The 53,488-nt window shown below is 65.2% G+C and carries 61 protein-coding genes and 1 other RNA gene (2 of these 62 running past the window's edge); 24 read left to right on the top strand and 38 right to left on the bottom strand.

Translation table 11 applies throughout. The annotated features are described in order from the left end of the window. Together rnpB and Q4S45_RS01595 are read right to left on the bottom strand one after the other, a co-directional pair. Window positions 1–60: RNase P RNA component class A (gene rnpB, locus Q4S45_RS01600), an RNA gene on the bottom strand; it reaches 268 nt to the left of the window's first position. A gap of 125 nt (window positions 61–185) precedes the next feature. Beyond that, window positions 186–662: a hypothetical protein gene (locus Q4S45_RS01595; RefSeq protein ID WP_305508519.1), complete on the bottom strand. Its 477-nt coding sequence runs from the start codon at window positions 660–662 to the stop codon at window positions 186–188. A 214-nt stretch (window positions 663–876) separates the two neighbouring features. Between Q4S45_RS01595 and Q4S45_RS01590 the strand changes: the two genes are divergently transcribed. Next, window positions 877–2,574: a thiamine pyrophosphate-binding protein gene (locus tag Q4S45_RS01590; protein ID WP_305508517.1), complete on the top strand. Its 1,698-nt coding sequence runs from the start codon at window positions 877–879 to the stop codon at window positions 2,572–2,574. 100 nt (window positions 2,575–2,674) lie between these two features. Here Q4S45_RS01590 and Q4S45_RS01585 read toward each other — a convergent pair whose 3' ends face one another. The 8 genes from Q4S45_RS01585 to Q4S45_RS01550 are packed head-to-tail and all read right to left on the bottom strand — an operon-like array spanning window position 2,675 to window position 9,453. Then, window positions 2,675–3,106, bottom strand: coding sequence for a nuclear transport factor 2 family protein (locus Q4S45_RS01585; RefSeq protein ID WP_305508515.1), 432 nt, complete (start codon window positions 3,104–3,106; stop codon window positions 2,675–2,677). Next, window positions 3,103–3,870, bottom strand: coding sequence for an SDR family NAD(P)-dependent oxidoreductase (locus Q4S45_RS01580; protein ID WP_305508513.1), 768 nt, complete (start codon window positions 3,868–3,870; stop codon window positions 3,103–3,105). Before Q4S45_RS01580 ends, Q4S45_RS01585 begins: the two co-directional genes overlap by 4 nt. After that, window positions 3,867–4,388 (bottom strand): DUF3833 domain-containing protein, encoded by a 522-nt coding sequence (locus tag Q4S45_RS01575; RefSeq protein ID WP_305508511.1) that lies wholly within the window; start codon window positions 4,386–4,388, stop codon window positions 3,867–3,869. The genes Q4S45_RS01580 and Q4S45_RS01575 overlap by 4 nt, the downstream gene beginning before the upstream one ends. A gap of 12 nt (window positions 4,389–4,400) precedes the next feature. After that, on the bottom strand, window positions 4,401–5,633 hold the full coding sequence (locus Q4S45_RS01570; RefSeq protein WP_305508509.1) for an MFS transporter: 1,233 nt from the start codon (window positions 5,631–5,633) through the stop codon (window positions 4,401–4,403). Then, window positions 5,630–6,157: a chalcone isomerase family protein gene (locus tag Q4S45_RS01565; RefSeq protein ID WP_305508507.1), complete on the bottom strand. Its 528-nt coding sequence runs from the start codon at window positions 6,155–6,157 to the stop codon at window positions 5,630–5,632. Before Q4S45_RS01565 ends, Q4S45_RS01570 begins: the two co-directional genes overlap by 4 nt. Beyond that, window positions 6,154–7,368 (bottom strand): cyclopropane-fatty-acyl-phospholipid synthase family protein, encoded by a 1,215-nt coding sequence (locus tag Q4S45_RS01560; protein WP_305508506.1) that lies wholly within the window; start codon window positions 7,366–7,368, stop codon window positions 6,154–6,156. Before Q4S45_RS01560 ends, Q4S45_RS01565 begins: the two co-directional genes overlap by 4 nt. Before the next feature lie 5 nt (window positions 7,369–7,373). Further along, window positions 7,374–8,180 carry a DUF1365 domain-containing protein gene (locus tag Q4S45_RS01555; protein ID WP_305508504.1) on the bottom strand — a complete coding sequence of 269 codons (807 nt, stop codon included), beginning with the start codon at window positions 8,178–8,180 and terminating at the stop codon, window positions 7,374–7,376. Further along, on the bottom strand, window positions 8,167–9,453 hold the full coding sequence (locus Q4S45_RS01550) for an NAD(P)/FAD-dependent oxidoreductase (protein ID WP_305508502.1): 1,287 nt from the start codon (window positions 9,451–9,453) through the stop codon (window positions 8,167–8,169). Before Q4S45_RS01550 ends, Q4S45_RS01555 begins: the two co-directional genes overlap by 14 nt. Window positions 9,454–9,766: 313 nt before the next feature. On the opposite strand from Q4S45_RS01550, the gene Q4S45_RS01545 reads away from it, so the two are divergent. The 6 genes from Q4S45_RS01545 to Q4S45_RS01520 all read left to right on the top strand — a co-directional run bounded on the left by Q4S45_RS01545 (window position 9,767) and on the right by Q4S45_RS01520 (window position 15,227). Next, the gene (locus tag Q4S45_RS01545; RefSeq protein WP_305508500.1) at window positions 9,767–10,708 is read left to right on the top strand and encodes a MerR family transcriptional regulator; all 942 of its coding nucleotides are present in this window, start codon (window positions 9,767–9,769) and stop codon (window positions 10,706–10,708) included. 109 nt (window positions 10,709–10,817) lie between these two features. Then, window positions 10,818–11,939 (top strand): signal recognition particle-docking protein FtsY, encoded by a 1,122-nt coding sequence (gene ftsY, locus Q4S45_RS01540; RefSeq protein ID WP_305508498.1) that lies wholly within the window; start codon window positions 10,818–10,820, stop codon window positions 11,937–11,939. Window positions 11,940–11,948: 9 nt separating this feature from the next. Beyond that, on the top strand, window positions 11,949–12,611 hold the full coding sequence (locus tag Q4S45_RS01535; protein WP_305508496.1) for a cell division ATP-binding protein FtsE: 663 nt from the start codon (window positions 11,949–11,951) through the stop codon (window positions 12,609–12,611). After that, window positions 12,608–13,528, top strand: coding sequence for a permease-like cell division protein FtsX (gene ftsX, locus Q4S45_RS01530; RefSeq protein WP_305508490.1), 921 nt, complete (start codon window positions 12,608–12,610; stop codon window positions 13,526–13,528). Before Q4S45_RS01535 ends, ftsX begins: the two co-directional genes overlap by 4 nt. Window positions 13,529–13,837: 309 nt before the next feature. Further along, window positions 13,838–14,737 carry an RNA polymerase sigma factor RpoH gene (gene rpoH, locus Q4S45_RS01525; RefSeq protein ID WP_305508489.1) on the top strand — a complete coding sequence of 300 codons (900 nt, stop codon included), beginning with the start codon at window positions 13,838–13,840 and terminating at the stop codon, window positions 14,735–14,737. An 88-nt stretch (window positions 14,738–14,825) separates the two neighbouring features. After that, window positions 14,826–15,227, top strand: a complete 402-nt coding sequence (locus Q4S45_RS01520; protein ID WP_305508487.1) for a hypothetical protein — start codon at window positions 14,826–14,828, stop codon at window positions 15,225–15,227. A 7-nt stretch (window positions 15,228–15,234) separates the two neighbouring features. Here the strand turns inward: Q4S45_RS01520 and Q4S45_RS01515 are convergent, their stop codons facing one another. The 7 genes from Q4S45_RS01515 to Q4S45_RS01485 form a co-directional block, all read right to left on the bottom strand. Next, window positions 15,235–16,611 carry a hypothetical protein gene (locus Q4S45_RS01515; protein ID WP_305508485.1) on the bottom strand — a complete coding sequence of 459 codons (1,377 nt, stop codon included), beginning with the start codon at window positions 16,609–16,611 and terminating at the stop codon, window positions 15,235–15,237. After that, window positions 16,608–17,330 (bottom strand): ABC transporter ATP-binding protein, encoded by a 723-nt coding sequence (locus Q4S45_RS01510; protein ID WP_305508484.1) that lies wholly within the window; start codon window positions 17,328–17,330, stop codon window positions 16,608–16,610. The genes Q4S45_RS01515 and Q4S45_RS01510 overlap by 4 nt, the downstream gene beginning before the upstream one ends. Beyond that, complete coding sequence (locus Q4S45_RS01505; protein ID WP_305508483.1) at window positions 17,327–17,725, bottom strand: GntR family transcriptional regulator; 399 nt, start codon at window positions 17,723–17,725, stop codon at window positions 17,327–17,329. Before Q4S45_RS01505 ends, Q4S45_RS01510 begins: the two co-directional genes overlap by 4 nt. A 136-nt stretch (window positions 17,726–17,861) precedes the next feature. Then, window positions 17,862–18,443 (bottom strand): TerD family protein, encoded by a 582-nt coding sequence (locus Q4S45_RS01500; RefSeq protein ID WP_305508481.1) that lies wholly within the window; start codon window positions 18,441–18,443, stop codon window positions 17,862–17,864. 15 nt (window positions 18,444–18,458) lie between these two features. Next, the gene (locus Q4S45_RS01495; protein ID WP_305508479.1) at window positions 18,459–19,157 is read right to left on the bottom strand and encodes a TIGR00266 family protein; all 699 of its coding nucleotides are present in this window, start codon (window positions 19,155–19,157) and stop codon (window positions 18,459–18,461) included. A 102-nt stretch (window positions 19,158–19,259) separates the two neighbouring features. Then, window positions 19,260–19,835 carry a TerD family protein gene (locus Q4S45_RS01490; protein ID WP_305508477.1) on the bottom strand — a complete coding sequence of 192 codons (576 nt, stop codon included), beginning with the start codon at window positions 19,833–19,835 and terminating at the stop codon, window positions 19,260–19,262. A 91-nt stretch (window positions 19,836–19,926) separates the two neighbouring features. After that, entirely contained in the window at window positions 19,927–20,973 is a 1,047-nt protein-coding gene (locus Q4S45_RS01485; protein ID WP_305508475.1) for a DUF475 domain-containing protein, read from the bottom strand. A gap of 103 nt (window positions 20,974–21,076) precedes the next feature. Between Q4S45_RS01485 and Q4S45_RS01480 the strand changes: the two genes are divergently transcribed. Both Q4S45_RS01480 and Q4S45_RS01475 read left to right on the top strand, forming a co-directional pair. Beyond that, entirely contained in the window at window positions 21,077–21,985 is a 909-nt protein-coding gene (locus Q4S45_RS01480; RefSeq protein ID WP_305508473.1) for a LysR family transcriptional regulator, read from the top strand. A 72-nt stretch (window positions 21,986–22,057) separates the two neighbouring features. Then, on the top strand, window positions 22,058–23,398 hold the full coding sequence (locus tag Q4S45_RS01475) for a hemolysin family protein (RefSeq protein WP_305508471.1): 1,341 nt from the start codon (window positions 22,058–22,060) through the stop codon (window positions 23,396–23,398). 35 nt (window positions 23,399–23,433) lie between these two features. Here the strand turns inward: Q4S45_RS01475 and Q4S45_RS01470 are convergent, their stop codons facing one another. The 8 genes from Q4S45_RS01470 to Q4S45_RS01435 all read right to left on the bottom strand — a co-directional run bounded on the left by Q4S45_RS01470 (window position 23,434) and on the right by Q4S45_RS01435 (window position 29,416). Next, entirely contained in the window at window positions 23,434–23,673 is a 240-nt protein-coding gene (locus Q4S45_RS01470) for a hypothetical protein (protein ID WP_305508469.1), read from the bottom strand. Between the two features lie 79 nt (window positions 23,674–23,752). Beyond that, on the bottom strand, window positions 23,753–24,427 hold the full coding sequence (locus Q4S45_RS01465) for a hypothetical protein (protein ID WP_305508467.1): 675 nt from the start codon (window positions 24,425–24,427) through the stop codon (window positions 23,753–23,755). Beyond that, window positions 24,424–25,485, bottom strand: a complete 1,062-nt coding sequence (locus Q4S45_RS01460; protein WP_305508465.1) for an AI-2E family transporter — start codon at window positions 25,483–25,485, stop codon at window positions 24,424–24,426. The genes Q4S45_RS01465 and Q4S45_RS01460 overlap by 4 nt, the downstream gene beginning before the upstream one ends. Window positions 25,486–25,490: 5 nt before the next feature. Beyond that, the gene (locus Q4S45_RS01455; protein ID WP_305508463.1) at window positions 25,491–26,075 is read right to left on the bottom strand and encodes an SCO family protein; all 585 of its coding nucleotides are present in this window, start codon (window positions 26,073–26,075) and stop codon (window positions 25,491–25,493) included. Window positions 26,076–26,077: 2 nt separating this feature from the next. Then, window positions 26,078–26,980, bottom strand: a complete 903-nt coding sequence (gene cyoE, locus Q4S45_RS01450) for a heme o synthase (protein WP_305508461.1) — start codon at window positions 26,978–26,980, stop codon at window positions 26,078–26,080. Next, on the bottom strand, window positions 26,977–28,086 hold the full coding sequence (locus Q4S45_RS01445; protein ID WP_305508460.1) for a heme A synthase: 1,110 nt from the start codon (window positions 28,084–28,086) through the stop codon (window positions 26,977–26,979). Before Q4S45_RS01445 ends, cyoE begins: the two co-directional genes overlap by 4 nt. A gap of 3 nt (window positions 28,087–28,089) precedes the next feature. Next, window positions 28,090–28,722 carry a cytochrome C oxidase subunit I gene (locus Q4S45_RS01440; RefSeq protein WP_305508458.1) on the bottom strand — a complete coding sequence of 211 codons (633 nt, stop codon included), beginning with the start codon at window positions 28,720–28,722 and terminating at the stop codon, window positions 28,090–28,092. Then, entirely contained in the window at window positions 28,700–29,416 is a 717-nt protein-coding gene (locus Q4S45_RS01435; protein WP_305508456.1) for an SURF1 family protein, read from the bottom strand. The genes Q4S45_RS01440 and Q4S45_RS01435 overlap by 23 nt, the downstream gene beginning before the upstream one ends. A 33-nt stretch (window positions 29,417–29,449) precedes the next feature. Here Q4S45_RS01435 and Q4S45_RS01430 point away from each other — a divergent pair, with 33 nt between their 5' ends. Next, complete coding sequence (locus Q4S45_RS01430) at window positions 29,450–29,653, top strand: twin transmembrane helix small protein (RefSeq protein ID WP_305508455.1); 204 nt, start codon at window positions 29,450–29,452, stop codon at window positions 29,651–29,653. Window positions 29,654–29,829: 176 nt separating this feature from the next. On the opposite strand, the gene Q4S45_RS01425 is transcribed toward Q4S45_RS01430, so the two are convergent. The 7 genes from Q4S45_RS01425 to Q4S45_RS01395 form a co-directional block, all read right to left on the bottom strand. Then, complete coding sequence (locus Q4S45_RS01425) at window positions 29,830–30,687, bottom strand: cytochrome c oxidase subunit 3 (protein ID WP_305508453.1); 858 nt, start codon at window positions 30,685–30,687, stop codon at window positions 29,830–29,832. 90 nt (window positions 30,688–30,777) lie between these two features. Then, window positions 30,778–30,993, bottom strand: a complete 216-nt coding sequence (locus Q4S45_RS01420; protein ID WP_305508452.1) for a DUF2970 domain-containing protein — start codon at window positions 30,991–30,993, stop codon at window positions 30,778–30,780. An 8-nt stretch (window positions 30,994–31,001) separates the two neighbouring features. After that, window positions 31,002–31,556, bottom strand: a complete 555-nt coding sequence (locus Q4S45_RS01415; protein WP_305508451.1) for a cytochrome c oxidase assembly protein — start codon at window positions 31,554–31,556, stop codon at window positions 31,002–31,004. Between the two features lies 1 nt (window position 31,557). After that, complete coding sequence (locus tag Q4S45_RS01410; RefSeq protein WP_305508449.1) at window positions 31,558–31,665, bottom strand: cytochrome oxidase small assembly protein; 108 nt, start codon at window positions 31,663–31,665, stop codon at window positions 31,558–31,560. A gap of 26 nt (window positions 31,666–31,691) precedes the next feature. Continuing rightward, window positions 31,692–33,293 carry a cytochrome c oxidase subunit I gene (gene ctaD, locus Q4S45_RS01405; protein ID WP_305508447.1) on the bottom strand — a complete coding sequence of 534 codons (1,602 nt, stop codon included), beginning with the start codon at window positions 33,291–33,293 and terminating at the stop codon, window positions 31,692–31,694. A gap of 13 nt (window positions 33,294–33,306) precedes the next feature. Further along, a complete protein-coding gene (gene coxB, locus Q4S45_RS01400; protein ID WP_305508446.1) occupies window positions 33,307–34,491 on the bottom strand; it encodes a cytochrome c oxidase subunit II in 1,185 nt (394 codons plus the stop codon). A 307-nt stretch (window positions 34,492–34,798) separates the two neighbouring features. Then, complete coding sequence (locus Q4S45_RS01395) at window positions 34,799–35,671, bottom strand: methyltransferase domain-containing protein (RefSeq protein WP_305508444.1); 873 nt, start codon at window positions 35,669–35,671, stop codon at window positions 34,799–34,801. Window positions 35,672–35,770: 99 nt separating this feature from the next. On the opposite strand from Q4S45_RS01395, the gene Q4S45_RS01390 reads away from it, so the two are divergent. From Q4S45_RS01390 to Q4S45_RS01380, 3 genes are all read left to right on the top strand, one after another. Next, the gene (locus tag Q4S45_RS01390; protein ID WP_305508443.1) at window positions 35,771–36,499 is read left to right on the top strand and encodes a ComF family protein; all 729 of its coding nucleotides are present in this window, start codon (window positions 35,771–35,773) and stop codon (window positions 36,497–36,499) included. Between the two features lie 138 nt (window positions 36,500–36,637). Beyond that, window positions 36,638–37,108 (top strand): tRNA (uridine(34)/cytosine(34)/5-carboxymethylaminomethyluridine(34)-2'-O)-methyltransferase TrmL, encoded by a 471-nt coding sequence (trmL, locus tag Q4S45_RS01385; protein ID WP_305508441.1) that lies wholly within the window; start codon window positions 36,638–36,640, stop codon window positions 37,106–37,108. A gap of 155 nt (window positions 37,109–37,263) precedes the next feature. Further along, complete coding sequence (locus Q4S45_RS01380) at window positions 37,264–40,617, top strand: patatin-like phospholipase family protein (RefSeq protein WP_305508439.1); 3,354 nt, start codon at window positions 37,264–37,266, stop codon at window positions 40,615–40,617. Window positions 40,618–40,678: 61 nt separating this feature from the next. Here the strand turns inward: Q4S45_RS01380 and Q4S45_RS01375 are convergent, their stop codons facing one another. Genes Q4S45_RS01375 through Q4S45_RS01365 form a run of 3 tightly spaced genes read right to left on the bottom strand, consistent with a single transcriptional unit; the run spans window position 40,679 to window position 42,624 of the window. Further along, complete coding sequence (locus Q4S45_RS01375) at window positions 40,679–41,158, bottom strand: adenylyltransferase/cytidyltransferase family protein (protein WP_305508437.1); 480 nt, start codon at window positions 41,156–41,158, stop codon at window positions 40,679–40,681. Window positions 41,159–41,208: 50 nt separating this feature from the next. Next, window positions 41,209–41,451, bottom strand: coding sequence for a DUF3717 domain-containing protein (locus Q4S45_RS01370; protein WP_305508435.1), 243 nt, complete (start codon window positions 41,449–41,451; stop codon window positions 41,209–41,211). Next, on the bottom strand, window positions 41,452–42,624 hold the full coding sequence (locus Q4S45_RS01365) for a PilT/PilU family type 4a pilus ATPase (protein WP_305508433.1): 1,173 nt from the start codon (window positions 42,622–42,624) through the stop codon (window positions 41,452–41,454). Window positions 42,625–42,782: 158 nt separating this feature from the next. On the opposite strand from Q4S45_RS01365, the gene Q4S45_RS01360 reads away from it, so the two are divergent. The 7 genes from Q4S45_RS01360 (at window position 42,783) to Q4S45_RS01330 (ending at window position 46,431) form a co-directional block, all read left to right on the top strand. Beyond that, entirely contained in the window at window positions 42,783–43,727 is a 945-nt protein-coding gene (locus Q4S45_RS01360) for a hydrogen peroxide-inducible genes activator (protein ID WP_305508431.1), read from the top strand. Window positions 43,728–43,743: 16 nt separating this feature from the next. Next, the gene (locus tag Q4S45_RS01355) at window positions 43,744–44,166 is read left to right on the top strand and encodes a nucleotidyltransferase substrate binding protein (RefSeq protein WP_305508429.1); all 423 of its coding nucleotides are present in this window, start codon (window positions 43,744–43,746) and stop codon (window positions 44,164–44,166) included. Continuing rightward, a complete protein-coding gene (locus Q4S45_RS01350; RefSeq protein ID WP_305508427.1) occupies window positions 44,166–44,498 on the top strand; it encodes a nucleotidyltransferase family protein in 333 nt (110 codons plus the stop codon). The genes Q4S45_RS01355 and Q4S45_RS01350 overlap by 1 nt, the downstream gene beginning before the upstream one ends. A gap of 73 nt (window positions 44,499–44,571) precedes the next feature. After that, on the top strand, window positions 44,572–45,426 hold the full coding sequence (gene ubiA / locus Q4S45_RS01345; protein ID WP_305508425.1) for a 4-hydroxybenzoate octaprenyltransferase: 855 nt from the start codon (window positions 44,572–44,574) through the stop codon (window positions 45,424–45,426). A gap of 59 nt (window positions 45,427–45,485) precedes the next feature. Next, window positions 45,486–45,809: a YqjD family protein gene (locus tag Q4S45_RS01340; RefSeq protein WP_305508423.1), complete on the top strand. Its 324-nt coding sequence runs from the start codon at window positions 45,486–45,488 to the stop codon at window positions 45,807–45,809. 3 nt (window positions 45,810–45,812) lie between these two features. Continuing rightward, window positions 45,813–46,196, top strand: a complete 384-nt coding sequence (locus tag Q4S45_RS01335) for a phage holin family protein (protein WP_305508421.1) — start codon at window positions 45,813–45,815, stop codon at window positions 46,194–46,196. Further along, window positions 46,183–46,431 carry a hypothetical protein gene (locus Q4S45_RS01330; RefSeq protein WP_305508419.1) on the top strand — a complete coding sequence of 83 codons (249 nt, stop codon included), beginning with the start codon at window positions 46,183–46,185 and terminating at the stop codon, window positions 46,429–46,431. The genes Q4S45_RS01335 and Q4S45_RS01330 overlap by 14 nt, the downstream gene beginning before the upstream one ends. An 83-nt stretch (window positions 46,432–46,514) precedes the next feature. Here Q4S45_RS01330 and proC read toward each other — a convergent pair whose 3' ends face one another. Together proC and Q4S45_RS01320 are read right to left on the bottom strand one after the other, a co-directional pair. After that, window positions 46,515–47,333, bottom strand: a complete 819-nt coding sequence (proC, locus tag Q4S45_RS01325) for a pyrroline-5-carboxylate reductase (RefSeq protein WP_305508417.1) — start codon at window positions 47,331–47,333, stop codon at window positions 46,515–46,517. Beyond that, window positions 47,330–48,046, bottom strand: a complete 717-nt coding sequence (locus tag Q4S45_RS01320) for a YggS family pyridoxal phosphate-dependent enzyme (protein WP_305508415.1) — start codon at window positions 48,044–48,046, stop codon at window positions 47,330–47,332. The genes proC and Q4S45_RS01320 overlap by 4 nt, the downstream gene beginning before the upstream one ends. A gap of 91 nt (window positions 48,047–48,137) precedes the next feature. Here Q4S45_RS01320 and Q4S45_RS01315 point away from each other — a divergent pair, with 91 nt between their 5' ends. The 4 genes from Q4S45_RS01315 to Q4S45_RS01300 all read left to right on the top strand — a co-directional run bounded on the left by Q4S45_RS01315 (window position 48,138) and on the right by Q4S45_RS01300 (window position 52,960). Beyond that, window positions 48,138–49,181, top strand: coding sequence for a type IV pilus twitching motility protein PilT (locus Q4S45_RS01315; protein WP_305508413.1), 1,044 nt, complete (start codon window positions 48,138–48,140; stop codon window positions 49,179–49,181). Window positions 49,182–49,196: 15 nt separating this feature from the next. Continuing rightward, window positions 49,197–50,333 (top strand): PilT/PilU family type 4a pilus ATPase, encoded by a 1,137-nt coding sequence (locus tag Q4S45_RS01310; protein WP_305508411.1) that lies wholly within the window; start codon window positions 49,197–49,199, stop codon window positions 50,331–50,333. A 147-nt stretch (window positions 50,334–50,480) separates the two neighbouring features. Beyond that, a complete protein-coding gene (locus Q4S45_RS01305; RefSeq protein ID WP_305508409.1) occupies window positions 50,481–50,963 on the top strand; it encodes a glutathione peroxidase in 483 nt (160 codons plus the stop codon). A gap of 137 nt (window positions 50,964–51,100) precedes the next feature. Next, window positions 51,101–52,960, top strand: a complete 1,860-nt coding sequence (locus Q4S45_RS01300) for an ATP-binding protein (protein ID WP_305508407.1) — start codon at window positions 51,101–51,103, stop codon at window positions 52,958–52,960. Window positions 52,961–53,000: 40 nt separating this feature from the next. Here the strand turns inward: Q4S45_RS01300 and glcF are convergent, their stop codons facing one another. Continuing rightward, window positions 53,001–53,488, bottom strand: partial view of a glycolate oxidase subunit GlcF gene (glcF, locus tag Q4S45_RS01295; RefSeq protein ID WP_305508405.1) — the end only. The gene runs 733 nt beyond the window's last position; 488 of the gene's 1,221 nt are visible here — the last part of the coding sequence; its start codon lies off the right edge, out of view; its stop codon occupies window positions 53,001–53,003.

Here is a 53,488-nt window from a genome sequence, read left to right as displayed (position 1 = left end):
TCCGGACCTTCCTCCCGCCGGCGCATTACGCGCCAGCCAGCGGCTGTCCTGGCCTGCATCACGGCGCCATTGTACCCGCTGCGCGGGGTTTAAAGGTAAAACCGGACCGGACGATTACTAAGGCGCGCCGCCGAAACAAAAACGCCAACCGGCGCGGGTTGGCGTGGGACCGAACATGCAGCCTGTCAGTTCATGCCGCCGCTGACGGCCGGGGCGCCCGCAACTGGCGCCGGCAGCAATGGATTCCCGACGCTCTCACCCATCATGATCTGAAGCAGGACGGGATAGTCGTAGGCGGCGCCGGAAGCGGCATCGACGCCCGCGCCAATGAACCCGCCGAACAAGATATTGCCAGCCATCATGCCTTTGGTCGTCGACTTAATGACTGCCAAACCAGCGGGCATGCCGGCTTTCTCGCACGTGACGCTCAGGTCGCCGTAAGCGCGATGAACATTGACCGTGCCCGGCGTGGTGACGTAGTAGACGCCCTTGTCGTTCTGAAGTTTGCAAGTGGCGCCGTCCACCTTGCCGGTTTTCGACAGCGTTTCTACAGACATCACTTGATTTGTCCCGCTGACAATGGATGCGCAACCGGTCAGGGTCGTGGTGGCGGTGGCGGCAGCGATGATGCAGGCGGCCCGAAAAATGGAATGGATTTGCATGTTGTCTCTCTCAAGGTGATCCGGAGTTCCCCGGCAGTTATTGTTGTATTACGGAATCATTATAAATACTGTAATTGATTTCTGGTAAATATTTACAGTTCGTGTTGTCAGGGAGGGGCAGTCGATTTTGATAATTGGTGTCGCCATTTCAAAAGCCCCGCTGGAACGCCTCGCTTAGAATGGCCGGACGTGATTTTTCGAGCGAGGCACCCACATGACCCACCCTTCCCGCACCGGCGGCCAGATCCTGGTCGACGCACTCAAGATCCACGGCGTCGACACCGCCTTCGGTGTGCCGGGCGAGAGCTACCTCGACGTGCTCGACGCGCTGCACGATTCGAGCATCCGCTTCATCATCAACCGCCAGGAAGGCGGCGCCGCGTTCATGGCCGAGGCCTACGGCAAAATGACCGGCCGCCCGGGCATCTGCTTCGTCACCCGCGGGCCGGGCGCCACCAACGCGTCGATCGGCGTGCATACCGCCTACCAGGACTCGACGCCGATGATCCTGTTCATCGGCCAGGTCGGCCTCGACTTCATGGACCGCGAGGCGTTCCAGGAAATCGACTACCGCCGCATGTTCGGCCAGATGGCCAAGTGGGTCGCGCAGATCGACCGCGCCGACCGCATCCCGGAATACATCGCGCGCGCCTTCCAGGTCGCCACCAGCGGCCGGCCCGGCCCGGTGGTGCTGGCGCTTCCCGAGGACATGCTGGTGTCGATGGCCGAAACGGCCGACGCGCGCCGCTACCAGCCGGTGCAGGCGTCGCCGTCCGCCGCGCAGATCGGCACCCTGCGCGAGATGCTGGCCGCGGCGAAGAATCCCCTGCTGCTGCTTGGCGGCGGCACCTGGAACGCCCAGGCCTGCGCCGACGTGCAGCGCTTCGCCGAAGCGAACGCGCTGCCGGTCGCGTGCGCATTCCGCTTCCAGGACCTGCTCGACAACGAGCATCCGAATTACGTGGGCGACGTCGGCATCGGCATCAACCCCAAGCTGGCGGCGCGCGTGAAGAACGCCGACCTGCTGATCGCCTTCGGTCCGCGCCTGGGCGAGATGACCACGAGCGGCTATTCGCTGATCGCTTCGCCGGTGCCGCAACAGAAGCTGGTGCACATCCACGCGGACGCCGAGGAGCTGGGCAGCGTGTACCAGGCCGACCTGATGATCAACAGCGGCGCCGCGCAGGCGGCGGCGATGCTGGCGGCAATGGCGCCGGTGAACGCCGATGCATGGCGCGGCACCGTGGCCGAGGCGAAGGCGGACTACGCGGCGTGGCAGCAGCAGCCGCCGATCTTCAAGGACGGCAGCGCTCCCCTCGACCTGTGGCAGCTGGTGCAGCAGCTGCAGGCCGCCGCGCCGAAGGACACCATCATCACCAACGGCGCCGGCAACTACGCGACCTGGGCGCACCGCTTCTTCCGCTACGGCGGCATGCGCACGCAGCTGGCGCCGACCAGCGGAGCGATGGGTTACGGCGTGCCGGCCGGCGTCGCCGCCAAGATCATCGACCCGCAGCGCACCGTCGTCACCTTCGCCGGCGACGGCGAGTACATGATGAACGGGCAGGAGCTGGCGACGGCGGTGCAGTACAAGGCCGGCGTGATCGTCATCATCTTCAACAACAGCATGTTCGGCACGATCCGCATGCACCAGGAGCGCGATTACCCGGGCCGCGTGTCGGGCACGACGCTGCACAATCCCGATTTCGCCGCGCTGGCGAAGGCGTATGGCGCGCACGGCGAAGTGGTCGCGACGACCGAAGAATTCGCCCCCGCGTTCGCGCGCGCGCTGGAGCACACGCGCACGCAGTCGCTGCCGGCGGTGATCGAGCTGCGCTACGACGGCAACCTGATCACGCCGGGCGCGACGCTGGAGACGATCAAGGCGAATGCGCTGAAGGCCAAGGGCTGACCGGATTCAGCATGGGTTCCAGCCTTCGCTGGAACGACAGCCTCGAGACCGTCGTTCCAGCGAAGGCTGGAACCCATACTGAGCTATCTGGCCACTGTCGTCAGCGATTGGCCGCGCTTTTCAGCCAGCGCATCAGCCCTCCCAGCACGGGCAGCTTCTCGTACAGCTCCTCGGCCGCATCCCAATAATCACGGTGCAGCGCCACCAGGCCGTCCGCATCGAAGCGGATATGCGTGGCGCCGCGGATGCACTGGCGCGCACGCGAAAACCGCTTCATCCGGAAAGTGAAATCCCAAACCAGGAAGGCATCGGCGCCCTGCAGCACGCGGGTGTTGACGATGAAGCGCGGCTCATCGACCTGCTGATACATGTGGCGGAAAATCGCCGCGATCGGCTCGATGCCGCGCACTTCGTTGAAGGGATCCTTGAACCGGGCATCGCCCGCGTAGATCTCCGGAAGGTGCGCCAGCGACGCTTCGCTCAGGTTCTCGTAAAACTGCACCAATCGTTCGAGTTCGGTCTCGTAATTCATAGGCCAGTCACTTTGTGGATTAGCCAGAAATACAAGCGGTATGGCAGCAGCCGCGCCAGCCGCATGCTGTTAGTGAAGCGTTTGGGGAAGTGAATCTGAAACTGCCCGCGCTCGATCCCGGCGATCATCTCGGCGGCGGCGTCCTCGGCGCTCATCAGCGCCGGCATGCGGAAATCGTTATTGGCCGTCAGCGGCGTATCGACGAATCCGGGATTGATCTGGTACACGGCAATGCCGCGCGCGCGCAGGTCGAGGAACAGCGACTCGGTCAGGTTGATCAGCGCCGCCTTGGTGGGTCCGTACACCAGCGCCTTCGGCAGGCCGCCGTAGCCGGCAACGGAGGCCACGATGCCCACTCCGCCGGCGCCCTGCCCGAGCAACACCGGCAACGCCGCGTCGAGGCAGTTGAATACGCCGCGCAGGTTCAGGTCGATCAGGCGGTTGGCGGCGGCGAGGTCGAAGCTGTCGGCGCGCATCTCGTTATAGCCGCCGGCGACCACCAGCACCAGGTCGATGCCGCCCCATGCCGCAACGATGGCGTCGCGCGCGCGCAGCACGCTGGCGTGGTCCGTCACGTCCAGCGGCGCTGCGAGCGCGTGCGTCGACGCCGACGCTTCGCGTTCCAGCGCCGCGGCGTCGCGCGCCGACAGCGCAACCCGGGCGCCCAGCCGCAGCAGCTGCCGGGCGCAGGCCGCGCCGATGCCGCTCGAGGCGCCGATCACCCATACGCGCCTGCCGCTCCAGTCGTGAATGCGCGGGTTCATCGCTTCGAGAACGACAACGTCACGCTGCCCAGGCTCACGCCGAACTTGCTCATTGCGGTGCGGTTCAGCATGACCTTGTCGTCGATCAGGAACATCCAGTCCTCCATGTCGACGTTGTACACCTTGTCGCCGACAGGCTGCGCCAGCACGTACTTCCAGCGCAGCGCGTTTCCGGCGGCGACGCCGTGCGCGGTTCCCACCACGTCGGGCGCGGTCGCGGTGAAGCTGCCATCCCCGGCCTTGTGCAGCGTCCAGACGCGCTTCTGCCGGGTGCCGTCCGAGTACGTGAAGTCCTCGTCCAGCGTGCCGGTGTCGCCCTGCCACTGGCAGTGCATGACCACGACGAAGCGCTTGACGACAGCGCCGGAGCGGTCCTGGAACATGCCGTGGGCGTCGAGCGTGCCGTTGAAATAGCGCTGGACGTCGAGCCGCGGCTGCTGGCTCGCATATTGATCCGGCGCCGGCGCGCTGCATCCCGCGCACAGCGCCGCCATACCAAGCAAGGCGAAGATTTTCATGGTGTCCCCTTATTAAAAGTCTCTCAGCGGCGCGCGCCACAGCATCGTGGCGGCCGCCAGTTTCAACACGCACGGCAGCAGCGCGTATGCCGCCGCCAGTTCGGTGGCCGCGCCGGGCCGCCCCGGCTCGTAGCCGAACCATCCCAGTAGGGGCAAGGCGATGCCTGCCGCCAGCGCCAGCGTGATTTGCACGCCCCAGTTCCAGACGCCGAAATACGCCGCTTCGCGCCCGGCGCCGTGGCCGGCCTTGCCGATGACGCCGGCCAGCAAGGCGGGCGGCAGCGCCAGCTCTGCCCCCAGCGCAAGGCCGGACAGAAAGCAGATCGCGCCGAATGCCCATGCGGCGCCTGGCGCGAGGCCGAAGGCCCAGACGAACACCAGCGCCGACGCCAGCATCGCAGCGGTCCACGCGCGCGCCTCGCCGACGCGCCGGGCCAGCGCAACCCAGACCGGTATCGACAGCGCGGCGGCGCAGAAATACAGGATCAGGAACCCGCCGGACAGCGACGACAGACGCAGCCGGTCGGCGGCGAAAAACAGGAACAGCGTGGCGGGAATCGCCGAGGCTACGCCGTTCACGAGCAGCACGGCAAACAGCGCACGGAAGCGCGGCTGGCGAAACGGCAGGACCAGCTCGCGCCAGTGCGGCGGCGCAACGGACGCCGCGCCGCTGGGGCGCACGGCCCTGGCCAGCAGCAGCGCCGCCCCAGCCGCCAGCGCCGCGGCGAAGACGGCGGAAAGGCCGCCATAGCCGGCCATCGCAGTGACGGCGGCGGCCAGCACCACGCCGGCCAGGCCGAAGCCTTCGCGCACGCCCGTCACGCGCGCGCGCAGCGCGGGCGCGGCGGTCAATGCGGCGCCCCAGCTCTGGTGCGCGATGGTGGCGAGGCTGAAGCCGAAGTAGACCAGCATCAGCGTCGCGCCGAACCACCCCATCGTGGCCCCGCCGCCCATCGCCGGCGGATTGAAGAGGCCAAGGAAGCCTGCCAGCAGTGGGGTCAGCGCCAACGCGACGAAGCGCGGGTAGGCGCTGTGTCCGCGCGCGATCCACCAGCCCAGCAGCGGGTCGATAAAAGCGGCCGCAATGCGCGCGGCCAGCAGCAAGGCGCCGATCAGCGCCAGCGGCAGCCCGGCGCGCTCGGCGTAGAACTGGGGCAGGTACACGTAGATCGGCAGTGCGACCATGGCAAGCGGCAGGCCGAACGCGCCGTAGCACAGCAGGTTTGGCCAGCCGAGCGGCTTCATCGCGGCGCCGCCTGTTTCAGCAGCGCCGCGCGCAATTCCGGCGCGGTGGTCGCTGGGTCGAGCCAGATGCGGGCAAACGCCCGCGCGAAATCGGGATCGTCGATGCGGCCAATCGGCCTGCCATCGAGGTAGAACAGCGCGCCGGCGCCGGGAACGAACACGCCGGTGATGTGGGTTCCCTCGCCCACGTCGGGGAAAATCGCCAGCATCTTCTGCAGCCACGCCTTGCGTTCGGACGCACTGCCGGCGCCGATCTTTTCCATTTGCTCCGCGCTCGCCTCGGCGATCTTCCGCCCATGCAGCTTGCGCGCGTAGCGCAGGTCGAGCGCGAACGGCGCATCGGCGCGGTAGCCCTGGTCGCCCACCCACAGCTGCGCCGTGTAGATCTTCAAGGTAAACCAGGTATAGACGCCCGAACCGGCCAGGCGCGCGTGCGGGACCGATGCTTCGATGTGGGCCGGCGCAGCTTGCGCCAGCGCCGCGGCGCACGCCAGCGCCAGCGCCGCGATCAGGCGGCGCATCATGACGCCTTCACCAGCGTGAAGTGCATCACGTCAGTATTGCGCGCCCTGAACGCTGCCTCGCAGTAGCAAAGGTAGAACTCCCAGGTGCGGATGAAGACTTCATCGAAGCCCTGAGCGCGGACAGCATCGAGCCGGGCATGGAAGGCGCGGCGCCAAGCCACCAGCGTGTCGGCGTAGTCGATGCCGAAGCCGAATCTGTCCACCACCTGCAGGCCATGCTCGCGCGCCAGCCGCTCGAACACCGACGGCGACGGTAGCATCCCGCCCGGGAAAATGAACTGCTGGATGAAATCGGTGCCCTTGCGATAGCGCGCGAACAGGTCGTCGGCGATGACGATGGTCTGGACGCAGGCCCGCCCGCCCGGTTTCAGGCTGCGCGCGATGCACTCGAAATAGCCCGGCCAGTAGCTCTCGCCCACCGCCTCGAACATCTCGATCGAAGCGATCGCATCGTATTGCCCGACGCTGTCGCGGTAGTCGCACAGGCGCAGGTCGGCCTGGTCCGCCAGGCCGGCGTTGATCATGCGTTGGCGCGCATACGCGAGCTGCTCGGTCGACAGCGTCAGCCCGGTCACGTGCGCGCCGGCGCGCGCGGCCATTTCGGCAAATCCGCCCCAGCCGCAGCCGATTTCCAGCACCCGCGCGCCCGGCGCCAGCGCAAGTTGGTCGAGGATGCGCCCGTATTTGGCCGCTTGCGCCAGTTCCAGGCTGGTCCCCGCCCCGCCCGCAAACAGCGCGCTCGAATAGGTCATGGAAGGGTCCAGCCAGAGTTCGTAGAACCGGTTGCCGATGTCGTAGTGCGCGTGGATGTTCTTGCGGCTGCCGGCCTTGCTGTTTCGGTTCAGCAGATGGCGGATACGGTAGGCCAGGCCGCCCCACCAGCTGCCGTACACCAGCGACTCGATCGCCGCGCGGTTACGCGCCAGCAGTTCGACCAGGCCGGCCAGGTTGCTGGTGCTCCAGTCGCCGTCGATGTAGGTCTGCGCGAAGCCGATGTCGCCGGATCGCATCGACGCGTTGAACAGGTTCCAGTTCTTCAGCTCCAGCGCCACCGGCGCGGAATCGTCGCCGTAATGGCGGCTGGCGCCGTCGGGCGTACGCAGCGCCAGCGCGCCATGCCTCAGCGACGACAGCAGCTTGAGGATGATGCGGGCGGCGGCCGGCGGCGATTCGGCTCGGACGGAAGTGCCGGGGGGGGCGAATTTTTGCATCGATGTCATCGGGTCACCTTCTGTTTGGGTGGTGCGGGCTTCGAGTGGAACGGCACGCGCTTGAGCCAGAGGCGCAGCGCCTGGATGTGGATGCGGGCGATGACGCCAAACGTCATCAGCGGATACTTGAAGAAAGCGGCGGCCGCGGTGGCGGTGCGGATCGGTGCGCCGACGCCGGACACGCTGGTCTGCAGCGCGGGGCCCTCGGCATCCTCGTAGTCGATGGTGGCGACAGTGGTCTCGGCCAGCGAACCTTTCCTGCCGCGCACTACGCGCATGAAGCGGAAACGGTAAGCGCCTTCGACAGCGAAGAACGGCGAGACGTGAAACAGCTTGCGCGCGGTGATTTCGCCGCCGTTGGGGATCTCGAAGCCGTCGTCGAGCAAATAGAAGTGGCGTTCGCCGAAGGTATTGCGCACGTCGCACAGCACGGCGCGCAGCTCGCCGCTGGCGCGATGGCAGAACCAGAACGAAACCGGATTGAACACGAAGCCCAGCACGCGCGGCATGGCCTGCAGCCAGATTTCGCCGTCGGCGTCGGTCACGCCCTCCTTTTCGAGCAGCGCGTCGATCCATTCGACCAGGCCGGTCGTGCCGTCGCCGTGATCGGCATCGTGGAACGACAGCAGGTTGAAGCGGTTGCGCGAAAACAACGCGCAGCGCGGGGCGTCAGCGTCCATGCTGCGCAGCGGCAGGCGCACATAATAGGCGCGGTATTCGAACGCGTTGACGACCGGGCGCAGGCGCCGGTGCCGCACATGCCCGAAGCACAACTGCGGTTCGGCGCGAATGCCGAAGTCAGGCGGCTGCATGATGTCGCGTCTCCATCAGCTCGGCCAGCGAAGCGGCAACGCCCAGCCCGGATGTAAGGCCGTCTTCATGAAAGCCGTAGCCGGTCCACGCGCCGGCGAACCAGGTGCCCTGCACGCCCTGAATCGCGCCGATGCCGCGCTGCGCCGCCACCGCCCCGCGGTCGAACACCGGATGGGCATAATCGAATTCGCCCAGCACACTGGCCGGATCGGGCGCTTCGATCGGGTTGAGCGAGACGATCACCGGCGCGCTGCATGGCAGCGGCTGCAGCATGTTGAGCAGGTAATGCACGCACACCTCCGGCGTCGCGGACGCGCTGCTCTGGTAATTCCAGGCCGACCACGTCTTGCGCCGCGCCGGCAAGCAGCGCGCGTCGGTGTGCAGCACCGCGCGGTTTTGCTGATAGCGGATCGCAGACAACACCGCGCGCTCTTCGGCGCGCGCGTCCGAAAGCAGCGCGAGCGACTGGTCGCTGTGGCAGGCCATGACGACCTGGTCGAAGTGTTCGACGCCCGCCGCCGTGGCGATCCGCACCGAATGCGCGCCGCCGGCGCCGCGTCGCACCGAACGCACCGGCGAGAGCAGGCGGCGCGACGGAATAGCCGCCAGCATCTTGTCGACGTAATTGCGCGAGCCGCCCTTCACCGTGCGCCACTGCGGCCGGTCGCTCACCTGCAGCAGGCCGTGGTTGTGGCAGAAGCGCACGAAGGTCGACAACGGAAACGCCAGCATCTGGTCGGAGGGACAGGACCAGATGCAGGCGGCCATCGGCAGCAGGTACCAGTTGCGGAAGGTGGCGCTGTAGCCATGCTGGTCGAGCCAGGCGCCGAGCGCGACGTCGGGCGCCGCGCCTCCTTGCGCCAGCGCCGTCGCTTCGCGATTGAAACGCAGGATGTCGCGCACCATGCGCAGGAAACGCGGATCGAGCAGGTTGGCGCGCTGCGCGAACACGGTGTCGAGGCTGGCGCCGGCCCATTCGAGCGCGCGGCCGTTCGCCCGCGGCAGCCGGACCGAAAACGACATGTCGCTCGGCGCGGTCTCGACCCCGAGCTCTGCAAATAGCGCGACCAGGTTCGGATAGGTGCGATCGTTAAACACCAGGAAGCCCGTATCGACGCCGAAGCTGCGGCCGTCGAGCGTTACGTCGACCGTGTTGCTGTGGCCGCCGAAATAATTGCCTGCTTCGAACAATGTGACGTCGGCCGAGGCCTGCGCCAGCCGATACGCACACGACAAACCGGCGATCCCGGCGCCCACTACTGCGATCTTCATATATTCTCCGTCTGGTAGTTTTCCAAATTGTCTTGGACAAAGCCTGTTCAGGCCGCGAATAGCGTGAAATAATCGTCACTATATTCTATTTGTCCTGGACAGGTTTGTTGACCGGCGTTTTACGCCTGCAGCGTGAAACGAGACTGGAGATCGAGAAAAAATTTTCGCGGCGGCCAAGCCCCCGAATAAATTCTTTTTTACAACATCCGACAAATCTGTCGAATCGTTTGCTTGTTAAAGTAGAATGTGAAATGCCGCTATTGCGCGGCGATGTCCTGCACAAGAACCGCCCTTTACCGATTACGAGCCCGTGATGACCAACGCCACCTCTCCTGCCGTATCCTTAAGCATCAGCGATGTCGAGCGCGACATCGGCGTGGCGAAGGAGACCCTGCGCGTGTGGGAACGCCGTTACGGGTTTCCCCGGCCGCAGCGCGACGCCAACGGCGAGCGCATCTATCCTCCCGACCAGGTGCACCGCCTGTCGCTGGTCAAGCGCCTGCTCGACCAGGGCTACCGGCCCGGCAAGATCATGGCGCTCGGCGCCGACGAACTGGTGGAACTGGGCGCCAGGCCCACCAGCGCGGCGCCGGTGCGCGGACTGGACGATCCGGAAATCCGCGCTTGTCTCGACCTGCTGAACGCGCACAAGCTCGCCGAGCTGCGCCAGCGCCTGTCGCAATCGATGCTGTTGATGGGATTGCAGCGCTGCGTGCTCGAACTGATCGCGCCGCTGACATCCGCCGTCGGCGAAGCATGGGCGCGCGGCGACCTGGCGGTGTTCGAAGAGCACCTGTATTCCGAGATCCTGCAAAGCGTGATGCGGGCGGCGATCGTCGCCGCCACGCCGCAGTCGGCGCATGAATCGGCGTCCCCGCGCGTGCTCCTGACCACCGTGCCGCAGGAGCGCCACGGGCTTGGCCTGCTGATGGCCGAAGCGCTGCTCGCGCTCGAAGGCGCCCACTGCGTATCGCTCGGCGTGCAGACCCCGCTGGGCGACATCGTCGAAGCGGCACGCACGCAGCGCGCCGACATCGTTGCGCTGTCGTTTTCCGGCGTCACCTCGCCGCGCGCCGCGGTCGACAACGTCAACGAGCTGCGCAGCCGGCTGGGCGACGACGCCGAAGTGTGGAGCGGCGGCGCCGGCGTCGAGATGGCGCGCCGCCACCTCGCGCCCGGCACAGTGCTCGACCTCGCCGCCATTCCCGGCGCCCTCGCGCGCTGGCGGTCGCAGCATCGCGCGCTTGCCGCTTAAACAAGACTCGCGCGGACCCGCCGCCCTGCTCTGGTAGAATATCGGCCAATCGATTCGTCGTGGCCGGCAGCGCCGGCCATGTGCATGCAGCGCCCGCCCCCACATACCAATGTTCAGTTTTTTTAAGAAGAAGCAGCCTGTCCCCGAGACAGCACCGCCACCGCCCGCACCCGCGGCCACGCCCCCGGCGCCCGCTCCGATCGACGTGATTCCGGCCGCGACGCCGGCGCCGGCGCGCCGCTACGGCTCCACCTCCACCTTCGTCGCCCCCGCGGCGCCGGTCCAGGAAGTGATCGCCGAAACGGCCGAGCGCCCGGTCGCGGCGTCCGAGTCCAGGTCATCGTGGATGGAGCGCCTGAAGGCCGGCCTGTCCAAGACCTCGACCAACCTGTCGCTGCTGTTCGTCGGCGCGCGCATCGACGAAGACCTGTACGAGGAACTCGAGTCGGCGCTGCTGATGGCCGACGCCGGCATGGACGCCACCCAGTTCCTGCTCGACGGCCTGCGCCGCAAGGTCAAGGAAGACAAGCTGCTCGACGCGGCCGCCGTCAAGGCCGCGCTGAAGGTGCTGATGACCGACATGCTGCGCCCGCTGGAGAAGCCGCTCGAACTGGGCCGCCACGAGCCGCTGGTGATGATGATCTCGGGCGTGAACGGCGCCGGCAAGACCACCACCATCGGCAAGCTCGCCAAGCACATGCAGAAGTACGAGCAGTCGGTGCTGCTGGCCGCCGGCGACACCTTCCGCGCCGCCGCGCGCGAGCAGCTGATGGTCTGGGGCCAGCGCAATAACGTCACCGTCATCTCGCAGGCCTCGGGCGACCCGGCCGCCGTGGCGTTCGACGCGGTCCAGTCGGGCAAGGCGCGCGGCATGGACGTGGTGATGGTCGATACCGCCGGCCGCCTGCCGACCCAGCTGCACCTGATGGAAGAACTGAAGAAAATCAAGCGCGTGATCGGCAAGGGCATGGACGGCGCGCCGCACGAAGTCCTGCTGGTCATCGACGGCAACACCGGCCAGAACGCGCTGGCGCAGGTCAAGGCCTTCGACGACGCGCTGGACCTCACCGGCCTGGTGATCACGAAGCTCGACGGCACCGCCAAGGGCGGCGTGCTGGCCGCGATCGCGCGCACCCGCCCGGTGCCGGTGTACTTCATCGGCATCGGCGAGAAAATCGAAGACCTGCAGCCGTTCAAGGCGGACGAATTCGTCGAAGCGCTGCTCGGATAAAAAGCTCACATGATCGAATTCCAGTCTGTCTCAAAACAGTATTCCGCCCATGCCGTCGCACTGCGCGACGTGTCCCTCAATATCGCCAAAGGCGAACTGGTTTACCTGGCCGGCCCGTCCGGCGCCGGCAAGTCCACCTTGCTGAAGATGATTGCGGCGATCGAGCGGCCCAGCGCCGGCGCGATCCTGGTCAATGGCCAGGACATCGGCAAGCTGCGCCGCGAAGGCGTGCCTTTCCTGCGCCGTAACCTGGGCCTGATCTTCCAGCAGCAGAAACTGCTCAACGACCGCCACATCCTGGCCAACGCCATGCTGCCTTTATTAGTGATGGGCGCCTCGAAGTCCGAGGCCGAGCTGCGCGCCCGCGCCGCGCTCGACAAGGTTGGCCTGCTGGACCGCGCCAAGGCGCTGCCGCTCGAACTGTCCGGCGGCGAGCAGCAGCGCGTGGCGATCGCGCGCGCCATCGTCAACCGCCCCCAGATCATCCTGGCCGACGAGCCGACCGCGAACCTCGACCGCGCGGCCGCCGACAAGGTGCTCGACGCGCTGCGCGCCTTCCATTCGGTCGGCGTGACCTGCATGATTTCCACCCATGACGAGCAGGTGCTCGACGCGGCCGCCCGCGTGATCCACCTCGATCATGGCCAGTTGGTATCCGGAGGTGCGGCATGAAGGGCTGGCTGCGTCAACACCGTTTCGCGCTGCGCGCGGCGCTCGGCAACGTGCGCAAGGCGCCCGGCAGCTTCCTGTTCAACGTCGTCGTCGTGGCGATCGCGCTGGCGCTGCCGTTCGCCGGCCTGACCCTGCTCGACAACGTGCGGCCGATGTCGGAGCAGCTGTCGGTCGATCCCGAGATCAGCCTGTTCGTCAAGCCGGAGGCCACGCGCGAGCAGGCGCTGGCGCTCGCGCCGCCGCTGCGCGAACTGCTCAAGGCGAACAAGGCGAAGATCACCTTCGTGCCGCGCGAGCAGGCGCTCGAGTCGCTCAAGGCCAAGAGCGGCCTGACCGACGTGCTGGGCACGCTGGGCGAAAATCCGCTGCCGGACGGTTACGTGATGAAGCTCGACGGCTTCCGGAGCGCGGCCGACGCCGCCCAGGTCGATGCGCTGGCCGACCGCCTGCGCGCGCTGCCCGGCGTGGACACGGTGCAGGTCGATTCGGCGTGGGTCAAGCGCCTGGCCGCCCTGCTCAGCGTGCTGCGCCTGGCGCTGCTGCTGCTGGCCGTAACGCTGGGCATGGTCGTCATCGCCGTCGTGTTCAACACGATCCGGCTGCAGGTGCTGACCCAGCGCGACGAGATCGCGGTGTCCAAGCTGATCGGCGCGACCGACGTGTTCATTCACCGGCCCTTCTACTACACCGGCGCCCTGCTGGGCATGTGCGCAGGGGCCGTGGCGCTTGGCGCGGTCGCGCTGGCGCTGCGCCCGCTGAACGTCGCGATTGCGGAATTCGCGCGGCTGTACGCCAGCGAATTCCAGCTGACGCCGCTGGCGCCGCTCGGCATCGCCGCCCTGCTGGCCGTCAGCGCCGGGCTCGGCCTGGTGGGCGCAGTGCTGTCGGTGCAGCGCCACCTGGCGCGGCTGAACTGAAAATGGGGTCAGGTCCGCAGGACCAGACCCCGACATTCCCCCGCGCACGTGCGGGAACGAACAGAACCGTCCCTCCCTCCGCGCTATCCTGTGCGTAATCAACAACGCATCGAGGCAGTCCACTACAGTGGAGCCTGTCATCGAAATAAGTTCCTTGCGGCAATATTTAGCCTATCACGGCCATAGTTTAGGGCGATTGGCACTCTCCCCGAGAGAGTGCTAAACTATGCGCGCAAGGCGGGGAAAATAGACGACCCACCGCCAGCACCCGGAAGTAAAACCTTGCTGCACCCTTTTTACGAGGCACACATGACGACAATGTCCGCACACTCCGCATTGGTTCCGACCGGCAATCGTGCGATGGAGTTGGGCTTCACTGGCAATCTTGGCAATATCGACGCGTACATTTCGGCGGTCAACCGGCTGCCGATGCTGTCCCACGACGAAGAAATCTCGCTGGCCAAGCGGCTGCAGGAAAAGAACGACCTGGCCGCGGCGCAGGAGCTGGTGCTGTCGCACCTGCGCCTGGTGGTATCGATCGCCCGCGGCTACCTCGGCTACGGCCTGCCGCACGCCGACCTGATCCAGGAAGGCAACATCGGCCTGATGAAGGCGGTCAAGCGTTTCGACCCGAACCAGGGCGTGCGCCTGGTCTCGTACGCGATGCACTGGATCAAGGCCGAGATGCACGAGTACATCCTGAAGAACTGGCGCCTGGTCAAGGTCGCCACGACCAAGGCGCAGCGCAAGCTGTTCTTCAACCTGCGCAGCAACAAGACGGGCCTGGACGCGATGTCGCCGACCCAGATCGACGCGCTGGCCAAGCTGCTCGACGTCAAGCGCGAGGAAGTGATCGAGATGGAAACGCGCCTGTCGGGCCGCGACATCGCGCTCGAAGCGCCGACCGACGACGAGGACGACAAGTTCTCGCCGATCGCCTACCTGTCGTCGGACCTGTCCGAGCCGACCAAGGTGCTGGAAGCCGAGCAGGTCACGCGCCTGCAGTCCGAAGGGCTGGAGACGGCGCTGGCCAAGCTCGATCCGCGTTCGCGCCGCATCGTCGAAGCGCGCTGGCTGGCCAACGACGATGGCTCGGGCGCCACGCTGCACACGCTGGCCGAAGAATTCGGCGTGTCGGCCGAGCGCATTCGCCAGATCGAAGTGGCGGCGCTGAAGAAGATGAAGGGATCGCTGTCGGCGTTCGTGTAAGCCGGCCGCAGTTCAGCTAGAAAGGCGCCCGCGGGCGCCTTTTTTGTTGTTGGCGCGGTGGCCGCGAAAACTTTGCTACCATGCCCCCATGATGAAAAGAACATCCCAGTGGGCGCGCCTGTGGTGCACCGCCACCCTGCTCAACCTCGCCGGTTGCGCAGGCATCGCGCCGGAACAACCGCTGCGCAGCGGCAGCTATCCGATGGAACAGAACCAGGTCGTCGCCCTGACGCCGAGCGTTTCGGTGCGCTACGACCGCTTTACCGACAGCCGCTGCCCGAAGGGCGCGATGTGCATCTGGGCCGGCAAGGTCAGCTACGAATTCACCCTCTCCACGCGCGCCGGCAGCGAGCACTTCGCGCTCGACTACGAAGGCGACCGCTTCGACTCGAAGCTCCTGCCCGGAGTCCATTTCGGCATCTCGTTCGCCGGCGTGAAGGAGCGGCCGATCGAGCAGCATGCCGTAGTGCTCGAAGTGACCGCGCCTTAGCGTGCCATCAGGCGCGCCGCGCCGGAAATGCCGGCGCCGCACGCACCATCCGCGTCCAGCGAATTCCCACGAACGCCGCAGCCGCGCAGACCGTCGCCAGCGCGACGACGCTCCACGTAGTCATGCTGCCCTTGCCCCAGACGGCAAGAAACGCACAAATCCCAACCCCCACCGCCGCGACGCCCACAACCGGGGACAGCGGTTTGACGGCGCGCGCATGATCGGCCAGCGGAATACCCAACAACGGTAGCGCGAAGGCGCATACGGCCAACGCACGCAATGCCTCGTCCAGCGTCGCGCCCAGAACGAGCAGCGCCGCCATGCTCAGCGCCGCATAAGCGCCCCACATCTTCGCCTGACGCGCCAGGAAGTGCCGCGCCAGGATACGGTTCATCTCGGCGGCGTTCGGCGCTCCGGCCGCAAGCCGCACCAGGCCCTGTTCCTGGATGCGCGAGGCGAAGCTGGTCAGCATGCTGGAAGCGACCAACAGCTGAACGCCCAGAAGAACGATCACGATCGCCGCACGCACAAAGTGCAGTTCCGCATGCGCGTCCTTGCCCTGATACGCGTTCCATCCTGCCAGCGCGGCGCACACCACCGTCAGCACCGCGAGCTCGAAACGAGGCACGCTGTCGCCCTGGCCGCCGAGTACGCGCACGAACAAGGGCCGGTCATCGGCGCGCATGCCCGATTTCGAAACAAACAAACCAGCGGTACGGTCCACCCATGCGAACCCCCGCCTGATCATCGCTTCAAGCGGCGGCGTTTGGGTTGTCTGCGCCAGATGAGGCGATACGCCGAACATGCGGCGCACGAAGCGGCGCAGTTCGAATGCGACCAGGACCAGGCCGGCCGCCGCCGCCGCGTCGCTGTTCCAGATCATCTCCATCCATGTTGCGATCGGAAGCCCGAGTGTCGAGCCGAAGACCCCGAGGAACCAATAAATGACGAACGCTCCGTTCAAATGCAGCAGGGCCAGGCCGGCGACCGCGGCAACGTGCCAGGGATGCCCCAAAGGCAGCGCGAAAACAAGCAGCATCACGACGACAATCGCGCACCACACCGCCACGGTAACGTTGCGTGCACGCTCGCGCAGGCGCGGAACCAGCCTGCCCGTCACCGGCCGGCACTGCTCGGCGATGGATCGGAGCAGGTAGATCCACCACATCAGGCACAGCATCGACAGGGGAATGCCAGCGCCCCACGCAACGACGAACGCGCGTTCGCGCGACGGATGCATCGCCGCGCCGCCGACCACCGCCGCCAGTGCCACCAGGAGCAAGAACGAGGTCATGCCAAGGCTGCCCAGCCCCCCCATGCTGCGCCGGTTCTGGATCGGTTGCCTGAGTATCTGAGCCCAGGCTTTGAATTCTGCCGTCATCATTGCGTCACCTCGACGAACAGGTCTTCCAGCGACAGGCCGTTGGCGCGCTCCAGCAGGTCGTCGAGCGGTCCTTGCAGCACGATCCTGCCGTGCTTGAGGAAGGCCGCGTCGAGCGCCACCCGTTCCAGGTCGGTCAGGATATGCGTGGAGAACACCACCGTCGTATCGCGCTCGATCACGCGTTCGACCAGCTCGCGCAGGAAGTCGCGGCGACCGACCGGATCGAGCGCCGAGACCGGTTCGTCGAGGATGAGCAATTGCGGATCGTGCGCCAGCGCGCGGATGATCGACAGGCGCTGCCTCTCGCCGCCGGAAAGCCGGAGAATCGGTCGGCCTCGCATCTCGGTAGTGAAGCCCCAGCGCGCCAGCAGCGCCTCGACCTTGGGGGTATTCCAGTGTGGGTACAAGGCCTTGAAGTACGCCAGCATCTGGTCCGGCGTCTGCCAGTGGAACAGGCCGTGCGCCTGCGGCACGTAGCCGATTTTCGCGCGCGCGCCGGCCGACAGGTTGGCGACGTCTTCGCCGAAGATGGTGACAGAGCCTGCGTCGACTTCGTGCAAGCCCAGCATGCACTCGATCAGTGTCGATTTGCCGGCGCCGTTGCGGCCCAGCAGGCCAACTACCTGGCCGGGCTGAATGGACCAGTCGAGGCGGTCGAGAATGGTCTGGTCGCCGAACCGCTTGCTGATCGAGGAAACCTGGATGATGGGAGCTGTCATGATGCGTCTTTCATTATTTTTGTGAACAGGGCGAGGACGGTTTCCGGATCGAGTTCGAGCTGGCGCGCTTCGAGGGCTGCACGTTCCAGCGTTGGGCGCAGCAGTTCGGCGCGTTTGGCGACGCTGTGGGCGCGCGGCGCCACGTCGGCCACCACCATGCCCATGCCGCGGCGGCGGTTCAACACCCCTTCCATCTCGAGGATGCCGTAGGCCTTCGACACGGTCATGGGATTGAGCGCCAGCGTCTGCGCGATGTCGCGCACCGAAGGCATGGCGTCGCCAGGCGCGAGCTGGCCGCCGGCGACCAGCCGGCGCGCCTGGTCGACCAGCTGGCGGTAGATCGGCTCGGACGATCCCGTGGCAATCGAAAAAACCTGGGCGGTGTGGGCGATCATTTGTGTTTGGTGTATTAATTAACTAATACAGTATGCTCATTATTCGGCCATGTCAAGCGGCGCCGGAACAAAAAAAAAGCAGGCCCTTTTGACGGGACCTGCAAAGGGCACTACGGGGAAACGGAGACTGCTGCGGTTACAGGTGCGGCGTGATCATCGGCATCAGGTCGTCGAAGGTGCGGCCGCTGCCGTTTTCGCCGATCGCGTGCATCTTCCATTCGCCGTTGTGGCGATACAGCTTGGCCATGATCTGCGCCGTGTGCGCGCCCTGCACCGACAGGTCGTAGCGCGCCACTTCCTTCTGGTCGGCCGCGTTGACGATGCGGCAGTAGGCGTTCTGCACCTGCGCGAAGTTCTGCCCGGTGAAGCTGTTCACCGTGAACACCAGCGACTTGACCTGCCCCGGCACACGCGACAGGTCGACGATGATCTGCTCGTCGTCGCCGTCGCCCGCGCCGGTGCGGTTGTCGCCCGTGTGGACAATGCTGCCGTCCTGGCTTTTCAGCTGGCGGAACCAGACCGCGTCCACCGGCCGCCCGCCTTCGTCGAACATCAGGCATGAGGCGTCCAGATCCACGCTTTCGGTCCTGGCGCCGAAGCCGAACAGGCCGCCCTTCTTGATGGCGTCCCAGCCCAGCCCCATGACGACGCGCGAGAGCGTGCCGCCGGCTTCCTTGTCGAGCGAGATCTTCTGGCCTTTTTGCAAATTGACTGACATGTGATTCTCCTAGAGTTAGCGCGACGCACCCTGCTGGGTCCAGGCGCGGAATGCGGCCCGGTTGCGCGAACAGACATACACTTTTCCGCGACCGGAAAACCGCAGCACCACGCCTTCTCCGCTGGTCTGGCTATTCACCAGGTTGCCGAGAAAGCCGCCGCTGCTGCCGGTCGTGATCGAGATTTCGTAGCGCAGCGTGCTGTCCCAGCACACCACGTGCGAGTTGTCGATGATGGCGTCCTTGCCCGGTTCGACGTCGAGCACCGACATCGATCCGAAGCCCGACACCGCCACCTGCCCGCTGCCGGCCGTTTCGGTGACGAAGAAGCCGCCGCTCTGGGCAAACAGCGCGTTGCCGATGCTTTGGGTACGCACTTTCAGGTCCACTCCCGAGCTGGCCGCGACAAACGCGCCGTCGCTGATGATGTAGTTGTTCGGCCCCACGTCCACGATCTGCATCGCACCGGGCAGCGTCGGCGACAGCAGGCAATCGCCGTCGCCGCGCACCGCTTCGATGTGCTGCTGGAAGAACGATTCGCCGTTGGCGAAGGTGCGCATCAGCGCGCTGCCCAAACCGCCCTTCATCTTGCCCTTCAGGTCGAGCGTCGCTTCCATCATCACCATCGCGTCCGATTCGCAGTAGATCGTCTCGCCGCGCGCGAGCGACACGTGGAGGAACGGATCGACGTCTCCCGTCACTGTAAACACTGGCATCTGGAGCCTTCCTTTTCAAAATGGGGTCAGGTCCGCAGGACCAGACCCCGGGTTCGCATGCAGCCCGACGCGCGGGGGCGCGGGCCGCAAACCGGTTTGGCGTTATACGTTCACGCCGAAGTTCTTGGCCAGGGGGCCGAGGCCGCCCTTGAAGCCTTGGCCGATGGCGCGGAACTTCCAGTCGGCGCCGGCGCGATAGACCTCGCCGAAGATCATTGCCGCTTCGGTCGAGCCGTCTTCCGACAGGTCGTAGCGGGCGATCTCGGTGTTGCCGGTTGCGTTCACGCAGCGCACGAAGGCCTTCGCCACCTGGCCGAAGTTCTGGCGCCGCGCTTCGGCGTCGTGGATGGTGACGCAGACGGCGATCTTGTCGACGTCGGCCGGCACCCTGGCCAGGTCGATGGTCAGCGTCTCGTCGTCGCCGTCGCCGGCGCCGGTGCGGTTGTCGCCCGAGTGGGCCACCGAGCCGTCGATCGACTTCAGGTTGTTGTAGAAGACGAAGTCGGCGTCCGAGCGCACCTTGCCTGCGCTATTGAGCATGAACACAGCGCCGTCCAGGTCGAACGCGGCGCCGTCGGTGGCGCGGATGTCCCATCCGAGTCCGACCACCATCTTGTTCAGGCCGGGAGCTTCCTTGCTCAGGTTGACGTTGCCGCCTTTTTGCAGACTGATAGCCATGATGTGAATCTCCTAGTTGGTAAAACAAAGTGAACACCGGGGTACTTCCACACACGCAGCGAACTGGTGTCCGTCCGTTCGCCGCGCATCCTTACGCAGCCACTTCCAGCTGCTTCATCTCTTTCTTGTGCCGCACCGAGGACCACAGCGAGGCGACGATGAAGGCGACACCCACCAGGCCGGTGAACACTTCCGGGATGTGGTACTTCATGCTGCCCAACATGATCAGGGCCAGGATGCCGATGGCGTAGTGCGCGCCGTGCTCCAGGTAGACGAATTCGTCGAGCGTGCCCTGCTTGACCAGGTAGACCGTCAGCGAGCGGACGAACATCGCGCCAATCGCCAGGCCCAGCATGATGATCACGACGTCGGTGGTGATCGCAAAGGCGCCGATCACGCCGTCGAAGCTGAACGATGCGTCGAGCACTTCCAGGTACAGGAAGGCGCCGATGCCGCCGCGCTTGACCATCTCGCCCACATTGCCCTCGCCCTCTTCCTTCTCCAGCAGGCTGCTGATGGCATCGACGCCGACGTAGATCAGGATGCCCCACAGGCCCGAGATCAGCACCACCATCTTCTGCGCTTCGCCCACCAGCGACAGGCTGCCCATCAGCGCGCCGATGGCGATCATCACCGAGATCGACGACACCTTGCCGAGCGATCCGAGCTTCTCTTCGACGTGGCCCAGCCAGTGCATCTCCTTGGTCTCATCAAGCAGGAAGTTCAGGAACACCAGCAGCAGGAACATGCCGCCGAACGCCGCCACTTCCGCGTGGTGCGCCGTCAGGTGCGCCGAGTACTGCTTCGGATCGTTCAGCGCCAGGTGCCACACGTCCATTAGGCCCAGGTCGGCCGCCATCGCCACGATCACCAGCGGGAACAACAGGCGCATGCCGAACACCGCGATGATGATGCCCACGCCGAGGAACAGCTTTTGCCAGAACGCGTCCCAGGTCTTGAGCACCGAGGCGTTGACCACCGCGTTGTCGAACGACAGCGACACTTCCATCACGCCGAGGATGGCGGCCACGCCGATGGCCGTCAGCGCGCCGGCCCAGCCGGTGTGCGAGTATCCCCACCAGCCCGCTGCCGCGAGGCAGAGCGCCGTGACGATGAATGAGACCCGAAAGTGCTTCATGATGATTCCCCTTCTTGTGTGAGTTGATGGGGCACAGTGTAGGTGCGTGCATCAAATTGAAAAAGCGAAGATAATCGAACCAATACTTCTGAAAAACGGATATATGAAAAACACCGGCATGAATTTCCGCCATCTGTACTACTTCTGGGTGGTGGCCAAGGAAGGCGGCGTGACGCGCGCGGCGCAGCGCCTCGGACTGGCCGTGCAGACGGTCGGCACCCAGCTCTCGCTGCTGGAGCAGTCGGTCGGCAAGCAGCTGTTCACGCAGCAGGGCCGGCGCCTGGTGCTGACCGAATCGGGCCGCACCGCGCTGGCGTACGCCGAGCAGATCTTCCTGCTCGGCGAGCAGATGCAGGAGGCGCTGGGCGAGACCGACAGCCACAAGACCCGGCTGACGGTCGGCATCTCGGATTCGCTGCCGAAGCTGACCGCCTTCCGCCTGCTGGAAGCGACCATGCACCTGGAGCGGCCGGTACGCCTGGTGTGCCAGGAGGGCCAGTTCGAGGCGCTGCTCGGCGACCTGGCGCTGCACAAGCTCGACGTGGTGCTGACCGACCGCGCGGTGCGTTCGGGGACCACGCTCAAGGTGTTCAGCCACCAGCTGTTCGAGAGCGCGACCATCGTTGCGGGCGCGCCGGCGCTGGCGGGGATCTACAGCGCTGACTTCCCGGCCAGTTTGAACGGCGCGCCGTTCCTGCTACCGACGCGCAATAATGCCCTGCGCGGGCGGATCGACGAATGGTTCGAGCAGCATGCGCTGCGGCCCGACATCGTCGGCGAGTTCGAGGACAATGCGCTGCTCAACACCTTCGGGCGGCGCGGGCTGGGACTGTTTTTCGCGACGGCGGCGCTGGCCAACGACATCTTCGAGCAGTTCGGCGCGGTGCTGGTCGGGCCGGTGCCGCAGGTGCGCGAGCAGTTCTACGCGATCTCGAACGAACGCAAGATCAAGCATCCGGCCGTCGAGGCGATCCTGTCGGCGCTGCACCAGGGCGGGTTGAATCGCGGCTGACCGGTACAATGCTGCAAGATGGGGTCAGGTCCGCGGGACCAGACCCCGGCCCACCAACGCCAACAATAGAATATGCAAAACGTCCTGCTTGTCCTGCTCGCCCTGATCCTCGTGGTACTGAACGGATTTTTCGTGGCCGCCGAATTCGGCATCGTCACCTTGCGCAAGACGCGCGTGCGGGCGATCGCCAAGACCCAGGGCCTGCGCGGGCGCATCCTGTCCAAGGTCCACAGCCAGCTCGACGCCTACCTGTCGGCCTGCCAGCTCGGCATCACCCTCGCCTCGCTGGGCCTGGGCTGGGTCGGCGAGCCGGCCTTCGCGCGCCTGCTCGAGCCGCTGTTTTCCATCGTCGGCGTCACCGCGCCCGAAGTGGTGCATGGCGTCTCCTTCGTGTTCGCGTTCGGCGTGATCTCTTTCCTGCACATCGTGGTGGGCGAGCTGGCGCCGAAGTCGCTGGCGATCCGCAATCCCGAAATCATCGGCCTGTGGAGTTCCGTGCCGCTGTACGGCTTCTACTGGGCGATGTATCCGGCGATCTGGGTGTTGAACAGCAGCGCGAACATGGTGCTGCGGCTGGCCGGCCTCGATGCCAAGGGCGGGCACGACGCCCACTACTCGACCGAGGAACTGAAGCTGATCCTGCGCACCAGCCAGCCCGGCGAAAAATTCACCCGCGACGAGCGCCACATCCTGGCCCAGTCGCTCGACTTCACGCAGCTGCAGGTGTCCGACCTGATGCGGCCGATCCGCGAAGTCATCGCGCTGCACGCCGGCAAATCGCTGGAGGAGAACCTGGAGACGATGCGGCGCAACCGTTTCAGCCGCTATCCGTTTTTCGATACCGACGGCGAGGATGTGCTGGGCGTGATCCACATGAAGGACCTGTTCTTCGCGCAGCAGACAGGACGCCCGATCGGCGACCTGACGCAGTACCTGCGGCCGGTCGAGACGATGTCGGCGCGCACCAAGGCGCAGGAGATGTTCAGGCGCTTTCGCGAAGGGGCGCCGCACTTTGCCCTGATCGGCGAAAAGGGCAAGCGGCCGGTCGGCTTCATCACGCTCGACAACCTGCTCGGCGCGATGGTCGGCGAGATCCACGACGAATTCCGCCTCAACGAAAACGACTGGCTGCGCCAGGAAGACGGCACGCTGGTCGGCAAGGCCAGCCTGCCGATCTTCTCTCTCGAGCGCACCCTGGGCATCGACATCCCCAACGAGGAGATGGGGATGGACGAAGTGGAGTCGGTCGGCGGACTGCTGATGGTGAAGCTGGGCGACATCCCGAAACAGGGCCAGCGCATCGAGTTCCCGCAGTTCGACATCGTGGTCAAGAAGATGAACGGCCCGCGCATCGTGCTGGTGAAGGTGATCCCGCAGCTGCAGCGCGAACTCGACGCCGACGAACACGATTGAAGACCAGGGCCAGGCGCGCCTGGCCGCGGCGATCGTCAGACCGTTTCGTCTTCGTCTTCGTCTTCATCGACATCGGCCGATGCGGTGCTCGCTTTCGGGAAGCTGGGCAGCTCCTCTTCCGGCGCGAGCTCGTCGTCGATGATGTCGTCGTCATCGTCCTCGTCTTCGAGCGCGAAACGCGACGGCGCTCGGCCGGGAGTCTTCCTGGGCGCCTTGGCTTCGTCGCTCCAGCCAAGCATTGCGTTGACGATGATTTCGAATTTCTGAAGGTCCACGGCAGGCTCCCAAAACCAAAAAGCGTGGATTCAGAATATGCCGCCCGGAATCGCTTTCATTGATATCGCGCAGACGCGCTCAATGGCACGGCGCGATGTTGCGAATGCGCTCAATCTCCGTTTTCAGCTGTGCCACGGTCGGCACCGGACTGAAGTCCAGCACCGGATACAGGCCGTCGTTCGGTCGCACCTCGATCGTATTCCAGGTTGAATAGAACAGGGCCGGCCTGGATGGATCGGCTTCCAGCCAAAGCAGATATCGGGCTCCCGGACGATACGTTGGCCTCGCAGGATCGGAAATCGAATAGTGTTGTCCGGCGATCCGGACCTGTCCCACATCGCTTACGACGACGAGACTATAGGGAATCCTGGCGCCCGGCTTCGCGTGCAAAGTCTTCACGAGGGAGAATTCCGTGCGCGTGAATATCTGCGTATGGTCGGACGATAGCGCCGAAGACTGTTGGCGCGCAGTGCCGACGACCACGGCGAAAGCGCTACAGATGGAACCATGAAATTCCCACTCGTGGGCGTCGCGGAAACCATGCTGGGCCAGGAACTCGGGCAGTGGAACCACGCGCTGGGCTTGCGTGATTCTTGTGACCGCGTGGACGCCGTTGGCGCCGGCCGGAATCTGCTCGACTGGAGGGCTCCAGGACTTGAATCGCAGTTCCGCGGCGGCGAAATCGGCCGCAGCCTGCGCAGATGCGTTGCCGGCAAAGACGAATGCGAGGGCGGCGAGGGAAAATCGGATCATGTCTGCGGCGCCTCTTCCTGGGCCGCGTCGGCGGTCCAGTCGTCCACCAGCGAATAGCCGACCGCCAGCAGGGTCGGTCCGATGAACATGCCGACGAAGCCGAACGCGATCACGCCGCCAAGCACGCCGAGGAACACCAGCAGGAACGGCAGGCTGCTGCCGCGCGAGATCAGCATCGGCCGCACCACGTTGTCGACGCCGGAAATGAGCACGGCGCCCCACACCAGCATGAACACGCCCCAGCCCGAACTCCCTTGCGCGAACAGCCACACGGCGGCGCCGCCCCAGATCAGCGGCGGGCCGACCGGCACCAGCGACAGCACGAAGGTCAGCACCGCCAGCAGCGGCACGGCCGGTACGCCGGCGATGGTAAAGCCGATCGCCGCCACCACCGCCTGCGCCAGCGCGGTGCCGAGCAGGCCGTACATCACGCCGCGCACGGTCTGGCTGACGGTCACCGATACCTTGGCGGCGCGCTCGCCGTAGACGCGCGCGGCCGCCACGCCGATCACGCGCATCAGCTGCTCGCCATCGCGGTACAGGAAGAAGCTGACGAAGGCGGCGATGCTCATCTGGACCACGCCGCCGCCCAGCAGCAAGCCGCCGCTGGTGAGGAAGTGGCGCGCCGGGTCGAGCATGCGCTTGGCCAGTTCAGTCATCTGCTCGCGGCTGGCGACCAGGCCGTTGATGTACTGGTCCAGCCACGGGCCCACCAGCGGCACCTTCTGCAGCCAGGCCGGCGTCTGCACGTCGCCGCCGTCGATGGTGGCCTTGACCTGCTCGAAGATGCGCGCGACGTCGTCGGCCATGTTGTAGGCGACCAGCGCGATGGGGATGATGACGAGCAGCGTGAGCGACAGCGTCATGGCGAGCGCGGCGAACGTGCGCCGTCCGCGCATGCGCGCGAGAAGCCGCCGGTACATCGGCCAAGAGGAGATCACGACGGCGGCGGCAAACAGGATCGCCGCCAGGAACGGCCGCAGCACGACCACGCAGCCGAGGGTCAGCAGCAGGATGGTCCCGAGCTGGGCGTAGTTCTTGCCGAAGCGCGCCTCCATGCGCGTCAGTTCAGCAGCTGTTTGAGGTCATGCACGATCGGCCCGGCGCCCTGCCCGTGGCGCAGGAACAGGCGCACCTTGCCCTCCTTGTCGTACACGTAGCTGCCGGCGGTGTGGTCCATCGAATAGCTGCCCGGCTCCTTGCCCGGCACCTTTGCGTAGAACACCTTGAATTCCTTGGCCACTTTCGCGGTCGCCGCGGCGTCGCCGCGCAGGCCCAGGAAGCGCTTGTCGAAGGCCGGCACGTACTGGGACAGCAGTTCCTGCGTGTCGCGCTCGGGATCGACGGTGATGAACAATACCTGTACCTGGTCGGCCTGCGGTCCCAGCTCCTTCATCACGTTGGCCAGTTCGGCCATCGTGGTCGGGCACACGTCGGGGCACTGGGTGTAACCGAAGAAGACCAGCACCACCTTGCCCTTGAAATCGGCCAGCGTGCGCGGCTTGCCGGTATGGTCGGTCAGCGCGAAATCCTGCGCGTACTGCAGGCCCGTGACGTCGGTGTTCTGGAAGCTGGGCGGCTTGGTGCAGGCCGACAGCCCGAGCGCCATGGCGGCGGCAAGGGCGGATACCGCGAGCAGTTTCTTCATTCTTAGAACTTGAGGTAGTGGTCGACCAGCAGCGCGGCGAACAGCAGCGACAGGTAGATGATCGACCAGGTGAACGCCTTGCGCGCAATTTGGTCCGTGTAGTGGCGGTACACGCGCCACGAATGCCACAGGAAGACGATGTTGAGGATCGCAGCGGCAGCCAGGTAGATCACGCCGCTCATGTGCACCGCGAACGGCAGCATGGTGGTCGCGGCCAGCGCGATCGAATACAGCCAGACGTTAAAGCCGGTGAACTGCATGCCGTGGGTGACCGGCAGCATCGGCAGGCCGGACCTGGCGTAGTCGTCGCGCCGGTACATCGCCAGCGCCCAGAAGTGCGGCGGGGTCCAGACGAAGATGATCAGCACCAGCAGCCAGGCCTGCATCGGCACGTCGTTGGCGATTGCGGCCCAGCCCAGCGCCGGCGGCATCGCGCCCGACAGGCCGCCGATGACGATGTTCTGAGGCGTGGCCGGCTTGAGGATCATCGTGTAGATCACCGCATAGCCGACGAAGGTGACGAAGGTCAGCCACATCGTCAGCGGATTGACGAGGAAGTACAGCACCGCCATGCCGGCGCCTCCGATCACGGCGGAGAACACGACGGTCTGGGTCTTGGTCAGTTCGCCCATCGCGGTGGCGCGGCGCGCGGTGCGGGCCATGCGCGCGTCGATCTCGGCTTCGAGCAGGCAGTTGACGGCGAACGCGGCGCCGGCCAGCAGCCAGATGCCGATGGTGGCGGCGACCACCAGGCGCCACGGCGGCAGCGATTCGGTCGACAGGAACATGCCGATCACGGCGCAGAACACCGCCAGCTGGGTCACGCGCGGCTTGGTCAGCGCCCAGTACTGGGCCATGCGGTTGCCCGGCTTGCGCGGTTTTTGTGTTGCGGTTTGACTTGTCATGAGGGGATGCGGCGCGCGATGTCGAGTTGGTACTTGACCTTGTAGTTTAACATGGTCACCAGCAGCACCAGCAGCGCAGCGCCGGCGTTATGCAGCACGGCGATGGCCAGCGGGAAGCTCAGGAACACGGTGGCGGCGCCGGTTGCGGCCTGCGCCGCCAGCACGATCGCCATGTTGCGCGCGGTGGCGCGCAGCGTCGCGTGCGGCCATGCGCGCCACGCGGTGAAGCCCAGAACCACGACGACCACCAGCGCGAAATTGCGGTGCACCCAGTGGATCGCCGATAGCGCGGCGAACGGCAGGTAGTGGCCGGCCGCGGTCTTGCCCAGCTCGCGCCACAGCGTGAAGCCGTGCCGGTAGTCCATCGGCAGGCCGCCGCAGCCAGGGAAGTCGGTGCAGGCCAGCGTGGCGTAGTTGGTGCTGACCCAGCCGCCCAGCGCAAGCTGCACGAACAGCACGGCCAGCGACAGGATCGCCAGCGCGCGCACGCCGCGCAGCGATGAAGGCCGCGGGTCCGGCCGCTGCGGCTTGACCAGGTAGTCCTCGCGCCCGCCCAGCCAGGTCAGCATCGCCAGCAGGCCCATGCCGAGCAGCAGGTGGATGGTCACGATCACCGGCTGCAGCTTCATCGTCACGGTCCAGGCGCCGAACGCGCCTTGCAGGCAGACGAACAGGAACAGCGCGGTCGGCAGCGCTGGCGCGAACGCGTCGCTGCGGCTGCGGCGCCATTGCAGCCAGGCCTTCGCCATCAGCGCGATGATCAGCACGCCAATGCCCATTGCCAGGTAGCGGTGGATCATCTCGATCCAGGCCTTCACCACGGTGACCGGGCCGGTCGGCAGCAGGGCTTCGGCGGCGCTGATCTGCTCGTGCGCGAGGAAAGGATTGGCCAGGCCGTAGCAGCCCGGCCAGTCGGGGCAGCCGAGGCCCGAGTCGGTCAGGCGCGTGAAGCCGCCGAACACGATCAGGTCGAAGGTCAGGAACACCGCGGCCCACACCAGCTTGCGGTACTTGTTGGCGTCCGAGGACATCCAGACCATCGCCAGCGGCAGGCTTGCCGCCATCAGTCCGGTGACGCCCAGTTGTGCGAGGGTCGACAGCTGCATCGTTTATCCGATCGCCGATGCTTTGAGCAGCCTGGCGATGTCCTTCTTGACCTTGGCGTAGTGCTGCACCTTCTGCGCTTCGGTGCTGCCGGCCGGCGCGGGCGGGAAGCGCATCATCAGGTTGCCGAGCGGGTCGATCAGGAAGATCGAATCGTCCAGCGAGGCGCCCTTCTCCAGCGGCAGCCACTTTGCCACGGCTTCGCGCGGCGCGCGCAGCATGCGCACGCCATCGAGTTCGCGGATCAGCATCGTCTCCATCGGTTCGGCGTCGGTCACCAGCCACACGCGCTCGATGCGCTCCATGTCCTTGCCCTGCATTGAGCGCACCTGGCGGATCGCGAACATCTGGTCCATGCAGTCTTTCGCGCAGGCCGACGGGCCGACTTTCAGCATGATCCACTTGCCCTTGTATGCATCGAGCTCGGTCGGTTTGCCGTCCAGCGTGGTCGCGCCCAGGGCCGGAATCGGATGCGCGCGCGGGTCGATCAGGTCGCCGTAGTTGGTGCGGCCGGACGGCTTGATGACGAAGTAGGTGAGGTAGGAAAAAATCAGCGGCGCGGCGCATACGGCCAGCACGGCCAGCAGCTTCCAGCGGCCGCGGTTCTGTTGCGAGTTATTGGTCTGGGTCTGTTCCACGTCGAAATCCTGTCACGATAAAAAAAAGCGCGGCCATCACGGCCAGCGCATACCACTGAAACTGGTAGCCCTGGTGCTTCTCGACGCCCAGCGCGGGCGCCGGCCAGTTGCGCGCCAGGCCGTCGCCGCTGTCGCCGGTCTGCTCGACAAAATATGGCGCAACCTGCAGGCCGCTGGCCGCGGCGAATGCGCCGGCGTCGATATTCTGCACGATCGCACCGGGTTTGAGGGGCGCGGGCTCGCCCAGCTGCATCAGGTGGCCGAGCGTGGGCTTGACGACGCCTTCGATCGTCAGCGTGCCTGGCGGCGTGGCGAACGGCGGCAGCTGGTTGACGTCGGCCTGGTTGCGCGGCAGCCAGCCGCGCGCGACCAGCACGTGCAGGGCCGAGCCTTCGAGCCTGAACGGCATCACCAGCACGACGCCGGCGCGGCCGTCCAGCGGGCGGTTGTTCAGCGCGACCGGCCAGCCGGCGACGAACTGCCCGGTCAGCTTGACGCGCCGGTACGCCAGCGACGCACCATCCGCGGACGGGGCGAGTTCCAGTGGCGCCATCGCGCTCATCGCGGCGAGCTTGTGTGCGACGGCCAGCTTCTCGGCGGCGCGCCGCCCCTGCCAGTTGCCCAGCGCCACGCCGAGCACGACCAGCGCCAGCGTTGCCGCGAACGGAATCGGCCGAAACCGGAAACTACGCATTACAATGATTCCTTTGCCAAACTTCTTCCGCCCATGAAAATCATCGTCGCCATCGCCTTCGTCCTGATCCTGAGCAGCCTGGGCGTGGCCTTGTTCTTCCTGATGCGCGACAAGGGCAAGAGCAACCGCACGGTGCAGGCGCTGGCGATGCGCGTGGGCCTGTCGATCACCCTGTTCCTGCTGCTGCTCGGCGCCTACAAGATGGGCTGGATCGCACCGACCGGCCTGCGCTACTAGCGTGTCGTACCTGCGAAGGCAGGTACCTATACTGAATACGCTTCCCGACTACTGCTTGCTCAGCATGGGTACCTGCCTTCGCAGGTACGACAACCCTCATTTCAGAAAAAAGCCGCACGGGGATCCGATCCCGCGTGCGGCTTTTTCATGCGGGCGGCACGCCGGCCGCCCAGCCATTACATCCAGTAGACGACGACGTACAGGCCCAGCCAGACGACGTCGACGAAGTGCCAGTACCAGGCAGCGCCTTCGAAACCGAAGTGGTGCTCCGGCGTGAAGTGCCCCTTCAGCACGCGGTACAGCATCACCGACAGCATGATCGCGCCGATCGTCACGTGGAAGCCGTGGAAGCCGGTCAGCATGAAGAAGGTCGAGCCGTAGATGCCCGAGGTCAGCTTCAGGTTCAACTCGCTGTAGGCGTGCATGTATTCGTAGGCCTGGAAGCCCATGAAGGTCGCGCCCAGCAGGATCGTGGCGAACAGCCAGAACGCGGTCTTGGCGCGGTGGCCGGCGCGCAGGGCGTGGTGCGAGATCGTCAGCGTCACGCCCGAGGTCAGCAGCAGCGCGGTGTTGATGGTCGGGATCGGGAACGGGCCCATGGTCGAGAACGGCTCGATGGTGCCGGCGGGACCGGTGCCGCCCCAGTGCGCGGCGAAGTCTGGCCAGATCATCTTGTGATCGAGGTCGCCCAGCCATGGCAGGGTGATCGAGCGGGCGTAGAACAGCGCGCCGAAGAAGGCGCCGAAGAACATCACCTCGGAAAAGATGAACCAGCTCATCGACCAGCGGAACGACGAGTCGATGCGGGCGTTGTACTTGCCCGACTCGGATTCGCCGATGGCGTCGCCGAACCAGAAGTACAGCACGATCAGCGTGGACAGGATGCCGGCGAGGTTGAGCATCGGACCCCAGCTGGCGCCGTTGACCCAGCCGGCCGCGCCGGCCATCGTGGCCAGCATCGACATGCCGGCAAACAGCGGCCACTTGGAAGGACCCGGCACGTAATAATATGGCGCGGCGTTTGGTGCACTCATCTTCATCTCCTAAATCAAGCTTCTTATTCGTTGAATTTCTTGATGCCGGGGTCAGACCAGCTGGTCTGACCACTTGGTCTGACCCCGGTTTTACTTCGCTACCGCAATCTTTACCACTACCACCAGCACGCCGATGAACAGCGCCACTCCGAGCAGCGCGGCAATGATCAGGTGCACCGGATTCAGGTTGGCCGAATCGTGCTCGTAATCGCTGCGCTTGCGGATTCCGAAAAATGACCAGAACACCGCTTTCATCGTGGCGCCGAACGACGCCTTGCGTCCGGCTGCCTTCTTCAATTCATCCATCAGGGCCCCTACTTCGCCGCAACGGCGCCGGCCACTTCAAAAAACGTGTACGACAAGGTGATCGTCTTCACTTCCCGCGGCAGCGCCGGGTCGATGAAGAACACCACCGGCATCTGGCGCGCTTCGTGCGGGCCCAGTGTCTGCTGCTTGAAGCAGAAGCACTCGACCTTCTTGAAGTGCGGCGTCGCCGACTGCGGCGCGTAACTCGGTATCGCCTGCGCCTGCACCGTGCGGTCCTGCGTGTTCACTACTTCGTACATCACCGTGGCCAGCTCGCCCGGGTGGACGTCGATGCTGCGGGTGGTCGGGCGAAACCGCCACGGTCCCTGCGCATTGCCGTCCAGCTCGACCGTGACGGTGCGGCTCTTGTCGACCTGGGTATTGGCCGGCCGCGCCACGGTACCATCCTTCTGCGTCAGCACGTTGATGCCGAGCAGTTCGCACATCTGCTTGTACACCGGCACCAGCGCATAGCCGAAGCCGAACATCACGACCGCCACCACCACCAGCTTGCCGAGCATGGCCCGGTTCAGGCGCAGGCGCCCGCTCGGTTCGGTCGCCATCTCAGCTCAGCCAGATGCGCTTGACGAAAACCATCGCGAAGAAGAACAGCGCGACCCCGGCAAGGATCAGGCCCAGTTTCGCGTTGCTCTTTTTCTTCGGCTCATTCATCGCAATATACTTGACTACTCAACTAATTATTTGACCAGCGGCGGCGTTTCGAAGGTGTGGAACGGCGCCGGGCTCGGCACGGTCCACTCCAGGCCTTCGGCGCCATCCCATGGCTTGGCCGGCGCCTTGGCGCCACCGCGGATGGTCGGGATCACCACGAAGAACAGGAAATACACCTGCGACAGGCCGAAGCCGAAGGCGCCGATGGTGGCCACCATGTTGAAGTCGACGAACTGCGCCGGATAGTCGGCGTAGCGGCGCGGCATGCCGGCCAGGCCCAGGAAGTGCATCGGGAAGAAGGTCACGTTGAACCAGATCAGCGAGTTCCAGAAGTGGATCTTGCCGCTCGTTTCGTTGTACATGTGGCCGGTCCATTTCGGCGACCAGTAGTAGAAGCCGGCGAACAGCGCGAACAGGGAGCCCGCCACCAGCACGTAGTGGAAGTGCGCCACCACGTAGTAGGTGTCCTGCAGCTGGATGTCGATCGGGGTCACGGCCAGGATCAGGCCGGTGAAGCCGCCCATGGTGAACACGAAGATGAAGCCGACGGCGAACAGCATCGGGGTCTCGAAGGTCATCGAGCCTTTCCACATCGTGGCGACCCAGTTGAACACTTTAACGCCCGTTGGCACCGCGATGAGCATCGTTGCGTACATGAAGAACAGCTGCGACGTCACCGGCATGCCGGTGGTGAACATGTGGTGGGCCCAGACGATGAACGACAGGATCGCGATCGAGGCGGTCGCGTACACCATCGAGGCGTAGCCGAACAGCGGCTTGCGGGCGAACGCCGGCAGGATCTGCGAGACGATGCCGAATGCCGGCAGAATCATGATGTAGACCTCGGGATGGCCGAAGAACCAGAAAATGTGCTGGTACATGACCGGGTCGCCGCCGCCGGCGGCGTTGAAGAACGAAGTGCCGAAGTGGCGGTCGGTCAGCGTCATGGTGATCGCGCCGGCCAGAACAGGCATCACGGCGATCAGCAGGTAGGCGGTGATCAGCCAAGTCCAGCAGAACATCGGCATCTTCATCAGCGTCATGCCGGGAGCGCGCATGTTGAGGATGGTGACGATGATGTTGATCGAGCCCATGATCGACGAGGCGCCCATGATGTGCAGCGCGAAGATCGCCATGTCCATGCCCGGGCCCATCTGGGTCGACAGCGGCGCGTACAGCGTCCAGCCGGCGGCGGTGGCGCCGCCCGGCACGAAGAACGAGGTCGCCAGCAGGATCGCGGCCGGCGGCAGCAGCCAGAACGAGAAGTTGTTCATGCGCGCGAACGCCATGTCGGAGGCGCCCACCTGCAGCGGGATCATCCAGTTGGCGAAGCCGACGAACGCCGGCATGATCGCGCCGAACACCATCACGATGCCGTGCATGGTGGTGAGCTGGTTGAAGAATTCAGGCTGGAAGAACTGCAGGCCGGGACGGAACAGTTCCGAGCGGATCATCAGTGCCAGCACGCCGCCGGACATCAGCATGGTCAGCGAGAACCACAGGTACAGCGTGCCGATGTCCTTGTGGTTGGTGGCGAACAGCCAGCGGCCGATGCCGTGCGGGGCGCCGTGGTCGTCGTGGCCGTGCGCGTGGTCGTGTGCGTGATCGATGGTGGTGCTTGTGGTCATCTTCTACTCCCGATTACTTGCGTGCAGCCAGGACTTCGGCTGGTTGAACGATGTTTTCCGCGGCCTTGTTCGACCAGTTGTTGCGGGTGTAGGTGATCACCGCGGCGATATCCGAGTCCGACAGCTGCTTCCAGGCCGGCATCTCCGACGGGAACTTGCCGCTCTTCTTGCCGTTCAGCAGGACGTGGACCTGGTCAGCTTTCGGACCATTGACCACCGGCGAACCATCGAGGGCCGCAAACGCGTTCGGGACGCCCTTGCCGTTGGCCTGGTGGCAGACCACGCAGTTGGTCGCGTAGACCTTCTCGCCCTTGGTCTTCAGTTCGTCGATCGTCCACACTTTCGATGGATCGTCGGCCAACGCCGCCATTTCCTTCTTCTTGCCGGCGACCCAGGCCGAGTAGTCGGCTTCGGACACGACTTTCACGACGATCGGCATGAAGGCGTGCTCCTTGCCGCACAATTCCGCGCATTGACCGCGGAAGGTGCCGATTTTCTCGGACTTGAACCAAGTATCGCGCACGAAGCCGGGAATGGCGTCCTGCTTGACGCCGAACGCCGGAATCATCCAGGCGTGGATCACGTCGTTGGCGGTCAGCACGATGCGGACCTTCTTGTTGACCGGCACGACGACTTCGTTATCGACTTCCAGCAGGTAGTTCTCGGTGCGCGCCATGGTCGGCTCGACGCCTGGCGAGCCGACTTGCGAGCGCGGCGTGGACAGGCTCGACAGGAAGGAGATGCCCTCGCCTTCGCCCTTCAGGTAGTCGTAGCCCCATTTCCACTGCATGCCGGTGGCCTTGATGGTCAGGTCGGCGCCCGAGGTATCCTTCATCGCCACCACGGTCCTGGTGGCCGGCAGCGCCATTCCGATGACGATCAGGAACGGCACGATGGTCCAGGCGATTTCGACGGCGGTCGATTCGTGGAAGGTGGCAGGCTTGTGGCCCAGCGAGCGGCGGTGCTTGAACACCGAGTAGAACATGACGCCGAACACGGCGATGAAGATGGCGACGCAGACGATCATCAGTCCGGTGTGCAGCGAGTAGATCTCTTCCGCGATGCGCGTCACGGGAGGCTGCAGGTTCAACTGGTATTCCACCGGACGTCCTGTCACTTCGGGCCCGGCCATCGCCGGGACGCTGGCAGAGATTGCCAACCCGAGCATCAAGGCTTGAAGTCGCTTTGCATATGTCATGTTTTCCCCAACCACCCAAGAATAAAAAATAATTTTTATCGTCAGCGAGCCAAAACACGGATCGCCGCATTCCCATACCGTCGCGCAAAAAGGCTCCCTGACTGCGGGAACCACTGACATCGACCACGAGTGAGCAAAGCACACCGATGAACGACGACACTTGCTATTGCGGCTGCCGGCCACACATGCATGTTGACGCCATAACTGCTTGTTTTTTAAGCATTCATGGCGGAGCCGGCAAAATTAGTCGTTGATTATACTCAGGGAGTAGCAATACCATCAAGAAAAAAGGTTTCCTTTACTTCATCTAGCGGCGGGGCTGGAAACGCACGATCGCCTCTCCTGCGGCGGTGACCCGCGGCGCCGGCCGGAACGCGTGGCCGTAGATCACTTCGAAGCTCAGCGCCAGCTTGCCGTCGGGCCGGCGGCCGCGTTCCAGCGCCTGCTCCAGCCGGGCCCGCGCTGCCCTGCCGAGCAGCCCGCGCGAACGGGTAGCCAGCGGATTGCCGCCCAGGGCGCGCACGTCGGCCAGCAGCGCCGCCGTGGTGTCGTAGGTCACGGTGATCACTTCCATGTCCATCACCGGCGTCGAGAAGCCGGCTTCGACCAGCTGGTCGCCGAAGTCGTGCATGTCCACGAACGGCAGCACGTGCGGGTGCTCGTCCACCTCGGCGAACGCGGCGCGCAGCTCGCGCAGGGTGTCCGGGCCGAAGTTGGAAAACATCAGCAGGCCCTCGACGCGCAGCACCCGGCGCCATTCGGCGAACACGCGGTCCGGCTGCGGGTGCCAGTGCAGCGCCAGGTTCGACCACACCAGGTCGAGCGAGTTCGGGCCGAACGGCAGATCGCCGAAGTCGCCGGCCAGCACGTCCACGCCAGCCTTGGCCGGCAGCAGGCGGCTTAGCAAGCCTTTCGCCGCCGATACCGGCGCATCGGCCAGCATGGCGGGCGCCGCATCGACGCCGATCACCTGGGCCGCCGGATAGTCCTTCTGCAGCACGGCCAAGTCGGCGCCGGCCCCGCAGCCGGCGTCGAGCACGCGCTGGGGCGCGATCTTCACCAGTTCCAGGCGGTCGTGCATGCGGCTGGCGATCTCGCGGCGCAGGAAGTCGGACGGGGCGACGCGCGCCGGGCGGGCGAACAGGCGGCGCACCCGCGACAGCTCGATCGGCGCGCTCATTTTGGAGGAGGATTGGGGGGAAACCATGGCGTCGTGCGGTGAAATGAGATAATGGCGGCAGTGTACATGGTTGTTCCATTTTCGTTCCAGGACCGTCCGATGCCGACAAGCCCGCGCCGCTGGCTGCACACGATGGCGCACGCGCTGCTGCCCTCGTCCTGCGCGCTGTGCGGCGGGCGCTGCGAAGGCGCGGTCTGTCCGCCCTGCCATGCGCAGTTCGTCACGCGTTCGCCGCGCTGCCCGCGCTGCGCCAACCCGGCCGGCGCCGCGGACGCGGGGCGCGAATGCGCGGCCTGCCTGCAGCGGCGGCCGGCGTACGACGCCACCCTGGCCGGCGCCGACTACCTGGCGCCGCTCGACCAGCTGGTGCTGCAACTGAAGTTCGGCGGCAAGCTCGCGCTGGCGCCCTGGTTCGCCCGGGTGCTGCGCGACGCGGTGATCGACAGCGGCGGCCTGGTCCTGCCGAATGTGCTGTGCCCGGTGCCGCTGGGACGCCGGCGGCTGGCCGAACGCGGCTTCAACCAGGCGCTCGAGATGGCGCGGCCGCTGGCCAAATCGCTCGGGGTGCCGCTGGCGCCGCGGCTGGCGGTCCGCGCGCGCGACACCGAGGCGCAGTCGGGCGTGGCGCCGGACCAGCGCGGCAAGAACATCCGCCACGCCTTCATCGTCGCGCCCGACGCGCTGGCGATGGTGCGCGGGCAGCACATCGGCGTGGTCGACGACGTCATGACGAGCGGCCACACGCTGCACGAACTGGCCGCCACGTTCAAGCGCAACGGCGCCGCGCGGGTCACCAACTTCGTGTTCGCGCGCACCCCGCCACGTTAGGGGTCTGGTCCCGCGGACCTGACCCCATGTTGAGCATCTCGGCGACACCGGGCGAAATCACAATGGGGTCAGGTCCGTGGGACCAGACCCCCATGCTAATTGGCACTGCAGCCATTAAATATTAGAAGGAGAAGTCACTTGTTCCATGTCGTCCTGGTCGAACCCGAGATCCCGCCGAATACCGGCAACATCATCCGCCTGTGCGCCAACACCGGCGCCCAGCTGCACCTGATCGAGCCGCTCGGCTTTCCGCTCGACGACGCCAAGATGAAGCGCGCCGGCCTCGATTACCACGATTACGCGACCATGAAGGTGCACAGGAACTGGGACGCGTTCATCGCCGACACCCAGCCCGACCCGGCGCGCATGTTCGCCCTGACCACGCACGGCTCGTCGCCGTTCGCCAGCGCGCACTTCCAGCCGGGCGACGTGTTCGTGTTCGGCGCCGAGACGCGCGGCCTGGCGCCCGAGCTGCGCGAATCGTTCCCCCCGGCCCAGCGCATCCGCCTGCCGATGCGCCCCGACAACCGCAGCCTGAACCTGTCGAACACGGTGGCCGTCGTGGTGTACGAGGCGTGGCGCCAGAACGGCTACGCCGGCGGCGCATGAGCACGTCGTGGCCAATCAGGGACACACGCCGAATCTTCGTTGCGAGGTCAATGCGAAGTTGCTAATGTGAGGTGTGGGACTGCGGCCGCACGCACCCGTTGCGGGCAGGCCCCAGGCGTAGTCCCCAATGGACGTTCCTGACAGGAGCACGTACCATGCCCGACACCACCTCACCCGCCTTCCCGGCACCGCTGAGCGACAACTGCCTCCGGGACGTCCACCGCAAGCTGTCCAGTATCCGCGACCGGCTGCAGCTCGATCGCGCCTCCGAGGCCTACCGCTTCCTGTGCGGCAGGAACTGCACGCCGGGCGGCAACGCGCTGGGCGAAGCCATCAAGGCGTTCAAGCGGCAATTCATGCCGAAAGCCCGCCAGGACGACAGCCTCGATTCCGCCACCTGGACCAGGCTGAGCGACATCGCCGGATCGACCTTTGCAGAGGTCTGGCAATACGAACTGGACGCACTGCGCGCGCGCCGCCATCAGGTCGAGGACGGCGTCCAGGCGCCGCCGGTCAAGTCGGCGGAGCAGCGCGCGCAGGAGCAGGACGACACGGTGCGGGCCAGGCACAGTCTCACGCACCCGAGGCCGGCTCACGAGACCGTCCACGACGCATCGGGGGCGCCGCTTCGCACCCGCCCCGCGGACGAGGAACGGGTCATCGAACAAGCGCACCAGGACCAGCTGGCGGGCCTCGCCTTCTCCGGCGGCGGCATTCGCAGCGCGACTTTCAACCTGGGCATATTGCAGGCGCTCGCGGAACTGGACCGGTTGCGGCACTTCGATTACCTGTCCACCGTCTCAGGCGGCGGCTACATCGGCAGCTGGCTGTCCAAATTGCTCAAGGGCCAATCGGGCAACCTGGGCGCCGTGGCCACCGCGCTGTCCCCCGGTACCCAGTCCGTACCGCGCCAGCAGGAAGCCGACGAAATCCGTTTCCTGCGCCAGTACAGCAACTACCTGACGCCGCGCACCGGCTTGTTCAGCGCCGACACGTGGGCCATGCTGGCGACCTACTTGCGCAATACCCTCCTGAACCTGACGATCCTCGGCTCGCTGCTGGGCGCGGCGCTGATCGTCCCGCGCCTGCTGGCGTTCGCCGCCGAGGCGGGCAAATACTACGCCCCCTGGTTCGCGGGGTTCGGCGCCATTACCGCGCTGTGGGCGGTGTTCTACATCGCCCTGAGCATCTCCAGCGGACCCGATCCCGTGACCAAACAATGGCGTCACGGCCAGGAACAATCGCGGATTCTGCGCTACGTGGTCGCGCCCTTGCTGGCGTCGGCCTTCGCGTCGAGCGTCGCGATTTGGCAATACAGCGAGAACTTCGTCAACATCTGGAACCTGATCCCGCCCACGACGGTGCATCCCGTGCTGACCTGGCTGCTCGCGCCCGGGCTGGCTTACTTCAGCGCCTGGGCCCTGGGCTGGCTGCTTGCGCAATGGCGCAATCGGGCGGACTCGGGCGCGCCGATTCCCTGGCGCCGGGGCGTGAGCGAGGGCTTCGGCCACTTCCTGTTCGCCCTCATGGCCCTCGGCGCCGGGGCATTGGCGCTCACATGGTCGGTGACCGAACTGTCGAACTGGCGCCCGGCGCGCGCCACCCTCAACGACGATGGGCAGGGAATGCTGCTGGTCAGCTTCGGCATCCCCTTCCTGCTCAGCGTGTTCGGCATCGCCATGATCCTCGCGATCGGGCTGGTGGGACGCATGTACAACGACAAGAGCCGCGAATGGTGGAGCCGGCAAGGCGGCTGGACCGCGATCGCCGCGCTGGCGACCTTCGCCCTGACCGCGGTCAGCCTGTTTGCGCCGCCCTTTCTCGGCTGGGCGTACTTTCATCTGGACGGCTGGGTCCAGGCCCTGATCGGCAGCGCGTGGATGGGCACCACCCTGGCCGGCCTGGGTGTTGGGCACAGCAATACCACCCGCAAGCGCGATGCACCTGCCTACCTCGATTGGGTCGCGGCGCTGGCGCCGCTGGTGTTTTCGATCGGCGCCCTGGTCTTCGTGTCCACCATCGTCTATTTCATGATGCTGCCGTCGGCGCCGCCCAGCGCCTGGGGCGGGCCGCAGTACGCCGAGTGGACGCAGGCCTTCGCCACCTATTTCACCGAGGCCGCGCGCATCTCCCCCTGGAAAGCCGCGGAGGTGATGGCGGCCCTGCTCGTGGTCGGACTGTTCCTGGCCCGGCGTGTCGACATCAACAAATTCTCGCTCTACATGATGTACCGGAACCGCCTGGTGCGCGCCTATCTCGGCGCCAGCAATCCCGACCGCAATCCGAACCCGTTCACCGGCTTCGACGAAAACGACGACGTCAACCTGGACGACCTGCTCGCCACCCAGGGCGTCATCCAGCGGCCCTACCAGATCATCAACACCACCCTGAACCTGGTCAAGGGCAAGGAGCTGGCCTGGCAGACCAGGAAAGCCGGCGGGTTTGCCATGACCCCGGGATTTTGCGGCTTCGAGCTGCCCCGCATGTCGTCGGCCAGTCACGCGCAGGCGGTGCACGAGGCGGAACGCGGCTGCTTCCGGCCGACGTGGGGCTATCGCCAGCAGACCGGGGCTACCATCGATGAAGAGTCGGGCGTCAAACTGGGCATGGCGATGGCCATTTCCGGCGCGGCGGCCAGCCCCAACATGGGTTACCACTCGTCGCCCGCCTTGTCGTTCCTGATGACGCTGTTCAATGTGCGGCTGGGCCGCTGGTTCGCCAATCCGCGCAGCGAGCAGTGGTCGTCCGCGGCGCCGAAATTCGGCATGAAATACCTGCTCTACGAGCTGTTCGGCCTGACCGACGCCGACTCGCCGTTTGTCTATCTGTCGGACGGCGGCCATTTCGAGAACCTCGGCATTTACGAACTGGTACGGCGGCGCTGCCGGCTGATCGTCGTGATCGACGCCAGCGCGGACGGCCAGCTCAATTTCGAGGGACTGGGTAACGCGATCCGCAAATGCGCGACCGACCTGCACATCGAGATCGACATCGACGCGAACCTCCTGTTGCCGAAGCCGCAGACCGTATTCAGCCAGGCGCACTGCGTCGTTGGCGAGATCCTGTACGACCGCACCGACCCGAAGTCGGCCAGGGCGCAGAACGGCACGCTGTTGTACATCAAGCCGTCGCTGATGTCGGACGAATATGCCGAAGTGCTCAACTACCGCAAGACCAACAAGGATTTCCCGCACCAGAGCACGGCCGACCAGTGGTTCGACGAAACCCAGTTCGAGAGCTATCGCTCGCTGGGATACCGGATCGGCATGGCGGTGTTCGACCTGTCGCCACCCGGACCGCCACCGCCGCCCGCGCCGGCGCCCGCCGGCAGCAGCGCGCCGATCCCGTCCTGGGCCCACGCGCTGAAAGAAAAATGGGGCGCGAAGGAAAAGGAGAAATCCCCTGCGATGGCAACCTCGGTCGAGGCGCAAACGCCGAAAGAGAGCACGCAAGGAGAACCGGCGACGCCAGCCGATAGCCCCGAACCCAGCCATGCCAAGGGCGGCTAGCGCAGCCGGTCGGACGCCGATGAGAGCGGCGCGCAGCGGCTGACGCCGCCGAAGCGCGGGTTCAGGCCTGCTGGCGCACTTTCGTCAGCAGTTTGGTGGTCGAGCGGTCGTGCTCGAAGTCGATCGCCACCGCCCGGCCGCCGTAGGCCAGCACCGCCTGCCCTTCGGGGATCGCCGTCATATCGTAGTCGCCGCCCTTGGCGTAGATGTCCGGCCGCGCTTCAAGCGCCACTTCGAGCGCGGTGTCCTCGTCGAAGTCCACCACCAGGCTGACCGATTCGAGCGCGGCCAGCACGGCCATGCGGTCGGCGCAGGTGTTGAGCGGCCGTTCGTCGCCCTTGCCGAGGCGCTTGACCGAGGCGTCGGTATTGGCCGCCACCACCAGCGAGGCGCCCAGCGCGCGCGCCTGCGCGAGGTAGGTGACGTGGCCGCGGTGCAGGATGTCGAACACGCCATTGGTCAGCACCACCGGCTTGGGCAAGGCGGCGACGCGCTGTTTCAGTTGTTCTCGGGTGCAGATCTTGGATTCGAAATCGGACATGGGTCTTGTTAAGATAGGGTCAGGTCCGCAGGACCAGACCCCTTTGTTGGCTACGGGGTCTGGTCCTGCGGACCTGACCCCATCTTGTTTTCCTGCCACTGACGCAGCAGCTGCCTTGCGCCCGCATCGAGCCGGTCCAGTTCGACGTCATGAACGTGATCGACAATCATCAGCGCATACACCCGCGCCAGCACCTTCACCTCGGCCGACAGCGCATGCTCGTTGCCGCGCGCCGGCTGGCGCTCGCGCCACCAGTTGATCGCCGCCTCCAGCTCCTGCAGGCTCAGTCGCATTTACTCCTCCGGCTCGTCCTCCACCAGCATCGACAGGTCGTCCGACGTCGTCTTGCCGGCCATTTCCGGCTCCTTGCGGTCGCCGCGCAGCTTGATCTGCAGGCGCAGGCCGTTGGCCGAGTCGGCGTTGCGGATCGCCTCGTCGTAGCCGATGTAGCCTTTGTTATACAGCTCGTACAGCGCCTGGTCAAACGTGCACATGCCCAGCTCGCGCGACTTGTGCATGATCTCCTTGATGCCCTGGAAGTTCCCCTTCAGGATCATCTCGCCGATCGTCGCCGTGTTCAGCAGGATCTCGATCGCCGCCTTGCGGCCCTTGCCGTCCTCGGTGCGCACCAGGCGCTGCGAGACGATCGCGCGCAGGTTCGACGACAGGTCCATCAGCAGTTGGCTGCGCCGCTCTTCCGGGAAGAAGTTGATGATCCGGTCCATGGTCTGGTTCGAGTTATTCGCGTGCAGCGTGCCAAGGCACAGGTGGCCCGTCTCGGCGAACGCGATCGCGTGCTCCATGGTTTCGGTGTCGCGGATCTCGCCGATCAGGATCACGTCCGGCGCCTGGCGCAGCGTGTTTTTCAGCGCGTTGTGCCACGAGTGGGTGTCCACGCCGACTTCGCGGTGCGTGATCAGGCAGCCCTTGTTCTTGTGGACGTATTCGACCGGGTCTTCCACCGTGATGATGTGGCCGGCCGAATTGGCGTTGCGGTAGTCGATCATCGCTGCCAGCGTGGTCGACTTGCCCGAGCCGGTGCCGCCGACGACCAGCACCAGGCCGCGCTTGGTCATGATGACGTCCTTGAGCACCTCCGGCAGGTCGAGCTTCTCGAAGTTCGGGATTTCGGAGGCGATCGTGCGCACCACCATCGCCACGCACTGCTGCTGGACGAAGACGTTGACGCGGAAGCGGCACACGTTGGGCAGCGAGATGGCGAAATTGCACTCCATCTCGGCTTCGAATTCGGCCTTCTGCTTGTCGTTCATCAGCGACAGCGCCAGCGCGCGCGTGACTTCGCCCGACAGCTTCTGTTGGCTCAGCGGCTTCATCGCTCCCTGGTGCTTCATCGACGGCGGGAAATCGGCCGACACGAACAGGTCGGAGCCGCCCTGGTGATGCATCACGGTGAGCAGTTTGTGGATATACGCCTGCGCTTCGGCGGGCCCAAAAGTGGTGGACATGCGGTTCTCTCAAGGATGCAGCGGCGAACAAACCGCCTTCGGGGCAATTATATCGACTGGCCTTCCGGTAAAATATAAATTCTTTGCTGACTAAAAAGCAACTATCTGTCAATATGGAGTCATTGGCGCCTTTCTCCTCTTGAAGGTTCAATCCAACCATGACCCTGACCGAACTGAAATATATCGTTGCCGTCGCGCGTGCGAGACATTTCGGGCATGCCGCCGAGGCGTGCTACGTCGCCCAGCCCACCTTGTCCGTCGCCATCAAGAAGCTCGAAGACGAGTTGGGCGTCGTGCTGTTCGAACGCGGCGGCGCCGAGGTGTCGGTCACGCCGCTCGGCGCACAGATCATCGCCCAGGCCGAGCGCGTGCTCGAGCAGACCGCGGCGATCAAGGAGCTGGCCAAGCAGAACAAGGATCCGCTGGCCGGGCCGCTGCGCCTCGGCGTGATCTACACGATCGGCCCCTACCTGCTGCCGCCGCTGGTGAAGAACCTGATCGAGAACGTGCCGCAGATGCCGCTGGTGCTGCAGGAGAATTTCACCGTGCGCCTGCTCGAACTGCTGCGCCAGGGCGAGCTCGACGCGGCCATCATGGCGCTGCCGCTGCCCGAGCACGGCATGGCGATGCAGACGCTGTACGACGAGCCGTTCGTGGTCGCCACGCCGAAGCATCATCCGTGGGCCGGCCGCAAGACCGTCGCGGCCGAAGACCTGAAATCGGAAACCATGCTCTTGCTGGGCAATGGCCACTGCTTCCGCGACCAGGTGCTGGAGGTGTGTCCGGAGATGGCGCGCTTCTCCGCGCCGGGCAACGGCATGCAGCGCACTTTCGAAGGCTCGTCGCTCGAGACGATCCGCCACATGGTCGCCAGCGGCATCGGCCTGACCGTGCTGCCGCGCGCGTCGGTGCCGGACATGAAGGACAGGAACGGCATGCTCAGTTTTGTGCCGTTCAGCGCGCCGGTGCCGTCGCGCCGCGTGGTGATCGTCTGGCGCAAGAGCTTCACGCGGCGCGCGGCGATCGACGCGATCTGCGATGCAGTGGCGCAGTGCGACCTGCCGGGCGTGGAGATGGTGGCGCCTGAAGCGGCCGCCGCTTGATCGTTCGGAGCGAACCATGAATCAGGAATCACGTTGGAAGCAGCGCTTCGACAACTATCGACGCGCACTGGCGACCCTGGACAAAGCGGCCGCCCTGGCGCAACAACGTCCGCTGTCGGAGCTGGAGCAGCAGGGTTTGATCCAAGGCTTCGAGTTCACGCACGAACTCGCGTGGAACATGCTGAAGGATTTTCTGGAGGAACAAGGGGTCTCCGGCCTGATCGGCTCTCGCGACGCCATCCGTACGGCTTTCAAGAATGACCTGATCGCGGACGGCGAGACCTGGATGGACATGATCAAGGATCACAATCTCAGTTCCCATACCTATCAACTGGATTTGGCTAACCGGATCGCCGCCGATATCCTGACGCGCTTCTACCCTGCTTTCCAGGCGTTGGCTGAAACCATGACGAAGATAGCCAATGGCGAGGACAAGTGATGGACTTCGGATTGCCAGACGCTGCGATTGAAAAAATCCGATTGGCGTTGGCGCGTCATCCGGAAGTCGAACAGGCGAAGCTGTACGGGTCGCGCGCGCGCGGCACCTTCAAGAACAGTTCCGACATCGACCTGACGCTTCAGGGCGAACAGCTCACGCACCGAACCTTGCTGCGCCTGATGGATGAACTAGACGATCTGCTGCTGCCGTGGATGATCGATCTTTCCATCTTCTCGGCGCTCGATCATCCAGCATTGCGCCATCAGATCGAACGGGATGGCGTGATTTTCTACGAGCGTGTACAACCCCGGGGTCAGGTCCGGCGGACCTGACCCCATTTTCTGTAGGCATGCCAACTTGCAAACCCGGTAGAATTCGGGCCATCGCCCATTCTCATCCGTACCAATGACCAAGCTGGCCCTGTACTTCAAACTGATCCGCGCCGACAAGCCGATCGGCATCCTGCTGCTGCTGTGGCCCACGCTGATCGCGCTGTGGCTGGCCTCGGACGGCCTCCCCGACATCAGGCTGCTGCTGATCTTCACCGTCGGCACCGCCCTGATGCGCTCGGCCGGCTGCGCCATCAACGATTACGCCGACCGCGACTTCGACAAGCACGTCAAGCGCACCGCCGAACGCCCGCTCACCAGCGGCAAGATCGCGCCGTGGGAAGCACTCGCGATCGCTGCCGCGCTGGCCGTGATCTCCTTCCTGCTGATCCTGCCGCTGAACGCGCTGACCAAGCAACTGTCGGTCGCCGCCGTCATCATCGCCGGCAGCTATCCCTACTTCAAGCGCTTCTTCGCAATCCCGCAGGCCTACCTCGGCATTGCCTTCGGCTTCGGCATTCCGATGGCCTTCGCCGCGGTGCAGAACCAGGTGCCGGCCGTGGCCTGGTCGCTGCTGGTGGCCAACGTGTTCTGGGCCGTCGCCTACGACACCGAATACGCCATGGTCGACCGCGACGACGACCTGAAGATCGGCATCCGAACCTCGGCCATCACCTTCGGCCGCTTCGACGTCGCCGCCGTCATGCTGTGCTACGGCGCCGCGCTGGCGATCGACCTGGCCTGCGGCTGGCTGCTCGGCCTGCGCTGGTGGTTCGTCGCCGGCGTCGCCGTGGCCGCGGCCATCGCCCTGTACCACTACACCCTGATTCGCGGCCGCGACCGGATGCGCTGTTTCGCCGCCTTCCGCCACAACAATTGGTTGGGTGCGGCCCTTTTTGCTGGAGTCGCGTTAGACTATGCATTAGGATAATATTGTCCCAATGACACGGCATCGTCCGTCCAACAATAACGAACTTACGAGGCTATCCCATGATGGAAAAAATCCCTACCCAGACCGGCGCGCGCGACCAACTGATGAACGACCTGAAATCGGTGATCCATGACGCCGAAAGCTGGATCCGCAACAGCTCGCTGACCGGCGAGGACCTGAAGGCGGCCAAGGAAAAATTCGAGCGCACCATCTCCAGCGCCAAGGCCGACCTGGTCCACTACCAGGAACTGGCTGTCGAGAAGACCAAGGAAGCGGCCAAGGCGACCGACGAATACGTGCACGAGAATCCATGGAAATCGGTCGCGATCGGCGCCACCGTCGGGCTGCTGCTCGGCGTGGCGATCTCGCGCGGCACCCGCTGATCGATGGCGATCGGCGCAGCGGTCGGGAGGATCGCGACCACCCTCGTCGCCATGGTCCAGACGCGCCTCGAGCTGGCGTCGGTGGAGATGGAGGAGCAGTCGCAGCGCTGGCTCGGCTACCTGCTGATGTCGATGCTGGCGCTGTTCCTGGCCGCGATCGCGATCGTGATGGGCGCCCTGTTCGTCATCATCCTGTTCTGGGACACGCACCGCATCGGCGCGGTGCTTGGCCTGGCCGCGGTGTTCGCACTGTCGGCGCTGGCGGTCGGGCTCAAGGTGCGCTCGGGGATGAAGGCGCAGCCGGCGCTGCTGTCGGCCACGATTGGCGAACTGCGCAAGGATCTCGAGTTCCTCAGCGCGGAAAGGCACGCCCATGACCACCAGTGAAAGACAGGCCGCGCTGATCGCGCAGTGCGCGCGCCAGCGGGTCGATGCGGCCGCGGAAGTGCGGGCGCTGCTGCAGCCGGTCAGTTCCGGGACGGGGTTCAAGCTGCCGATGACGATTGCCGGCGTCGTGCTGGGGATGATCGCCACCCGCTCGGGGCGTGCGATGCCGATGCTGACCGCTGGCTTGAGTTTGTGGAAACTGGTGAAAAAAGTACTGCCGATGCTGCGCCGTTAGCACGTCGTTCCTGCGGAGGCAGGAACCCATGCTGAATATCTCTGGCTCAGTATGGGTTCCTGCCTCCGCAGGAACGACAACCTTTAATCTGCGCCGAGCTGCTCGCCCAATTCCCGCCCGCGCGCCGCCGCCGCCTTGACCGCATCGACAATCGCCTGCTTCACCCCGGCCTGCTCCATGCTGGTGATAGCCGCATAGGTCGTGCCGCCCTTCGACGTCACCCGCTCGCGCAGCACCGCCACCTCATCTGCCGACTGCGCCGCCAGCTGCGATGCGCCGACAAAGGTCGCCAGCGCCAGCTGCTTGCCCTGCTCCGCCGACAATCCCAGCTCCTCGGCCGCCTGCTGCATCGCCTCGATAAAGTAAAACACATACGCCGGCCCGCTGCCCGACACCGCCGTCACCGGATCGATCAGCGCCTCGTCGTCCAGCCACACGGTCGCGCCCACCGCGCGCATGATGTCGCCGGCCGCCGCCTTCTGCGCGTCGCTCACCCCGGCCATCGCCACCATGCCGGTGATGCCCTGCCCGATCAGCGCCGGCGTGTTGGGCATCGTGCGCACGATCGCGCCGTAGCCGCCCAGCCAGCGCGACAGGTCGGCGCCGCGGATGCCGGCCGCGATCGACAGCAGCAGCGGCTGCGCCTCGGCCAGTTGCGGCATCAACTGCGCCGCCACTTCGCGCATCTGCTGCGGCTTCACCGCCAGCACGATCACGTCGCTGGCGCCGGCCTTCGGCCCGATCTCGGTGGCTGTGCTGACGCCGTAGCTGTCCTTCAGCCGCGTCAGCTGTTCAGGGTTCGGATCGACAACGTGAATGTTTTCGCCCGCGGTGAGCTGTCCCGCCAGGCCGGCGATGAGCGCCGACGCCATGTTGCCGCCGCCGATGAACGTGATCTTCATGCCTTGTCCTTGTTGTCGTAATTGCGCGCGCCGAAAATGGCGCTGCCGACGCGCACGATAGTGGCGCCTTCCGCGATCGCCGCCTCGAGGTCCGCCGACATCCCCATCGACAGCGTGTCGAGGTCGAATCCGTCGGCGCGTAGCTGATCGAACAACATGCGTACCCGCGCGAACGCCGCCCGTTGTTTTGACACGTCAGTTTCCGGTTCGGGAATGGCCATCAGTCCGCGCAGTTTCAGGCGCGACAGCGCCGCCACCTGGCGCGCCAGTTCGGGCAGTTCTTCGGGCGTGGCGCCGCTTTTGCTGGCCTCGCCGCTGATGTTCACTTGCAAACAGATGTTCAGCGGCGGAAGGTCATCCGGCCGCTGCTCGGACAGCCGCTGGGCGATCTTCAGGCGCTCGACCGTGTGCACCCAGGCGAAGCTGGCCGCGATCGGTCGCGTCTTGTTGCTCTGGATCGGCCCGATGAAATGCCATTCGATGGCTTCGCCCGGCAGCGCGGCGCCAACCGCGGCGATCTTGTCGATCCCTTCCTGCAGGTAGTTTTCGCCGAACGCGCGCTGGCCGGCAGCCACCGCTTCGAGCACGGCGCCGGCCGGAAAAGTCTTGGACACGGCGAGCAGTTGCACCGTTCCCGGAGCGCGCCCGGAGGCCTTGATCGCGGCCTGGATTGTCTCATCGACAGCTTGCAGTTTGTGGGCGATTGTGGACATAATCTTGTCAGCGGGCAATTAATAGCGGTCCGAGTCGGTGCAACACGCGCATACTTGCAACACGCGCCCCTCCACGGCACAGGGATTATAAATGGACATCTCCGAATTACTCGCTTTCTCCGTCAAGAACAAGGCTTCCGACCTGCACCTGTCGTCCGGCCTGCCGCCGATGATCCGCGTGCACGGCGACGTGCGCCGCATCAACCTGCCGCCGCTCGAGCATAAGGACGTGCACGGCATGATCTATGACATCATGAACGACGGCCAGCGCAAGCAATACGAGGAAGTGCTCGAATGCGACTTCTCGTTCGCCATCCCGGGCCTGGCGCGCTTTCGCGTCAACGCCTTCAACCAGGAACGCGGCGCCGCCGCCGTGCTGCGCACGATTCCGTCGAAGATCCTGTCGCTCGAAGACCTGAACGCGCCGAAGATTTTCGCCGAACTGGCGATGAAGCCGCGTGGCCTGGTGCTCGTGACCGGCCCGACCGGCTCGGGCAAATCGACCACGCTGGCGGCGATGGTCAATCACCTCAACGAAAACGAGTACGGCCACATCCTCACCATCGAGGACCCGATCGAATTCGTGCACGACTCGAAGAAGTGCCTGATCAACCAGCGCGAAGTCGGCCCGCACACGCTGTCGTTCAACAACGCGCTGCGCTCGGCGCTGCGTGAAGACCCGGACTGCATCCTGGTCGGCGAATTGCGCGACCTGGAAACCATCCGGCTTGCCCTGTCGGCCGCCGAAACCGGCCACCTGGTATTCGGCACGCTGCATACCTCGTCGGCGGCCAAGACCATCGATCGTATCGTCGACGTGTTCCCGGCCGACGAAAAGGAAATGGTGCGCGCGATGCTGTCCGAATCGCTGCAGGCGGTGGTCTCGCAGACCCTGCTGAAGACCAAGGACGGCTCCGGCCGCGTGGCCGCGCACGAGATCATGATCGGCACGCCGGCGATCCGCAACCTGATCCGCGAAGCGAAGATCGCGCAGATGTATTCGGCGATCCAGACCGGCAGCAACGTCGGCATGCAGACGCTGGACCAGAACCTGACCGACCTGGTCAAGCGTAATATCATCTCGCTTGGCGCCGCGCGTAACGCCGCCAAGACGCCGGATAACTTCCCCGGCTAATTTTCAGGAACGATCATGGAACGCGATCAGGCTTCAAAATTCATGTTCGACCTGCTCCGGCTGATGACCAGCAAGGGCGGCTCGGACCTGTTCATCACCGCGGGCTTCCCGCCGGCGATCAAGATCGACGGCAAAGTGACGCCGGTGTCGAGCCAGGCGCTGACCGCGGCGCACACCGCCGACCTGGCCCGCTCGATCATGAACGACAAGCAGACCGCCGGCTTCGAACTGACCAAGGAAGCGAATTTCGCCATCAGCCCGGGCGACCTGGGACGCTTCCGCGTTTCGGCCTTCGTGCAAATGAGCTGCGTGGGCATGGTGCTGCGCGTGATCACCACCACGATCCCGAAACTCGAAGACCTCGAGCTGCCGCCGGTGCTGGCCGACATTATCATGGCCAAGCGCGGCCTGGTGATCATGGTCGGCGCGACCGGCTCGGGCAAATCGACGACGATGGCGGCGATGGTCGGCTACCGCAACGAGAACAGCCACGGCCACATCATCACCATCGAAGACCCGGTCGAATACGTCCACCCGCACAAGAACTGCGTGATCACGCAGCGCGAAGTGGGCGTGGACACCGACAGCTTCGAGGCGGCGCTGAAAAACTCGCTGCGCCAGGCGCCCGACGTGATCCAGATCGGCGAGATCCGCGACCGCGAAACGATGGAGCATGCGATCGCGTTTGCCGAAACCGGCCACCTGTGCCTGGCCACCCTGCACGCCAACAGCTCTAACCAGGCAATCGACCGCATCATCAACTTCTTCCCGGAAGAGCGCCGCGCGCAGCTGCTGATGGATTTGTCGCTGAACCTGAAGGGCATGGTGTCGCAGCGCCTGATTCCGCGCAAGGAGTCCAAGGGCCGCGTGGTGGCGATCGAAATCATGCTCAATTCGCCGCTGATCTCCGACCTGATCTTCAAGGGCCAGGTGCACGAGATCAAGGAGATCATGAAGAAGTCGCGCGAGCTGGGCATGCAGACTTTCGACCAGGCGCTGTTCGACCTGCACGAGGCCGACAAGATCAGCTATGAAGACGCGCTGCGCAATGCCGACTCGGTCAACGATTTACGCCTTGCGATAAAATTGGAAGGCAAGGACGCGAAAAACCGCGACCTGTCCGCCGGCACACAACACCTGGGGATCGTCTGACCCGGACATCGGCAGCATCGGGGTCTGGTCCCGCGGACCTGACCCCATTTTCGATCTGATCGCCGGCCTTGCGCTAGAATCGCTTGGCAAGGACACGAAAAACCGCGCCCTGCTTCCCCGTCACGCACCACCTGGGATCCTCCGACCATGAACATTTTCGACTACTCGGCCACCAGCCTGGCCGGCGCGCCCGTGGATCTGGCGCAGTACAAGGGCAAGGTTCTCTTAATCGTCAACACCGCCAGCGCGTGTGGCTTCACGCCCCAGTACAAGGGGCTCGAGGAAGTCTACAAGCAGTTCAGCGACAAGGGCGTCGTCGTGCTCGGCTTCCCGTGCAACCAGTTCGGCGCGCAGGAGAAAGGCACCGAAGAAGAAATCGGCGCCTTCTGCGAGAAGAACTACGGCGTGACCTTTCCGCTGTTTTCCAAGATCGACGTCAACGGCGACGACGCGCACCCGCTGTTCAAGCAGCTCAAAAAGGAAGCGCCGGGACTGTTGGGCACCGAAGCGATCAAGTGGAACTTCACCAAATTCCTCGTCGGTAAAGACGGCAAAGTGTACAAGCGCTACGCCCCTTCGACCGCGCCGGCCGAACTGACCGGCGATATCGAAAAACTGCTTTCGGCCTGAATTGCTCCCTGTGCGTCGGCATCGCCGGCGTTAGGGTATCATCGCTGCTCATTCTTTCAGCAGAGCGCGCAGCAGACATGGATTCGCCATCATTGCAGGACCCGCGGGACCGATCGATTACCGACGGTGCCGTCAACATGGACTGGGCGTTCGAGCAAAGCCCTGACTGCATCAAGATCATGGGTCTCGATGGCGCGCTGCTGGCGATGAACCGCAATGGCATGTGCGCCATGGAGATCGACGATTTCTCCAATGTGCTTGGCCACAAGTGGCCAGTGCTGTGGCCAGACGCCACGCGCTCCAAGGTGCAGACCGCGATGGAGCGCGCGCTGGCGGGCGAGGAAGGACACTTCAATGCGTTCTGCCCGACCGCCAGAGGCACACCGAAATGGTGGGACGTCCTGGTCACGCCGATCCGCAATGGCGATGGCCATGTGGAGCGTCTGCTGGCGGTTTCGCGCGACATTTCCGAAGTGCGCCGCGCGGTCGAAGCGCAGCTCGAACTGGCGGCCCGCCTGCAATTTACGCTCGAGGCGACCGAAATTGGCGAATGGGACCTCGACCTTGAATCGCTCGCCGCCACGCGTACGCTGCGTCACGACCAGTGCTTCGGCTACCCGGACGGCGCGTCCGAATGGAGTGTCGACATTATGCTCGGGCACGTCCATCCGCAGGATCGCGCGCTCGTCGAAGCTGCATTCCACGAAGCGCTCAAAAACGATCGGCCGCTGCGGTTCGAGGCGCGCATCATCTGGAACGACAACAGCATCCACTGGATCAGCGTGCATGGCAGCCGCTATCGCTCGGCCGATCGGCCGGACCGCATGATCGGAATCGTCTCCGACATCACCGACCGTATGCGCACGACCGAAGAGCTGAAGGAAGCGAGCCAGCGCAAAGATGAATTCCTTGCGATGCTGGCGCACGAACTGCGCAACCCGCTCGCGCCAATCAGCGCGGCGGCGCAAATCCTCACGCTGGGCCGGGCCGATGCCGCCCTCACCCTCAAGGCCGGCACCATCATCGACCGCCAGGCGCGCCACATGAACCGCCTGCTCGACGACCTGCTCGACGTCTCGCGCGTCACCCAGGGGCTGGTGACACTGTCGATGATGCGCCTCGACCTGAAGCGCGTGATCGCCGATGCGGTCGAACAGGCACGCCCGATGATCGAACAGAATCAGCACCACTTCAGCGTGCAGCTCGATCCCGCGCAAGCGTTCGCGCTGGGCGACGACAAGCGACTGGTGCAGGTGCTGGCCAACTTGCTCAACAACGCGGCGAAATACACGCCGCGCGGGGGCAATATCGCGCTGCGCCTGCGCTGCAAAGGCGGTTTCGCGCACATCAGCGTCAAGGACGACGGCATCGGCATGGATTCGGCTACGCTGGAAAATGCGTTCGAACTGTTCTCGCAAGCGGCCCGTTCATCGGACCGCACCACCGGTGGCCTCGGTCTCGGCCTTGCGCTGGTCAAGAGCCTGGTCGATCGTCACGATGGCTCGGTCACCGGACATAGTGCCGGCAAGGGAATGGGAAGCGAATTCGAAGTCAGATTGCCGTTGCTGGCAGCGGGCCCCGCCGTGTCGAACGACGAAGCGGCGCGCGTTCCCGCAGGCTCGCGGCTGCGCCTGCTGATCGTCGATGACAACCGCGACGCCGCGGAAACGCTGGGGATGGTCCTGGGGGCCGACGGTCACGAAATTCACATCGCTTTCGCCGGGCAGGATGCGATCGACAGCGCGGCCGCGATCCGTCCCGACGCCTGCCTGCTCGACGTGGGCCTGCCGGACATGAGCGGCTACGAACTGGCGCGCCGCCTGCGCGCGCTGCCGGAGACGCGCGATGCATCGATGATCGCCGTGACCGGCTACGGCAGCAAGAACGACCGCGAGCACTCGGTCCATGCGGGCATCGACCACCACCTGACCAAGCCGGTCGATACAACCTTGCTGAAGCAGGCGCTGGCCGCCATCGCGCCCAAAGTCACCAACTGAAGATGGGGTCAGGTCGCAGGACCAGACCCCATTTTGATTTTCACGCCAGTGCGCGGTCGATCAGTTCGATCCAGTGCGTGACCGGGATGTCGGTTCCCGACTGCAGGTGGGTCAGGCAGCCGATGTTGGCCGAGACGATTTCGTCGGCGCCGGTCGCGGTGAGATTGGCCAGCTTGCGGTCGCGCAGTTCGTGCGACAGCTCCGGCTGCAGCATCGAATAGGTGCCGGCCGAACCGCAGCACAGATGGCTGTCGGCGCACAGCGTGACGTCCACGCCCGCCGCGCGCAGCACGCCTTCGACCTTGCCGCGGATCTGCTGGCCGTGCTGCAGCGTGCAGGGCGGATGGTAGGCTACACGTTTGCCGATTTTTCCTTTTAGTTTCGCGCCCAGCTCCGCCTCGAACTGCGGCATGATTTCCGACAGGTCGCGCGTCAGCGCCGAAATGCGCGCCGCCTTCTCGGCATACGCGCTGTCGTGCGCCAGCAGATGGCCGTATTCCTTGACCGTCACGCCGCAGCCCGACGCGG

The sequence above is a fragment of the Massilia sp. R2A-15 genome (assembly GCF_030704305.1).
Lineage (GTDB): Bacteria > Pseudomonadota > Gammaproteobacteria > Burkholderiales > Burkholderiaceae_D > JAFCUW01.
Note: the sequence above shows the minus strand (reverse complement) of the source record. Positions and strands in the feature narration are given on the sequence as shown.

Excerpts from the sequence above, each read along its gene's own strand:
- Q4S45_RS01595 (WP_305508519.1), bottom strand. The coding sequence starts at position 662 with ATGCAAATCCATTCCATTTTTCGGGCCGCCTGCATCATCGCTGCCGCC.
- Q4S45_RS01590 (WP_305508517.1), top strand. The coding sequence starts at position 877 with ATGACCCACCCTTCCCGCACCGGCGGCCAGATCCTGGTCGACGCACTC.
- Q4S45_RS01585 (WP_305508515.1), bottom strand. The coding sequence starts at position 3,106 with ATGAATTACGAGACCGAACTCGAACGATTGGTGCAGTTTTACGAGAAC.
- Q4S45_RS01580 (WP_305508513.1), bottom strand. The coding sequence starts at position 3,870 with ATGAACCCGCGCATTCACGACTGGAGCGGCAGGCGCGTATGGGTGATC.
- Q4S45_RS01575 (WP_305508511.1), bottom strand. The coding sequence starts at position 4,388 with ATGAAAATCTTCGCCTTGCTTGGTATGGCGGCGCTGTGCGCGGGATGC.
- Q4S45_RS01570 (WP_305508509.1), bottom strand. The coding sequence starts at position 5,633 with ATGAAGCCGCTCGGCTGGCCAAACCTGCTGTGCTACGGCGCGTTCGGC.
- Q4S45_RS01565 (WP_305508507.1), bottom strand. The coding sequence starts at position 6,157 with ATGATGCGCCGCCTGATCGCGGCGCTGGCGCTGGCGTGCGCCGCGGCG.
- Q4S45_RS01560 (WP_305508506.1), bottom strand. The coding sequence starts at position 7,368 with ATGCAAAAATTCGCCCCCCCCGGCACTTCCGTCCGAGCCGAATCGCCG.
- Q4S45_RS01555 (WP_305508504.1), bottom strand. The coding sequence starts at position 8,180 with ATGCAGCCGCCTGACTTCGGCATTCGCGCCGAACCGCAGTTGTGCTTC.
- Q4S45_RS01550 (WP_305508502.1), bottom strand. The coding sequence starts at position 9,453 with ATGAAGATCGCAGTAGTGGGCGCCGGGATCGCCGGTTTGTCGTGTGCG.
- Q4S45_RS01545 (WP_305508500.1), top strand. The coding sequence starts at position 9,767 with ATGACCAACGCCACCTCTCCTGCCGTATCCTTAAGCATCAGCGATGTC.
- ftsY (WP_305508498.1), top strand. The coding sequence starts at position 10,818 with ATGTTCAGTTTTTTTAAGAAGAAGCAGCCTGTCCCCGAGACAGCACCG.
- Q4S45_RS01535 (WP_305508496.1), top strand. The coding sequence starts at position 11,949 with ATGATCGAATTCCAGTCTGTCTCAAAACAGTATTCCGCCCATGCCGTC.
- ftsX (WP_305508490.1), top strand. The coding sequence starts at position 12,608 with ATGAAGGGCTGGCTGCGTCAACACCGTTTCGCGCTGCGCGCGGCGCTC.
- rpoH (WP_305508489.1), top strand. The coding sequence starts at position 13,838 with ATGACGACAATGTCCGCACACTCCGCATTGGTTCCGACCGGCAATCGT.
- Q4S45_RS01520 (WP_305508487.1), top strand. The coding sequence starts at position 14,826 with ATGATGAAAAGAACATCCCAGTGGGCGCGCCTGTGGTGCACCGCCACC.
- Q4S45_RS01515 (WP_305508485.1), bottom strand. The coding sequence starts at position 16,611 with ATGATGACGGCAGAATTCAAAGCCTGGGCTCAGATACTCAGGCAACCG.
- Q4S45_RS01510 (WP_305508484.1), bottom strand. The coding sequence starts at position 17,330 with ATGACAGCTCCCATCATCCAGGTTTCCTCGATCAGCAAGCGGTTCGGC.
- Q4S45_RS01505 (WP_305508483.1), bottom strand. The coding sequence starts at position 17,725 with ATGATCGCCCACACCGCCCAGGTTTTTTCGATTGCCACGGGATCGTCC.
- Q4S45_RS01500 (WP_305508481.1), bottom strand. The coding sequence starts at position 18,443 with ATGTCAGTCAATTTGCAAAAAGGCCAGAAGATCTCGCTCGACAAGGAA.
- Q4S45_RS01495 (WP_305508479.1), bottom strand. The coding sequence starts at position 19,157 with ATGCCAGTGTTTACAGTGACGGGAGACGTCGATCCGTTCCTCCACGTG.
- Q4S45_RS01490 (WP_305508477.1), bottom strand. The coding sequence starts at position 19,835 with ATGGCTATCAGTCTGCAAAAAGGCGGCAACGTCAACCTGAGCAAGGAA.
- Q4S45_RS01485 (WP_305508475.1), bottom strand. The coding sequence starts at position 20,973 with ATGAAGCACTTTCGGGTCTCATTCATCGTCACGGCGCTCTGCCTCGCG.
- Q4S45_RS01480 (WP_305508473.1), top strand. The coding sequence starts at position 21,077 with ATGAAAAACACCGGCATGAATTTCCGCCATCTGTACTACTTCTGGGTG.
- Q4S45_RS01475 (WP_305508471.1), top strand. The coding sequence starts at position 22,058 with ATGCAAAACGTCCTGCTTGTCCTGCTCGCCCTGATCCTCGTGGTACTG.
- Q4S45_RS01465 (WP_305508467.1), bottom strand. The coding sequence starts at position 24,427 with ATGATCCGATTTTCCCTCGCCGCCCTCGCATTCGTCTTTGCCGGCAAC.
- Q4S45_RS01460 (WP_305508465.1), bottom strand. The coding sequence starts at position 25,485 with ATGGAGGCGCGCTTCGGCAAGAACTACGCCCAGCTCGGGACCATCCTG.
- Q4S45_RS01455 (WP_305508463.1), bottom strand. The coding sequence starts at position 26,075 with ATGAAGAAACTGCTCGCGGTATCCGCCCTTGCCGCCGCCATGGCGCTC.
- cyoE (WP_305508461.1), bottom strand. The coding sequence starts at position 26,980 with ATGACAAGTCAAACCGCAACACAAAAACCGCGCAAGCCGGGCAACCGC.
- Q4S45_RS01445 (WP_305508460.1), bottom strand. The coding sequence starts at position 28,086 with ATGCAGCTGTCGACCCTCGCACAACTGGGCGTCACCGGACTGATGGCG.
- Q4S45_RS01435 (WP_305508456.1), bottom strand. The coding sequence starts at position 29,416 with ATGCGTAGTTTCCGGTTTCGGCCGATTCCGTTCGCGGCAACGCTGGCG.
- Q4S45_RS01430 (WP_305508455.1), top strand. The coding sequence starts at position 29,450 with ATGAAAATCATCGTCGCCATCGCCTTCGTCCTGATCCTGAGCAGCCTG.
- Q4S45_RS01425 (WP_305508453.1), bottom strand. The coding sequence starts at position 30,687 with ATGAGTGCACCAAACGCCGCGCCATATTATTACGTGCCGGGTCCTTCC.
- Q4S45_RS01420 (WP_305508452.1), bottom strand. The coding sequence starts at position 30,993 with ATGGATGAATTGAAGAAGGCAGCCGGACGCAAGGCGTCGTTCGGCGCC.
- Q4S45_RS01415 (WP_305508451.1), bottom strand. The coding sequence starts at position 31,556 with ATGGCGACCGAACCGAGCGGGCGCCTGCGCCTGAACCGGGCCATGCTC.
- Q4S45_RS01410 (WP_305508449.1), bottom strand. The coding sequence starts at position 31,665 with ATGAATGAGCCGAAGAAAAAGAGCAACGCGAAACTGGGCCTGATCCTT.
- ctaD (WP_305508447.1), bottom strand. The coding sequence starts at position 33,293 with ATGACCACAAGCACCACCATCGATCACGCACACGACCACGCGCACGGC.
- coxB (WP_305508446.1), bottom strand. The coding sequence starts at position 34,491 with ATGACATATGCAAAGCGACTTCAAGCCTTGATGCTCGGGTTGGCAATC.
- Q4S45_RS01395 (WP_305508444.1), bottom strand. The coding sequence starts at position 35,671 with ATGAGCGCGCCGATCGAGCTGTCGCGGGTGCGCCGCCTGTTCGCCCGC.
- Q4S45_RS01390 (WP_305508443.1), top strand. The coding sequence starts at position 35,771 with ATGCCGACAAGCCCGCGCCGCTGGCTGCACACGATGGCGCACGCGCTG.
- Q4S45_RS01380 (WP_305508439.1), top strand. The coding sequence starts at position 37,264 with ATGCCCGACACCACCTCACCCGCCTTCCCGGCACCGCTGAGCGACAAC.
- Q4S45_RS01375 (WP_305508437.1), bottom strand. The coding sequence starts at position 41,158 with ATGTCCGATTTCGAATCCAAGATCTGCACCCGAGAACAACTGAAACAG.
- Q4S45_RS01370 (WP_305508435.1), bottom strand. The coding sequence starts at position 41,451 with ATGCGACTGAGCCTGCAGGAGCTGGAGGCGGCGATCAACTGGTGGCGC.
- Q4S45_RS01365 (WP_305508433.1), bottom strand. The coding sequence starts at position 42,624 with ATGTCCACCACTTTTGGGCCCGCCGAAGCGCAGGCGTATATCCACAAA.
- Q4S45_RS01360 (WP_305508431.1), top strand. The coding sequence starts at position 42,783 with ATGACCCTGACCGAACTGAAATATATCGTTGCCGTCGCGCGTGCGAGA.
- Q4S45_RS01355 (WP_305508429.1), top strand. The coding sequence starts at position 43,744 with ATGAATCAGGAATCACGTTGGAAGCAGCGCTTCGACAACTATCGACGC.
- Q4S45_RS01350 (WP_305508427.1), top strand. The coding sequence starts at position 44,166 with ATGGACTTCGGATTGCCAGACGCTGCGATTGAAAAAATCCGATTGGCG.
- ubiA (WP_305508425.1), top strand. The coding sequence starts at position 44,572 with ATGACCAAGCTGGCCCTGTACTTCAAACTGATCCGCGCCGACAAGCCG.
- Q4S45_RS01340 (WP_305508423.1), top strand. The coding sequence starts at position 45,486 with ATGATGGAAAAAATCCCTACCCAGACCGGCGCGCGCGACCAACTGATG.
- Q4S45_RS01335 (WP_305508421.1), top strand. The coding sequence starts at position 45,813 with ATGGCGATCGGCGCAGCGGTCGGGAGGATCGCGACCACCCTCGTCGCC.
- Q4S45_RS01330 (WP_305508419.1), top strand. The coding sequence starts at position 46,183 with ATGACCACCAGTGAAAGACAGGCCGCGCTGATCGCGCAGTGCGCGCGC.
- proC (WP_305508417.1), bottom strand. The coding sequence starts at position 47,333 with ATGAAGATCACGTTCATCGGCGGCGGCAACATGGCGTCGGCGCTCATC.
- Q4S45_RS01320 (WP_305508415.1), bottom strand. The coding sequence starts at position 48,046 with ATGTCCACAATCGCCCACAAACTGCAAGCTGTCGATGAGACAATCCAG.
- Q4S45_RS01315 (WP_305508413.1), top strand. The coding sequence starts at position 48,138 with ATGGACATCTCCGAATTACTCGCTTTCTCCGTCAAGAACAAGGCTTCC.
- Q4S45_RS01310 (WP_305508411.1), top strand. The coding sequence starts at position 49,197 with ATGGAACGCGATCAGGCTTCAAAATTCATGTTCGACCTGCTCCGGCTG.
- Q4S45_RS01305 (WP_305508409.1), top strand. The coding sequence starts at position 50,481 with ATGAACATTTTCGACTACTCGGCCACCAGCCTGGCCGGCGCGCCCGTG.
- Q4S45_RS01300 (WP_305508407.1), top strand. The coding sequence starts at position 51,101 with ATGGACTGGGCGTTCGAGCAAAGCCCTGACTGCATCAAGATCATGGGT.